At 50.6% G+C, this 57671-nt stretch carries 44 protein-coding genes, 1 tRNA gene, 2 rRNA genes, 1 pseudogene and 1 riboswitch (2 of these 49 running past the window's edge); of the genes and pseudogenes, 27 read left to right on the forward strand and 21 right to left on the reverse strand.

Features of this window, described 5'->3' with window-relative positions:
* From ACJJIT_RS04900 to ACJJIT_RS04910, 3 genes are all read left to right on the forward strand, one after another.
* A 23S ribosomal RNA gene (locus ACJJIT_RS04900) occupies nucleotides 1-1203 on the forward strand; it begins 1678 nt to the left of the window's first position.
* A gap of 203 nt (nucleotides 1204-1406) precedes the next feature.
* Nucleotides 1407-1522 (forward strand): 5S ribosomal RNA (rrf, locus tag ACJJIT_RS04905).
* A 720-nt stretch (nucleotides 1523-2242) separates the two neighbouring features.
* Nucleotides 2243-4453 carry a hypothetical protein gene (locus ACJJIT_RS04910; RefSeq protein WP_444900155.1) on the forward strand — a complete coding sequence of 737 codons (2211 nt, stop codon included), beginning with the start codon at nucleotides 2243-2245 and terminating at the stop codon, nucleotides 4451-4453.
* 430 nt (nucleotides 4454-4883) lie between these two features.
* Here the strand turns inward: ACJJIT_RS04910 and ACJJIT_RS04915 are convergent, their stop codons facing one another.
* The 4 genes from ACJJIT_RS04915 to ACJJIT_RS04930 form a co-directional block, all read right to left on the reverse strand.
* Nucleotides 4884-5087 (reverse strand): thiamine pyrophosphate-dependent enzyme, encoded by a 204-nt coding sequence (locus ACJJIT_RS04915; RefSeq protein ID WP_444900891.1) that lies wholly within the window; start codon nucleotides 5085-5087, stop codon nucleotides 4884-4886.
* Between the two features lie 260 nt (nucleotides 5088-5347).
* Entirely contained in the window at nucleotides 5348-5617 is a 270-nt protein-coding gene (locus ACJJIT_RS04920) for a hypothetical protein (protein WP_444900892.1), read from the reverse strand.
* Nucleotides 5618-5683: 66 nt separating this feature from the next.
* Nucleotides 5684-5917, reverse strand: a complete 234-nt coding sequence (locus ACJJIT_RS04925) for a hypothetical protein (protein WP_444900156.1) — start codon at nucleotides 5915-5917, stop codon at nucleotides 5684-5686.
* 18 nt (nucleotides 5918-5935) lie between these two features.
* Complete coding sequence (locus ACJJIT_RS04930) at nucleotides 5936-6070, reverse strand: thiamine pyrophosphate-binding protein (protein ID WP_444900893.1); 135 nt, start codon at nucleotides 6068-6070, stop codon at nucleotides 5936-5938.
* A 420-nt stretch (nucleotides 6071-6490) separates the two neighbouring features.
* Here ACJJIT_RS04930 and ACJJIT_RS04935 point away from each other — a divergent pair, with 420 nt between their 5' ends.
* Complete coding sequence (locus ACJJIT_RS04935) at nucleotides 6491-8059, forward strand: thioredoxin domain-containing protein (protein ID WP_444900157.1); 1569 nt, start codon at nucleotides 6491-6493, stop codon at nucleotides 8057-8059.
* A 78-nt stretch (nucleotides 8060-8137) separates the two neighbouring features.
* Here the strand turns inward: ACJJIT_RS04935 and ACJJIT_RS04940 are convergent, their stop codons facing one another.
* Complete coding sequence (locus ACJJIT_RS04940) at nucleotides 8138-9064, reverse strand: SGNH/GDSL hydrolase family protein (RefSeq protein WP_444884140.1); 927 nt, start codon at nucleotides 9062-9064, stop codon at nucleotides 8138-8140.
* A 273-nt stretch (nucleotides 9065-9337) separates the two neighbouring features.
* Nucleotides 9338-9436, forward strand: a riboswitch (TPP riboswitch).
* Nucleotides 9437-9521: 85 nt separating this feature from the next.
* On the opposite strand from ACJJIT_RS04940, the gene thiC reads away from it, so the two are divergent.
* The 7 genes from thiC (at nucleotide 9522) to ACJJIT_RS04975 (ending at nucleotide 16745) form a co-directional block, all read left to right on the forward strand.
* Nucleotides 9522-11432 (forward strand): phosphomethylpyrimidine synthase ThiC, encoded by a 1911-nt coding sequence (thiC, locus tag ACJJIT_RS04945; protein WP_444900158.1) that lies wholly within the window; start codon nucleotides 9522-9524, stop codon nucleotides 11430-11432.
* Nucleotides 11433-11538: 106 nt separating this feature from the next.
* A complete protein-coding gene (thiO, locus tag ACJJIT_RS04950) occupies nucleotides 11539-12615 on the forward strand; it encodes a glycine oxidase ThiO (RefSeq protein ID WP_444900159.1) in 1077 nt (358 codons plus the stop codon).
* A complete protein-coding gene (gene thiS, locus ACJJIT_RS04955; protein WP_108734077.1) occupies nucleotides 12615-12815 on the forward strand; it encodes a sulfur carrier protein ThiS in 201 nt (66 codons plus the stop codon). Before thiO ends, thiS begins: the two co-directional genes overlap by 1 nt.
* Before the next feature lie 2 nt (nucleotides 12816-12817).
* Nucleotides 12818-13624: a thiazole synthase gene (locus tag ACJJIT_RS04960; protein ID WP_444900160.1), complete on the forward strand. Its 807-nt coding sequence runs from the start codon at nucleotides 12818-12820 to the stop codon at nucleotides 13622-13624.
* 8 nt (nucleotides 13625-13632) lie between these two features.
* Nucleotides 13633-15186, forward strand: a complete 1554-nt coding sequence (gene thiE / locus ACJJIT_RS04965) for a thiamine phosphate synthase (protein WP_444900161.1) — start codon at nucleotides 13633-13635, stop codon at nucleotides 15184-15186.
* A complete protein-coding gene (locus ACJJIT_RS04970; RefSeq protein WP_444900162.1) occupies nucleotides 15180-15929 on the forward strand; it encodes a HesA/MoeB/ThiF family protein in 750 nt (249 codons plus the stop codon). The genes thiE and ACJJIT_RS04970 overlap by 7 nt, the downstream gene beginning before the upstream one ends.
* 342 nt (nucleotides 15930-16271) lie before the next feature.
* On the forward strand, nucleotides 16272-16745 hold the full coding sequence (locus ACJJIT_RS04975; protein ID WP_252082742.1) for a Dps family protein: 474 nt from the start codon (nucleotides 16272-16274) through the stop codon (nucleotides 16743-16745).
* 37 nt (nucleotides 16746-16782) lie between these two features.
* On the opposite strand, the gene ACJJIT_RS04980 is transcribed toward ACJJIT_RS04975, so the two are convergent.
* Nucleotides 16783-17664 (reverse strand): LysR substrate-binding domain-containing protein, encoded by an 882-nt coding sequence (locus tag ACJJIT_RS04980; protein WP_444900163.1) that lies wholly within the window; start codon nucleotides 17662-17664, stop codon nucleotides 16783-16785.
* A gap of 158 nt (nucleotides 17665-17822) precedes the next feature.
* On the opposite strand from ACJJIT_RS04980, the gene ACJJIT_RS04985 reads away from it, so the two are divergent.
* From ACJJIT_RS04985 to ACJJIT_RS05005, 5 genes are all read left to right on the forward strand, one after another.
* On the forward strand, nucleotides 17823-18884 hold the full coding sequence (locus ACJJIT_RS04985) for an AMP-binding protein (RefSeq protein ID WP_444900164.1): 1062 nt from the start codon (nucleotides 17823-17825) through the stop codon (nucleotides 18882-18884).
* Between the two features lie 127 nt (nucleotides 18885-19011).
* Nucleotides 19012-20991, forward strand: a complete 1980-nt coding sequence (locus ACJJIT_RS04990; protein WP_444900165.1) for an acetoacetate--CoA ligase — start codon at nucleotides 19012-19014, stop codon at nucleotides 20989-20991.
* Between the two features lie 108 nt (nucleotides 20992-21099).
* Nucleotides 21100-21480 carry a hypothetical protein gene (locus ACJJIT_RS04995; RefSeq protein WP_444900166.1) on the forward strand — a complete coding sequence of 127 codons (381 nt, stop codon included), beginning with the start codon at nucleotides 21100-21102 and terminating at the stop codon, nucleotides 21478-21480.
* Between the two features lie 130 nt (nucleotides 21481-21610).
* Nucleotides 21611-23446: an autotransporter assembly complex protein TamA gene (locus tag ACJJIT_RS05000; RefSeq protein WP_444900167.1), complete on the forward strand. Its 1836-nt coding sequence runs from the start codon at nucleotides 21611-21613 to the stop codon at nucleotides 23444-23446.
* Entirely contained in the window at nucleotides 23446-27474 is a 4029-nt protein-coding gene (locus tag ACJJIT_RS05005; RefSeq protein WP_444900168.1) for a translocation/assembly module TamB domain-containing protein, read from the forward strand. Before ACJJIT_RS05000 ends, ACJJIT_RS05005 begins: the two co-directional genes overlap by 1 nt.
* 232 nt (nucleotides 27475-27706) lie before the next feature.
* Here ACJJIT_RS05005 and ACJJIT_RS05010 read toward each other — a convergent pair whose 3' ends face one another.
* The 3 genes from ACJJIT_RS05010 to ACJJIT_RS05020 form a co-directional block, all read right to left on the reverse strand.
* A complete protein-coding gene (locus ACJJIT_RS05010; protein ID WP_444900169.1) occupies nucleotides 27707-28309 on the reverse strand; it encodes a hypothetical protein in 603 nt (200 codons plus the stop codon).
* A gap of 351 nt (nucleotides 28310-28660) precedes the next feature.
* Nucleotides 28661-29239: an HD domain-containing protein gene (locus ACJJIT_RS05015; RefSeq protein WP_444900170.1), complete on the reverse strand. Its 579-nt coding sequence runs from the start codon at nucleotides 29237-29239 to the stop codon at nucleotides 28661-28663.
* Between the two features lie 106 nt (nucleotides 29240-29345).
* Nucleotides 29346-30203, reverse strand: coding sequence for a M90 family metallopeptidase (locus ACJJIT_RS05020; protein ID WP_444900171.1), 858 nt, complete (start codon nucleotides 30201-30203; stop codon nucleotides 29346-29348).
* Nucleotides 30204-30953: 750 nt separating this feature from the next.
* Here ACJJIT_RS05020 and ACJJIT_RS05025 point away from each other — a divergent pair.
* A complete protein-coding gene (locus ACJJIT_RS05025; RefSeq protein WP_444900172.1) occupies nucleotides 30954-31718 on the forward strand; it encodes a substrate-binding periplasmic protein in 765 nt (254 codons plus the stop codon).
* A gap of 196 nt (nucleotides 31719-31914) precedes the next feature.
* Here ACJJIT_RS05025 and ACJJIT_RS05030 read toward each other — a convergent pair.
* Nucleotides 31915-31991, reverse strand: a tRNA-Arg gene (locus tag ACJJIT_RS05030).
* Nucleotides 31992-32359: 368 nt separating this feature from the next.
* Here ACJJIT_RS05030 and ftsH point away from each other — a divergent pair.
* From ftsH to ACJJIT_RS05045, 3 genes are all read left to right on the forward strand, one after another.
* Complete coding sequence (ftsH, locus tag ACJJIT_RS05035; RefSeq protein WP_444900173.1) at nucleotides 32360-34318, forward strand: ATP-dependent zinc metalloprotease FtsH; 1959 nt, start codon at nucleotides 32360-32362, stop codon at nucleotides 34316-34318.
* Nucleotides 34319-35104: 786 nt separating this feature from the next.
* Nucleotides 35105-37393: a TonB-dependent receptor gene (locus ACJJIT_RS05040; protein WP_444886847.1), complete on the forward strand. Its 2289-nt coding sequence runs from the start codon at nucleotides 35105-35107 to the stop codon at nucleotides 37391-37393.
* Nucleotides 37394-37639: 246 nt separating this feature from the next.
* Entirely contained in the window at nucleotides 37640-38617 is a 978-nt protein-coding gene (locus ACJJIT_RS05045; RefSeq protein ID WP_444900174.1) for an NAD(P)H-quinone oxidoreductase, read from the forward strand.
* Nucleotides 38618-38642: 25 nt separating this feature from the next.
* Here ACJJIT_RS05045 and ACJJIT_RS05050 read toward each other — a convergent pair whose 3' ends face one another.
* Nucleotides 38643-40958 carry a transporter substrate-binding domain-containing protein gene (locus ACJJIT_RS05050; RefSeq protein WP_444900175.1) on the reverse strand — a complete coding sequence of 772 codons (2316 nt, stop codon included), beginning with the start codon at nucleotides 40956-40958 and terminating at the stop codon, nucleotides 38643-38645.
* A 66-nt stretch (nucleotides 40959-41024) separates the two neighbouring features.
* On the reverse strand, nucleotides 41025-42377 hold the full coding sequence (gene xseA / locus ACJJIT_RS05055) for an exodeoxyribonuclease VII large subunit (protein WP_444900176.1): 1353 nt from the start codon (nucleotides 42375-42377) through the stop codon (nucleotides 41025-41027).
* A 172-nt stretch (nucleotides 42378-42549) separates the two neighbouring features.
* On the opposite strand from xseA, the gene guaB reads away from it, so the two are divergent.
* Entirely contained in the window at nucleotides 42550-44037 is a 1488-nt protein-coding gene (gene guaB / locus ACJJIT_RS05060; protein WP_444886843.1) for an IMP dehydrogenase, read from the forward strand.
* 87 nt (nucleotides 44038-44124) lie between these two features.
* Nucleotides 44125-45702, forward strand: coding sequence for a glutamine-hydrolyzing GMP synthase (gene guaA, locus ACJJIT_RS05065; RefSeq protein WP_444900177.1), 1578 nt, complete (start codon nucleotides 44125-44127; stop codon nucleotides 45700-45702).
* Nucleotides 45703-46070: 368 nt separating this feature from the next.
* On the opposite strand, the gene ACJJIT_RS05070 is transcribed toward guaA, so the two are convergent.
* The 7 genes from ACJJIT_RS05070 to ACJJIT_RS05100 all read right to left on the reverse strand — a co-directional run bounded on the left by ACJJIT_RS05070 (nucleotide 46071) and on the right by ACJJIT_RS05100 (nucleotide 50958).
* Entirely contained in the window at nucleotides 46071-46841 is a 771-nt protein-coding gene (locus tag ACJJIT_RS05070; RefSeq protein ID WP_444900178.1) for a TrmH family RNA methyltransferase, read from the reverse strand.
* Nucleotides 46838-47707 (reverse strand): Rossmann-like and DUF2520 domain-containing protein, encoded by an 870-nt coding sequence (locus ACJJIT_RS05075; protein WP_444900179.1) that lies wholly within the window; start codon nucleotides 47705-47707, stop codon nucleotides 46838-46840. Before ACJJIT_RS05075 ends, ACJJIT_RS05070 begins: the two co-directional genes overlap by 4 nt.
* Complete coding sequence (locus ACJJIT_RS05080) at nucleotides 47707-48465, reverse strand: pyridoxine 5'-phosphate synthase (RefSeq protein WP_444900180.1); 759 nt, start codon at nucleotides 48463-48465, stop codon at nucleotides 47707-47709. Before ACJJIT_RS05080 ends, ACJJIT_RS05075 begins: the two co-directional genes overlap by 1 nt.
* A gap of 3 nt (nucleotides 48466-48468) precedes the next feature.
* A complete protein-coding gene (locus ACJJIT_RS05085) occupies nucleotides 48469-49059 on the reverse strand; it encodes a peptidylprolyl isomerase (protein WP_444884163.1) in 591 nt (196 codons plus the stop codon).
* Nucleotides 49060-49187: 128 nt separating this feature from the next.
* A complete protein-coding gene (locus ACJJIT_RS05090) occupies nucleotides 49188-49868 on the reverse strand; it encodes a TIGR04211 family SH3 domain-containing protein (RefSeq protein WP_444900181.1) in 681 nt (226 codons plus the stop codon).
* Nucleotides 49869-49894: 26 nt separating this feature from the next.
* Nucleotides 49895-50194 carry a YciI family protein gene (locus ACJJIT_RS05095; RefSeq protein WP_444900182.1) on the reverse strand — a complete coding sequence of 100 codons (300 nt, stop codon included), beginning with the start codon at nucleotides 50192-50194 and terminating at the stop codon, nucleotides 49895-49897.
* Nucleotides 50195-50232: 38 nt separating this feature from the next.
* Nucleotides 50233-50958 (reverse strand): VC0807 family protein, encoded by a 726-nt coding sequence (locus tag ACJJIT_RS05100; protein ID WP_252082700.1) that lies wholly within the window; start codon nucleotides 50956-50958, stop codon nucleotides 50233-50235.
* Nucleotides 50959-51208: 250 nt separating this feature from the next.
* On the opposite strand from ACJJIT_RS05100, the gene ACJJIT_RS05105 reads away from it, so the two are divergent.
* The 5 genes and pseudogenes from ACJJIT_RS05105 (at nucleotide 51209) to rluB (ending at nucleotide 56028) form a co-directional block, all read left to right on the forward strand.
* A complete protein-coding gene (locus ACJJIT_RS05105) occupies nucleotides 51209-52123 on the forward strand; it encodes a PHP domain-containing protein (RefSeq protein WP_444900183.1) in 915 nt (304 codons plus the stop codon).
* Nucleotides 52124-52239: 116 nt separating this feature from the next.
* Entirely contained in the window at nucleotides 52240-52863 is a 624-nt protein-coding gene (locus ACJJIT_RS05110; protein WP_252082697.1) for an L-threonylcarbamoyladenylate synthase, read from the forward strand.
* Nucleotides 52864-52956: 93 nt separating this feature from the next.
* A pseudogene (locus ACJJIT_RS05115) lies at nucleotides 52957-53817 on the forward strand (segregation and condensation protein A); the annotation flags it as partial.
* A 178-nt stretch (nucleotides 53818-53995) separates the two neighbouring features.
* A complete protein-coding gene (scpB, locus tag ACJJIT_RS05120) occupies nucleotides 53996-55174 on the forward strand; it encodes an SMC-Scp complex subunit ScpB (RefSeq protein ID WP_444900184.1) in 1179 nt (392 codons plus the stop codon).
* A complete protein-coding gene (gene rluB / locus ACJJIT_RS05125) occupies nucleotides 55171-56028 on the forward strand; it encodes a 23S rRNA pseudouridine(2605) synthase RluB (protein WP_252082694.1) in 858 nt (285 codons plus the stop codon). Before scpB ends, rluB begins: the two co-directional genes overlap by 4 nt.
* Before the next feature lie 70 nt (nucleotides 56029-56098).
* Here the strand turns inward: rluB and ACJJIT_RS05130 are convergent, their stop codons facing one another.
* Together ACJJIT_RS05130 and ACJJIT_RS05135 are read right to left on the reverse strand one after the other, a co-directional pair.
* Nucleotides 56099-56806 (reverse strand): SRPBCC family protein, encoded by a 708-nt coding sequence (locus tag ACJJIT_RS05130; RefSeq protein ID WP_444900185.1) that lies wholly within the window; start codon nucleotides 56804-56806, stop codon nucleotides 56099-56101.
* Nucleotides 56807-56896: 90 nt separating this feature from the next.
* Nucleotides 56897-57671, reverse strand: partial view of an ATP-binding protein gene (locus ACJJIT_RS05135; RefSeq protein WP_444886835.1) — the 3' portion only. 602 nt of this gene lie beyond the right edge of the window; the window shows 775 of its 1377 coding nt (coding positions 603-1377); its start codon lies beyond the right edge, outside the window; the stop codon is at nucleotides 56897-56899.

The raw sequence follows: 57671 nt of genomic DNA on the forward strand, positions 1-57671 counted from the left end.
AAGGTACGCCGGTTTTGGTGATGGGACTTGCTCCCTAAGCTGAGGCCGGTCGAAGTGACCAGGTGGCTGCGACTGTTTATTAAAAACATAGCACTCTGCAAACTCGTAAGAGGACGTATAGGGTGTGACGCCTGCCCGGTGCCGGAAGGTTAATTGATGGGGTTAGCTTCGGCGAAGCTCTTGATCGAAGCCCCGGTAAACGGCGGCCGTAACTATAACGGTCCTAAGGTAGCGAAATTCCTTGTCGGGTAAGTTCCGACCTGCACGAATGGCGTAACGATGGCCACGCTGTCTCCACCAGAGACTCAGTGAAATTGAAATCGCTGTTAAGATGCAGTGTACCCGCGGCTAGACGGAAAGACCCCGTGAACCTTTACTACAGCTTTGCACTGAACTTTGAGCCTACTTGTGTAGGATAGGTGGGAGGCTTTGAAGCAGTAACGCTAGTTACTGTGGAGCCGTCCTTGAAATACCACCCTGGTATGTTTGAGGTTCTAACTCTGGTCCGTTATCCGGATCGAGGACAGTGTATGGTGGGTAGTTTGACTGGGGCGGTCTCCTCCCAAAGAGTAACGGAGGAGTACGAAGGTGCACTCAGCATGGTCGGAAATCATGCAATGAGCATAATGGTATAAGTGCGCTTGACTGCGAGACAGACATGTCGAGCAGGTACGAAAGTAGGTCATAGTGATCCGGTGGTTCTGTATGGAAGGGCCATCGCTCAACGGATAAAAGGTACTCCGGGGATAACAGGCTGATACCGCCCAAGAGTTCACATCGACGGCGGTGTTTGGCACCTCGATGTCGGCTCATCACATCCTGGGGCTGAAGCCGGTCCCAAGGGTATGGCTGTTCGCCATTTAAAGTGGTACGCGAGCTGGGTTTAGAACGTCGTGAGACAGTTCGGTCCCTATCTGCCGTGGGCGTTGGAAATTTGAGAAGAGTTGCTCCTAGTACGAGAGGACCGGAGTGAACGAACCTCTGGTGTTCGGGTTGTCACGCCAGTGGCATTGCCCGGTAGCTATGTTCGGACGGGATAACCGCTGAAAGCATCTAAGCGGGAAGCCTCCTTCAAGATTAGATTTCCCTGACTCCTTGAGAGTCCTAAAGGGCCGTGGAAGACTACCACGTTGATAGGCTGGGTGTGGAAGCGTTGTGAGGCGTTGAGCTAACCAGTACTAATTGCCCGTGCGGCTTGACCATACAACAGAGATGGTTACTAACGACTAGCTAAGCTAGCGGATTGTGGAATGAAAGACACACAATGATCGCTTGCGGTGTATTACTACAGATTGTTTTACCGACTTATTTGGGGTTATCGCCGGTCAACAGACCGAGGCAAACAGCGATAACACGGCAGGCCAAGCAGATTGCTTATAAGACCAATGCCAACCCAAGCCAGTTTGCCTGACGACAATAGAGTTGTGGAACCACCTGATCCCTTGCCGAACTCAGAAGTGAAACGCAACATCGCCGATGGTAGTGTGGGGCTTCCCCATGTGAGAGTAGGTCATCGTCAGGCTTCTAATCCGAAAAGGGCCACCCAATAGGGTGGCCCTTTTTTTATGTGTAAAAATATTTACAGAAAAAGATAAGATGGGTTGAAGAAAATTGAGTTCTTAATTTGCTTGGTCAATCTTCTGGTTCAAGCTAGCAATACTTCAAATTAAAACTTAACCCCAGTATTGATCATCAATCTGATCTTGATTTTATTTTCCATGACAATAACAAAGGGTTCGACTGCTAAGCAGGCGGGCTTTTTTTATGGATGAAAGAAATATCAGCGAATCGCGATTGGGAATTAAAAATAAAAAAGGGAGATTAAAAGCTTCCGCCAAATTTATCCTCTCAATAATGTTGCTGGATAATCAATGAAGCTTTCTTTGTCCTTTGTTTATGCTGAAGTAATAACTTGAGCTTGGTGTTCTTATAAGAAATTATTTGATCTAAATCTCATCCTGGCCTCATTTTTGTGAGACAGTCGTACAACATAGGCATAAAGAACTTGATTTTAATATAGCGATTCAGGATAGTCGCCCGTTGCCTTTTCTTGTGGGTTGAAGGGTTTTTATCTGCTCTTATACGCAACACGATAGAGGCACGTTAAGGCTTCTCACTTGTACGAGTGGTCGATGATAGTTAAAGACGTATTCAGCCGTGTCGGGGAAGACTATACATACCCAGTTTGGGCAGTGATGGCTGTTGCTGCCATTGGGCGCTAAAGATATTGAAGGATAGTTAGATGCACATTCTTACGCTGTACCAATCAATTTCGCGATGGTTTCTATTGCTGACCATTGCAGTTTCACTAGCCGCCTGTGGTGGTGGTAGTGGCGGTAGCGATGACGGGGCTTCTTCCCCGGATCCAACTTCACCAGAAACAGATCCCTCTTATAGCATTACTGTAGAGCTACGTGACTTAGATACGGATGAGTTGATTGAAAACCCCAATCCAGAAGAGCCGGTAAGTATCCATGTGACGGTTAAGAGTGACAATAGTGGTCTTGTTGTCTCTGAGAACGTAACTGTTACAACAACCTTGGGTGAGTTGAGCCCTAAAAGTGGCATAGTCAAGACAAATGACAGTGGTGTCGCTACTCTGGAACTGAGTGTTGAAGGACAGGAAATCGGCAGTGTTGGTGAGATTGTTGTTGCCTACGATAGCGTTAGTACAGACCAGGCACCCTACTCGCCACTACGATTTAGTATCGAAGAGCCTGCTTTGAAGCTTGGTTATTTGGATAATAACCAGCAGTTTGTGTCGGGTGCCCTGGAGATTCTTGCTCAGAACCTATCTTCTAAGGGCACAACGCCAGTTAGCGTCTATTTACAGGGTCCTGATGGCAACCTTTACTCCAAAAGGATGCAAGTAGAATTTTCCAGTAATTGCAGTTTGAGCCAACCAGCCGTTGCTACTCTTGATTCTCCGGTTACTATGACAGAGGGTAAGGCAACTTCTACATATACTGCAGAGGGTTGCGAAGGTCAGGATAGCATCACTGCAACGTTAGTAGCTTACCCAAGTATATCTGCCAGCGGCCAGCTTACTGTAATGCCTCCAGAGGTAGGCTCCATTGAGTTTGTGAGTGCTGAACCTGAGATAATCAATATCCAAGGTTCTGGAGGCAAGGAAACATCAGAAGTACGTTTTCAGGTCTTCAGCAAAGATGGCTTGCCAATGAGCGGGGTGGAAGTTAACTTCACTTTGGAAGAGGGAGAGGGAAACGTCAACCTTGCTAGTAGTTCCGGAACGACCGATGCTGAGGGCGAAGTAATTGCTTTGGTTTCTGCTGGAAGGGTAGCGTTGCCGGTTCGGGTTAAAGCTACAATTACTGATAGCAACGGGAACACTTCTTATACTTTTTCTAGTGATTTAGTAGTCTCAGCAGGCATTCTTGATAAAGACTCGTTTTCTTTATCTGCTAGCGTCCTTAGAGTGAATGGTGATGACTATGATGGTGTCACTTCCGAGATCACTATTAGGGTTGGCGACGATAACAATACGACTCCTGATGGTACCGCTATTTCTTTTAAAACTGAGTATGGGCGCATTGCCGGCTACTGTACTACTGTCGATGGGAATTGCTCAGTGGATTGGAATAGCCAGAACCCCCGAGCACCTCTGGATTATAAATTCCTTGGTGACGATGGTGTGATGCATTCTCTTCGGACTATTTTTAACACGACCTGTCCGGTTACTGGGCTAATGGGCGGCTACCCATGTCCACAGCCATTGGGACAACCTTATGGCGGCCGCTCTACTATCCTCGCTTATGCGCTGGGACAGGAAAGTTATACCGACGCGAATAGTAATGGGCAATATGATACCGGAGAAACGTTTGTAGATTTACCGGAAGCGTTTTTAGATCACAATGAAGATGGAGCCTTTGGGAACTCGAGGAGTATTGGTAGTTGCTATCCCAATTGCCCAGAAGAGGCCGGTGATGAAGAGCTGTTTATCCCACTGAATGACAACGGAAAGTACGATAGTGGCAATGGTATTTATAACGGCCTTAGCTGCTCTGAGGCAGCTGAAGCGGATGGTACTTGCTCTAAAGAACTTGTTCATGTAAGTGAGGAGCTCGTAATTCTTGTGGCAGGGAGTGAACCCTACGGAATATTTAGAACCTTAGATGGTAATTATACTTCCAGTCCTGAAGTTGAAGTTGGTTTAGGGGGCGCGACTTACCTTTATTTTTATCTTTCTGACCTTTACAACGGGCTCTTGCCTGAGGGTACTACCGTGAAGACTTACTCAGAAAAATGTGAGGTTAGTCACGGCTCTAGTGAGATTGAGTTTGGCCCGGAACTGGTTGCATTTACTATCGTCGCCCCCAGTGACGCTGAGTTAGGTTCTGAGTACGTGAAAGTTGAGGTTAATGTTCCTGCTCCAGGCGGTGATTCGGATAGCGGTGTTACTAAGACTTGGCAGTTTAAGTGTACTGTTAATTAGTTTAATCTGATCAGGTAAGAATCTAGATTCTTAAGCTGATTTTGACAATTACCGGGCCACATAAGTGGCCCGGTTTCATTAATGATTAGTGAATCTCAGGCTTGTGTAGATCACAGTTTTATTCTTTGTAGTGAAACTCTTTTGCTGTGTGGATAATAATCGGAGCAACTTGGTTTCTCTAGGGATTGCTATATTTAAGTAAAAGTGTAATCGCTACTTGCAACTAAGTTTGTGAAGCTTTTATAAATTAAAAGTAAGTGCTCAGATAGACTTTACAAGCTCACTCAAATGATCGGTTAACTTATCATTCTCAGAATAATATACAGGGCAGGCAACCACTGGAACTGTGTGGGCTGCCAAGGCCTTTTTAACAATTTGCTTGACTCTGGAAGTCGACATGACAATGGCGCTTGAGTTCCAGATCTATTTTCTATCTAAAAAGCCCATAGCTACTGCCAACAAAAATTAACATAATAATGGGAATGCTTTCACTAATTGCAGTTTCAACTTCTTGAAAATTCATCATAAAGCTGCTATCGCCCATCACTGCTAGTACTCTGCATTTAGGGTGGACCAGGTTGATATCAGTAGCATCAGGTAGGGCATAGGACATAATGGCAAGCCTATTAGGAATTAGGAGGGGTGTTGGGCTTGTAGGCTAGGTAGGCGTGCCATCCACATTTTCACTGCGCAGGTGTCTGAAAGCACAATATCATCTATTTGTATCGCTTCTTGAAAGTCTGCGACCACCCTTTGGGATTTCATTGGGCAGGTATTGGAGGCTTTGCCATTGTTAATTTATCTGAAAAGAAGTTTTTGTATTTTTTAATCTTCACTGACCAGGCTTGGCTTTTTCAGGCGTGCTCAACTTTTGTAAAAAAAAGATTTTGGCTTCTATATCACGGTTAAGGCAAATGTTGGCATCAACCTCTGCTGGGAAATTATGATTATAGATAATTTTTTTTCTGCATTTAGGAGTATGGGGGATGGAGGCGTCTCATTCAGTTCATAGCCAACACAGATAACAATATCGACACAATCAAAACCAAAATTGGCATAGTCGTAAACCATAACACCCAGAGAGTTTGGATGCTCCTCTGGCATTGTGCTCTTTCCATGAAATGTGCTGACGAAAACCATATTTAGAGCCTCGGAGAATTGAATCTAAGTATCTTAGGTGTTTGCGATTGGAGGGGTGGGATTTAGCTTGGTATTAACAAGCAGGGCCACTTATTTTGGAGTGCCGCCATATCTAAAATGTCTTCGGGAACACACAAGATAATAGGCCCTTGGCTGATCTTCCTGATAGCTTTTGAAAGCTGCACGTACCAGCTCGGAAGTGGATTCTGGATTTGTAATCATCTTTGATGGCTTGGGGATGAGCTCAAGCATCTTTACTAGAGCAATATATTGATACTTTTCTTTAAAAAGCCCGTCGATACCAGCTTGAGCATTGATGGGCACGAGAGGCGTGCTATCCGCTTACGTCTCGGCGATTCCCACTAGCATATTAGTAGCTTCTCGTCCAAGTGCTCCATAGCAGACACCGACGTTCCCAGTTACCAGGCCATACATAACTGTCATAAATAAAGCGGCCTGTTCTGATAAAGTGAGAATAAATCATAAGAGGGCGCCATTTTTTTACATCGATAAAGCGTATATTTTTTCTGAGGGTATTCCAAATATAAATTTAGGCCCTTCATTTTCAAAACAGGAAATCAAAAATACTGAAGCACTAATAGGAATGTCATTCATAGCTAACTCATTAGCTAAGATCTGTTTTTCATCAAATAAGAAAAGTTGGAAGCTGGCCAGCTTCTCATTAAATGTCGATCAGTTTTGCAGGTGTTAGTCGAAGGTATTATCAGTGATGGCGCTAAACATATCTGTCCAGATAGATGTAGATCCATAAAGAAATTTCTGACAGGTAAATGAACAAGGATCCCAGTTTTAGGGTGATTTTGGCGCTTATTTTGTAATTGTTAGGTTGCAGGTCGTGAGCTTGTTAGGATCGGCATGGAAGACAAGGGGATTATAATGAAAAATTTTAAACTGAGATTTCGGCTGATTATATTGGTTATTTTTACCTGTGTCGTTTCTTCGTGTACAGAAGAAGGAAAAGAGGGCTTGCGGAGTTCTAAACCAGGTGTTGGCTCTGAAGTGGTGGCCCGTATTGGCAGTAATAATATTACATTACAGGAGTTGGATAATGATTTACAGCTGATTTTTTATGATATTGCAGAGCAAAAATATAATTTGCGTTTGGCTAGGCTGGATGCCTTGGTGAATGAAAAAGCTAATTTTAGTTCGAAGAGGGATGATATAGAGGTTTATCTGAAGTTGCCCGAGCCGCCTCGAATTCTATTGCCCAAAGTCTCTAAATTTATTCGGGGTAATCAGGATGCTCCAGTCACCTTGGTGGTCTATTGTTCCTTTCAATCCTCACATTGCAAAGCGATACAGCCTGTAATACGCCGTCTATTGGAGGTTTATAATGGTTGGGTTCGTCAAACGCACTTTGATTTTCCGCTTAAATTTCATCGTGAAGGAATTCAAGCTGCATCTGCAGCGCGTTGTGCGGCGATGCAGAATAAATTTTGGGAGTATCACGATGCCTTGTATGTTCTAACTCCTGAGTTTGATAGTGATACTTACCTTCAGTTGGCCAAGCAATTGCAATTAGATATTCATCTTTTTGAAGATTGCTTATCCAGTGATAGCCCAAAAGATTCCGTAGTAGGGTCCCGGGATCGTGCTCTAGATCTTGGTCTTAAAAATGTACCGGTCATTTTTATTAATGGGTTGTATCTGAAAGGGGTGCGTAACTTTGAGCAGTATGCTTTTTGGGTAGATAAAGAACTGCAATCTATGGGGATAAAATCAAAAGAAAAGTATAGATGGAAAGATAGCGAAACGATTGATGATAGAAATCTACCGGCTACCAGCTTGCCCCTATTGTTACTGGGAGTTAGCGAATCAACTGTAGATGGTAAGTCGAAAGCTTTGATTGCAGTAAAGGAGGCTACTGCGGAGTATTTCAGCGCGGGGCAAAAAATTTCAGACAATATTTTATTGTTGCGTATCCACTCTAATTTTGCAGTGATTGAGAGTAGAGGCGGACTGGAAAAGTTACCCTTAAAGGGGAGAGAGGGCGCTGAGCTTTTACTCACCTACTCTTATGGGCAAAGTGAGGAGTTGAAACGACGTATAGAGCAGCCACTGGGCCCTGGAACCCGTAAGTTGATAGCCTCTTCTGGTGTGCTGACTCTAGGACAGGCTTGGTTAAGTCGTCACTTGGAGCAGCGAGATGCTTTGGAGGCTAAGTTTACCGAGGCCGAATTGGAAGTTGAGGGACACCATTTGATGCGACTTGAAGGTGTCGCAGATAATGAATTCTTCACTGCCTTGGGTTTTCAAGAAAATGATGTATTACTGAGAGTGAATGATAGTTGGGTACATAGCAGTCAAAATAAATTGTGGGATGCGCTTTCTAGTGGCCAGCTTATTGATGTGGTCTTTATGAGAAAGGGACTACCACAACGCATACAGTATGTAGTTGAAGAGCTTAGCTACTTTGAGAAAAATTCAAATACAGAAAGAGAATAGTTTAGGTTGTGAGATAAACTTGGGCTCTCATGAAAGCTCTAGTCAGAGAGCCCAATGTTCACCGATTAGGGAAGTTATTTACTTATCGGGATTACCCTGCCAAAAGATATCGGCAACGATATTTTGGCCTTGTACACTGGGATGGAAACAGTCTCCACCACCCACATCGTCCTTTCCAAACTGGAAAGTCCCAGCATTTACCTCATCTTCACCAGTGTATTCCGCTATAACCTCAACTCCATTAACACCATTGTAACTTTCGGCTTCTTCGGCAAGAATCTCGTTGTAACGCCGTTGGGCTGCAGTAATCGCATTATAGCGGGTGGTGAAATCCTCTCCGTTCATGATACCGCCGTTGGTTGCAATTCGGCAGATACCAAATGTTGACCAAACGTTTTCACAGTCTACTCGGGAGTTTTCCGCCTGCTTTTCCAGGCCTGCTCCACGAAGATCCTGTACCCTAGGTACAGATCCGAGCAGAATGGTGGAGCCATTGGGAAGGCCGTCGACGAGTTTATCCAAGCCGGCTTGAACAGCTGAGCGCCATTCATTGTCGGTATATAGTGGGTTATTACAGTTGGCTGGATCGGCACAATCTCGGTTGCAGATGTCATTCCCGCCAAGAACGATTTCAACATGATCTGCCACATTGGTTTGAGCCAAAATTCGATCGGCCTGCACTGCAAAATTCTTATTACCTCCACGCATCTCGGCACCGGATTCAGCCGCTTTTTTATTTGCAGCGATATTGGGTGAAATAATTTTATATCTATCGTAAATACTTTCTACAGAATTATTGTCACCATCAAACCAAGAGTGTTCCGGTTGATCTCCACCTAGGAGACAAAATAGGTCCCAAAAATACTTATTGCGTGTACAGTCTGCACCGAATGCCATGGTAATGCTGTCTCCTGCAGCGACAGATTTTGACGGGGCTGCCATCACTGATGGCAGCGACATAACACTTAAAAAAAAGACTGCTATAACTCCGTATCTTTTCCACATTGTGATTTCTCCCACACCGACTTTCGTCGTAGATAGTTATTGTTTTAAAGCTATATCGGTGAACCTGAGGAGTTTAGGTTGGTGGGTGAGAGGTGCTACTGTGAATGCGCTAGACTGGTTGGTCAGATTTTAATAAGTTGAAGCATGTTGAAATTCTGTCGTCGAGAACATTAAGTGATTTTGGTTTCACTTCAAATGATGGTTGTTGTTAGACCTAGATACGGCTCTTTGATAGACCACCTATTCATATTCGATGGCTTCCTCTATACTGCGCATTACTTGTCGGAGTGCCTGTGGGCTGAGATCGCTGTTGCGAGATCCGTTGAACCTGATCGGGGTAACCCCCGCGTAGGGAACAAGATCTGAAGTCGCCTGTTTTTTTACATTTTGGCGTCTTTTCTCTTTGTAACTGCCCTGGATGCTGCGACCTTTAAATTCCCAAGTTTTAAGGTTACGCATGTCTGAGATCATTGAACAATCCGGTAAAGCCGGAAAGTCCTCCCGCGCTGCCAGTCGCGATTCCGCTAAAGAATTTCTTGAGAATCTCACGGTTCAGTCTTTTCCCAATTCGCGCAAGGTGTTTTTGCCTGGTGAAACCCCTGGTATCCAGGTTGGCGCTCGCCAGATTTGTCTTGGGGATAGTGTGGTAGGTGGGGATGCCGATAACCCTATTTTAGAACCCAACGTGCCTCTCACCGTATACGATACCTCCGGGCCATATTCAGAGCCCAATTTTAAAGTCGATGTACGCCAAGGTCTGCCCAAGCTACGCAAAGGCTGGATAGAGGCACGAGGAGATACTGAGCAGCTGGACTCCCGCCAGGCGGCCTATAGTCAGCAGCGTATGGCGGCCCAGGGGCTGGACCACATTCGCTTCGAAAAGCTTCCCAGTCCGCGCCGAGCTAAGCCGGGAAGTAATGTATCGCAAATGCACTATGCCCGCCGTGGCGTTATCACGCCGGAGATGGAGTTTGTCGCAGTCCGCGAAAATATGGGACGCGTAAAGTTAGCGGCGGAGATGAGTGAGAGTGAATACCAAAAAGCACGTGATGGTATTTACATCCCGGAACAAATCACGCCGGAATTTGTTCGTAGGGAAGTTGCAGAAGGACGCGCAATTATCCCAGCGAATATTAATCACCCGGAAGTGGAGCCGATGATTATCGGGCGCAACTTTCTGTGTAAGGTGAATGCAAATATCGGCAATTCCGCTGTGACTTCTTCCATTGAAGAGGAAGTGGAAAAACTGGTTTGGTCTACCAAGTGGGGGGCAGATACGGTAATGGATCTGTCTACCGGAGCCAATATCCACGAAACTCGCGAGTGGATTCTGCGCAACTCACCAGTCCCCATTGGTACCGTACCCATTTACCAAGCATTGGAAAAAGTAAATGGAATTGCTGAAGACCTCAACTGGGATGTTTTCCGAGATACCTTGATTGAGCAAGCGGAACAGGGAGTGGATTATTTCACTATTCATGCCGGCGTGCTCTTGCGCTATGTACCACTCACAGCCAAAAGAATGACCGGGATAGTGTCTCGTGGTGGTTCCATCATGGCGAAATGGTGTCTCGCTCATCACAAGGAGAATTTCCTCTATACCCACTTTGAGGAAATCTGCGAGATTATGAAAGCTTATGATGTGAGCTTTAGCCTTGGTGATGGCCTGCGTCCGGGCTCTATTGCCGATGCCAATGATGAAGCTCAGTTCGGTGAGCTGTATACGCTTGGTGAATTAACCGAAGTTGCCTGGAAGCACGATGTTCAGACGATGATCGAAGGCCCCGGTCATGTGGCTATCCATAAGATCAAAGAAAATATGGATGAGCAGCTGAAGCACTGCCACGGCGCACCTTTCTACACTCTAGGTCCATTGACCACGGATATTGCTCCAGGCTACGACCACATTACTTCCGGCATCGGCGCTGCACTTATCGGCACTTACGGTTGCGCCATGCTCTGCTATGTGACCCCCAAAGAGCACCTGGGCCTACCCAATAAAGAGGATGTTAAAGAAGGTCTGATGGCCTATAAGATTGCGGCTCATGCCGCAGACTTGGCCAAAGGGCATCCGCGGGCACAGAAGCGCGATGACGCCCTGTCAAAAGCCCGCTTTGAATTTCGCTGGGAAGACCAATTCAATCTCGGTTTGGACCCGGAGCGCGCACGCTCTTATCACGATGAAACCCTGCCGAAGGAATCCGGCAAGGTAGCGCATTTCTGCTCCATGTGTGGGCCTAAATTCTGTTCTATGAAGATTACCCAGGATGTGCGCGATTACGCAGCCAAACAGGAGGCGGAACGCGGGATGGAAGAGATGGCAGTTAAATTTAAGGATATGGGCAGCGAGATTTATCACAAGGGCTGATCGGGTGTTGGGGGAGGGTAACTCCCCCAACATATTAGAAATACAGTGATGTAAAAGGAGCTTGCTATCGCTGGTATCCAATTGGAATTGTGAAGATAGGTAAGCTGTGTCAAACAAAACTAAAGCTAAGGTGGCTATTGCCGGTGGCGGCCTGTTGGGGCGATTACTCGCCTGGAGGCTCTGCCAGCTTGATGTAGATATCACCCTGTTTGAGGCCGGTAACTTATCGGAATCAAAAGGCGGAGCCTGTTGGACAGCTGCGGGAATGATCTCGCCTTTATCGGAGCTGGTACACACTAACAAACACATTTATAGCCTGGGGTTAAAAAGCCTTGAGCTTTGGCCTGAGTGGGCCCGTCAGCTGGAGGAGCAGAGCGGGCAGGACGTGGAATACCGCAGGGCGGGCTCAGTCCTGGTGGCTCACGGCAAGGACAGAAGTGAGCTGCTGCAATTCCTGCGGGAACTACAGGGTAAGCTTGGCGAGTCTGCCAGGGTGCAGGTGCAGCCCCTCGATAGCAATACTTTAGCGAAATTAGAGCCTTGCTTACATGGCTTTGAACAAGGGCTTTACCTGCGGGGTGAGGCGGATATCAATAATCACCGCCTATTGCCCGCGTTACTCAGCGTATTGCACCGAGGTGCAGTCACTCTGCGAGAGCACAGCAAGGCAACTTGCGAAGCCGGGTATATCTCTGTGAACTCGGAGCGCGAACAATTTGATTGCGTGATCGACTGCCGTGGTCTCGGTGCCAAGGGGCAGATTGAAGGCTTACGTGGTGTCCGTGGTGAGGTGATGGTGGTGGAATCCCGGGAAGTGGTTTTGCAGCGTCCAGTGCGCCTGCTCCACCCACGCTATAAGCTCTACGCTGTACCCCGTAGCGATGGACGCACTGTAATCGGCGCCACAGAAATTGAGAGCGAAGATCTGTCGCCCATTTCCGTGCGCTCCAGTATGGAACTCTCTTCCGCGCTTTACTCCCTCAACCCGGCTTTTGCCGAGGCTCGTATTGTTGAGACCCGCGTAAATTGTCGCCCCGCCACTATGGATAATATGCCTTATATCCACAGCGAGGATGGGCTGATTAGGGTGAATGGCCTTTACCGTCACGGTTATCTTTTAGCACCGGCAGTAGTGGAGCAAGTGGAGAATCAAGTGGCACAACAACTGTTACAGGTGGTTTGATGCAGGTACTAATTAATGGGGAAACACAGAGCCTTGAATCCCCGCTAAAACTCTCTGCGCTTTTACAGCAGCTCGGCTATCGCGGAGAAACGTTTGCCGTTGCGATCAACGGTGGATTTATTCCCCGTACGGAATATAGCAATACACAGATAAATAACGGCGATAGCCTGGATATTGTTGCTCCGGTAGTGGGGGGGTAAAGGTGAGCGATCTATTAACACTTTACGGAAAAACATTTAACAGCCGGCTTTTGGTGGGCACCGCCCTGTATCCCTCCCCAGCGATTATGCGCGAATCCGTGCAAGCCTCAGCTTCGGAAATTATTACTTTGTCTCTTCGCCGGCAAAATCCGGCACAGCAGCAGGACAATCGATTTTGGAATTATATTCGCGAGTCCGGTTGTCAGTTGTTGCCCAATACCGCCGGTTGTAAATCGCCGCGAGAAGCGGTGGAGCTGGCAAAAATGTCCCAGGAAATTTTCCAGACCGATTGGCTCAAGCTGGAAGTGATTGGTGATGATTACAATTTGCAGCCAGACCCCTTTGGTCTGGTAGAAGCTGCGCGGGAATTAATTCAGTTAGGCTTCAAGGTTTTGCCTTATTGCACGGATGACCTGGTTCTGTGTCGAAAACTATTGGATGTGGGTTGCGAGGTATTAATGCCCTGGGGGGCTCCCATCGGTACCGGGCAGGGACTGCTCAATAAATATAACCTGCAAACACTGCGCGAGCGCCTGAGTGATGTACCGCTTATTATTGACGCCGGAATCGGTGCGCCATCACAGGCGGCAGAAGCACTGGAGATGGGCTTTGATGCGGTGTTATTGAATACCGCGATTGCAAAAGCCCAGGATCCGGTACTGATGGCTAATGCTTTTAAATTGGCTGTGGAATCCGGGCGCGCCGCCTTTAATGCCGGCTTGATGCTCAGGCGTCAAACTGCCAGCCCCAGCACCCCCACCCTAGATATGCCTTTCTGGCAGCAGGCAGAGAGCATATTGCAGGATTAGTATTTTTTATGCGCGATCAACTCCAATTGAAAAAGCCAATTGTCTGGACCATTGCCGGCAGTGACTCCGGCGGTGGCGCCGGCATTCAGGCGGACCTGCTGACTTTTGCAGACCTCGGCTGCCATGGTTGCAGTGCTATCACGGCCAATACCGCACAGAATACGGTGGAAGTTACTGCAATTAATGCAGTTTCCCTAGAGGTCTTAGTTTCACAATTGCGGGCCTTACAGCGGGATCTATTTCCTGCCGCAATTAAAATCGGTCTGCTAGCGAATGCTGAACAAGTTGTTGCGGTGGCAGATTTCTTGCGCCAGCTGAAAGCGGTGCAGCCGGTTCCGGTTATTTACGATCCGGTTGCTGTTGCTACCAACGGAGCCGGGCTCACTGAAGGGAATATTACCGCAACGGTGTTGGCTCAGTTGATGCCACAGTGTGATCTGGCCACTCCCAATTTACATGAATTGGAATGGCTTACCGGAGCCAGTGTCACGGGTGCGGAATCTATTGTGCAGGCTGCGCGTCAGTTGCACGCTCACGGCGGTACCGCAATTTTAGTTACCGGCGGCCATACGCAATTGCGTGCGGGAGAAGTTGCCGACTTACTGTGGGATGGTGAAAAAGCCGATTGGTTTATTGGCCGGGAGGTGTCCAGTACAGGCACACATGGCACTGGCTGCACCCTATCCTCCGCTATTGCCGCTTGCCGCGCTTTGGGCTACCCGTTGCGAGATGCCTGCGTTGTGGGTAAAGCCTATGTTCAGCGGGGTTTGCGCCGGGGAAATAATGCACACATCGGCGCTGGTGCTGGACCTGTAGGCCACTGTGGCTGGCCCCTGGATTTAATCGACTTCCCGGAGATTCTACTGCCCGGAGAAGAGCGTGCGTCGGATTATGGCTTTGGTGCGGCCCAGCCTCTTTTTCAAGGGTTTGCCCAAACAGACTCTCAAGCATTGGGTTTATATCCGGTAGTGGATACAGTGGAGTGGTTGCAGCGCCTGGCTGAGCTGGGGGTGCGTACTTTACAGTTGCGAATAAAGAATCCGGGTGGGGATCTGCGCGCACAGATTGAGCGTGCAGTGGCTATTGGCAGGACGTATAACCTGCGCCTGTTTATCAATGATTACTGGCAGTTGGCGATTGAGTGCGGCGCCTACGGTGTGCATTTGGGCCAGGAGGATTTGCAATCTGCTGATCTCAGAGCAATTCAAGCGGCAGGATTAAAACTGGGTATCAGTACCCACGGCTTCTATGAATTACTGTTGGCCTACCGTTATCGCCCCAGCTACCTGGCGATGGGTGCAATTTATGCGACCAACACCAAGGATATGTCGGATCAGTTGCAGGGCGTGCAGAAACTCGCGCGAATGGCAGCACTATTGCCCGATTATCCACTCGTGGCAATTGGTGGTATTAATATGCAACGGGCCAGTGAGGTTATTGCTAGCGGTGTTGGCAGTATCGCCGTGGTCAGCGCTATTACTAAAGCGGAAGATTACAAGCAGGCGGTTGCCGATTTTAATGTCCTGTTGAAAGGAAAGCATGCGGAAGTAGAGCCATGTTAAGTAGTAAGGAATTACAGCGTTACAGTCGCCAGATAATGTTGCCCCAAGTGGGTGAAGAGGGACAGAAAAAGCTGTCTTCTGCTCGAATTATGATTGTTGGTTTAGGTGGGCTCGGCAGCCCGGCGGCGATGTATCTGGCCGCAGCCGGTATTGGAGAGCTGCACCTGGTAGACGGTGATCATATCGATCTCTCCAATTTACAGCGCCAGGTTTTGTACAAAACCAATCACCAGGGAAAATCCAAAGCCATGGTGGCTGCACAACAATTGGCTGCAGCCAATCCAACTATTCGCATTCACCCCCACAACCAAATGGCGAATGAATCCTGGCTGCGTGAACGGATAAAACAGGTGGATCTGGTGTTGGACTGCACTGATAACCTGGAAATCCGCCATACGATCAACCGGGTTTGTTATCAGTCCGGGTGTCCGGTGGTAATGGCATCGGTGCAGGGGTTTTCCGGCCAGCTGATTAGTTTTGATTTTTCTGAAGGAAAAGGCCCCTGTTATGCCTGTCTATTTCCGCCCCAGGAGCAGACTGAAGTCCAGAACTGCGCTACAGCAGGGGTGATCGGTCCTGCGTTGGGGGTCGTTGGCAGTATGCAGGCTCTGGAGGCCATGAAGTACCTGATGGATTTGCCGGTATCGAGCTTGAATAAATTGCACTTAATCGAGACGGAAACCTTAGCTCTGCAAACTTTGCAGCTGCCGAGTCATAGTAATTGCCCGGTTTGTAATACCTAGCTAACTTTGTTTTCTCTTAAATTTTTCTTTCCGTAGATTGATACAGTGCTAGCACTATAAGTGTATGCATAACCAACATGTTTTATTTATTTTTCCTTTTTGGCGGATTAATTAACTTTTCAGTTTGGACACACAGTTGTTCCAGGGCAGGATACCGCTAGATTCAAGGCATGTTCCGAGTTAGTTGCCAGGGTAAATATGTTTGTCTTTTTAGTGTCTTATAAACTTGGCTCGGCTATATAGATAAGCTATCAACCCGATAGCTTGTGGTAAAACCATAAAACTATCAGAATGGGAGTGTAACCATTTCGGTGGCAAAGTCTTGGAAGAAGGATTTGTTTAATGAAAAAAATTGATATTGGTATTAGTGAAAAGGATAGGGAAAAGATTGCTGGCGGCCTCAAGCACTTGCTGGCGGATAGCTACACTCTATACCTGCAAACGCACAACTTCCATTGGAATGTTACCGGGCCATTTTTTCGTGAACTACACCTGATGTTTGAGGAGCAGTACAACGAGCTGGCTACGGCGGTAGATGACATTGCAGAGCGAATTCGCACTTTGGGTGTTTCTGCACCGGGCACCTATCAGGCTTTTGGACAGCTGAGTTCTATTGAAGAAGTTGTAGAAGTTCCCGCAGCAGAAGATATGGTGAAAATTCTCACCAAGGGCCATGAGCAGGTAATAAAAACTTGTCGCGATGTATTAAAGGCCGCGCAAAAGGGCGAGGATGAATCGACTATTGCCCTGGTATCTGACCGTATGCGTGTGCATGAAAAAACTGCCTGGATGCTGCGCGCTACCAGTAGTAAATAGTTACTGGCACTCTGGGTAAATGACTATTCTGTAGTGACTATTGCCCGGTGAGTAATTCCAGGAAAGCGCTGGCGGGTGCAGAGAGGTTACCGCGGCTTTTAAATAGTGCGCCAACTTCTTGCATTACCGCCGGCGCGGTAAGAGGCAAGCAGATTAAACCGTACTCTCGCATTTGTGCCTCACAAAGGCTTGGTACAGCACTGATTCCCAAGCCCGCTCTGACCAGCTGCCCGATAGTACTAAGCTGGTTAGCTTCACAACTATATTGAGCAGCTTGTCCACACTGGTCGAAGGCAGTATCCGTCCAGCGTCGCACTGCCGATCCACGGTTCATCGATATAAAAGGATGAGCGGCCAAGTCGCGCCAGCGTACGGCCTTCTTTTCCGCCAATATGTGCTCTTCGGGCATTATTGCGATAAAACGGTCGTGTTCAATGGGTGCGAACTCCATTCCACCCAGTTCGTCCGGGCGAAAGCTAATGCCCAGCTCCGCGCGTCCCTCCTGTACAGATTCTACAACCCGCTCCATAACCACATCTTCCAGCACAATATTGATTTGTGGATATGTCAGGTGAAAGTTAGCTAATAGAGTGGGTACTCGGTTTAAGGCGAAAGCGGGGATAACTGCCAGTTGCAGTTGTCCACGTTCCAGGCGGAAGCGCTGCTGTATAGCATCCAGTGATTGATCCCAGCTGTTAAGTAGTTGCTCCGCACGAACCAGGAACTCACGCCCTTCTGGGGTCAGGACCAGTTGGCGGCTATCGCGACTAAATAGAGGCCCTCCAGCGGCCTCTTCCAGATTGCGGATAGCCACGGAGAGCGCCGGCTGGGAAGTGTGTAACTGGGCACTGGCCTGCGCCAGACTGTGGCTTCGGGCTACAACAACGAAGGCGCGAAGCTGTTTAATGGTGGCGCTCACTATGGCTCCGGATGCATTCTATGAATGTTAAGTTTTATTTAATAAACCATCGAAAGATTAAAATAGTTTAAAGTTGTCGGGCAAGGCATGATTGCCGCTTTCGCCCTGGCGAAGGTCAAACAATCACCGAGAATAATGAATCTACAAGGTCTGCTGAGATGAAGGACAACGCACAAGCCCTTTGGCAACCGAGCCCCAAGGCCGTAGCCGCCACCCAGATGGATGAGTTCCGTCGCCTGGTTAATGTGAAACACCAGCTGCAGCTTGAAGACTACAGTGCGCTTTACCAGTGGTCTGTAGAAGAGCGTGAGGTCTTCTGGAGCGACTTATGGGATTTCTGTGAAGTGCGGGCTAGTGCGCGTGGAGAAGAGATCTTGGGCCGCGACAACATGCCGGGTGCTGAGTGGTTCCCCGGTGCACGACTCAATTTTGCCGAAAACCTGCTGCGCTACCGCGACGATAAGACGGCTTTGGTTGAGCGCCTGGAGAATGGCAGCCGCCGCCAGCTCAGCTACGCGCAGCTGTACGGTCGGGTAGAACGCTTGGCTTCAGCCCTGGCCAATCAGGGCATATCCGAAGGGGATCGTGTAGCTGGCTTTATGCCCAATGTGATCGATACCGTAGTGGCGATGCTGGCAACCACCAGTCTTGGCGCTATATGGACTTCCTGTTCGCCGGATTTTGGTATCAATGGCGTGTTTGATCGTTTCGGCCAGGTAGAACCGAAGGTGCTGATCGCCTGCGAAGGTTATTTCTACAACGGCAAAGTGATCGATTCCCTGCCGCGATTGCGCGAGATAGTGGCCCGTATCGACTCGATCGAGAAACTGGTGGTAGTGCCAGTTGCCCGCTCGCAGGAAAAAGTGGCTCAGGTACTAGCAGCAGAGCCGCTGGATAAAGCGGTGTTGCTACAGGAGTTCGAAGCCACAGCGCCTGAGCGCGAGCTTACCTTTGTTCAGACTGCTTTCGATCACCCCCTATACATCATGTATTCCTCAGGGACTACTGGGGTCAGGACCAGTTGGCGGCTATCGCGACTAAATAGAGGCCCTCCAGCGGCCTCTTCCAGATTGCGGATAGCCACGGAGAGCGCCGGCTGGGAAGTGTGTAACTGGGCACTGGCCTGCGCCAGACTGTGGCTTCGGGCTACAACAACGAAGGCGCGAAGCTGTTTAATGGTGGCGCTCACTATGGCTCCGGATGCATTCTATGAATGTTAAGTTTTATTTAATAAACCATCGAAAGATTAAAATAGTTTAAAGTTGTCGGGCAAGGCATGATTGCCGCTTTCGCCCTGGCGAAGGTCAAACAATCACCGAGAATAATGAATCTACAAGGTCTGCTGAGATGAAGGACAACGCACAAGCCCTTTGGCAACCGAGCCCCAAGGCCGTAGCCGCCACCCAGATGGATGAGTTCCGTCGCCTGGTTAATGTGAAACACCAGCTGCAGCTTGAAGACTACAGTGCGCTTTACCAGTGGTCTGTAGAAGAGCGTGAGGTCTTCTGGAGCGACTTATGGGATTTCTGTGAAGTGCGGGCTAGTGCGCGTGGAGAAGAGATCTTGGGCCGCGACAACATGCCGGGTGCTGAGTGGTTCCCCGGTGCACGACTCAATTTTGCCGAAAACCTGCTGCGCTACCGCGACGATAAGACGGCTTTGGTTGAGCGCCTGGAGAATGGCAGCCGCCGCCAGCTCAGCTACGCGCAGCTGTACGGTCGGGTAGAACGCTTGGCTTCAGCCCTGGCCAATCAGGGCATATCCGAAGGGGATCGTGTAGCTGGCTTTATGCCCAATGTGATCGATACCGTAGTGGCGATGCTGGCAACCACCAGTCTTGGCGCTATATGGACTTCCTGTTCGCCGGATTTTGGTATCAATGGCGTGTTTGATCGTTTCGGCCAGGTAGAACCGAAGGTGCTGATCGCCTGCGAAGGTTATTTCTACAACGGCAAAGTGATCGATTCCCTGCCGCGATTGCGCGAGATAGTGGCCCGTATCGACTCGATCGAGAAACTGGTGGTAGTGCCAGTTGCCCGCTCGCAGGAAAAAGTGGCTCAGGTACTAGCAGCAGAGCCGCTGGATAAAGCGGTGTTGCTACAGGAGTTCGAAGCCACAGCGCCTGAGCGCGAGCTTACCTTTGTTCAGACTGCTTTCGATCACCCCCTATACATCATGTATTCCTCAGGGACTACTGGGGTGCCGAAGTGCATTGTGCACGGGGTGGGCGGCACCTTGCTTCAACACCTGAAGGAGCATCGCCTGCACTGCGACTTGCGTCGTGAGGATTCCTTATTCTACTTCACTACTTGCGGCTGGATGATGTGGAACTGGCTGGTAAGTGGCTTGGCTTGTGGTGCAACCCTGGTGTTGTTCGATGGCTCTCCCTTCTATCCAGAGGCTAGGGGCTTGTGGGATATGGCGGATGAGGAGGGCATCAGCGTATTTGGCACCAGTGCCAAGTATATCGCCGCCTTGGAAAAGAGCGGCTGTAAGCCCCGCGAAAGCCACAAATTGGAGAAGCTGCGCGCGGTACTGTCTACAGGCTCGCCACTGGCTCATGAAGGCTTTCTATATGTCTACCGAGATATAAAGGAGGATCTGTGCCTGTCTTCTATTTCTGGAGGCACGGATATTATTTCCTGCTTTGCCTTGGGTAACCCTGCGTTGCCAGTTTATGCGGGAGAACTTCAGTGTCGAGGATTGGGCATGGCTGTGGAAGTCTGGAATGACGATGGCAAGCCGGTAACTTCAGAGAAGGGGGAGCTCGTGTGTGCCAAATCTTTCCCTTGTATGCCGATCGGTTTCTGGAATGATCCCGATGGGGCGAAATATAACAGCGCCTACTTCGAAAATTGGCCGGGAGTTTGGGCACACGGCGACTATGCAGAAATTACTACCCATGGAGGAGTGATTATTTACGGTCGTTCCGATGCGGTACTGAATCCCGGTGGCGTGCGTATTGGTACTGCCGAGATCTATCGCCAGGTAGAGAAAGTTGAGGAGGTGCTTGATAGCATCTGTATCGGTCAGCAGTGGCAAGACGATGTACGGGTTGTACTGTTTGTGGTGTTGCGCGAGGGCGTAGAGCTGAATGATGATCTAGTGCAGAGAATCCGCTCCACCATTCGCGCTAATACGACCCCGCGCCACGTACCCGCCAAGGTGATTCAGGTGGCCGATGTTCCGCGTACTATTAGTGGAAAAATTGTTGAGTTGGCGGTTCGCAATGTCGTGCATGGTAAGGAGGTTAAGAATATAGAAGCCCTCGCCAACCCAGAGGCTCTGGCACTCTATGAAAATTTGCCAGCCTTGGCGGAAGACTAAAGAGATTAAGGGGGGAGGGCGCGTAGACGGGCGTCATTTTGTTTGACTCGGTTCTGCGCTACCCTTGCCCTGTAGTAATACCAATAAATTCAAGGCAGAAGAGCAAGTATGGTTACCTATCTCTACTGGGCAGCGGTTATCGCTCTGGTTATTCTCTCCCTCTTTGCTGGCAGCCGCATGGGCAGCTTGAAAATTGGCGCCATTGTGGCTGCAGTTTTCTTCTTTGCAGGCTGGCTGGCTTATTACTTCCACTATGAACAGGTCTTTGTAAAACGCTTCGGTGGTGTGATGCGTATTTCTGTACCTGACGGTTTCCGGCATATTGGCGCCACCTGGAAAGAGGATAACCTCTGGATCGAGAACTACGACCCCAAAACCAATCAATGTATTTTTACTGAATACTCCAAGGGCAATATTCTCGAGGGGCGGGTGATTATTAAAGACTGTAATCCGTTACTTGGCAGCCCGAGCACTAGCAGCCAGCCATAAACCATTTGCTTTCTCTCGGCCGGCGATTAAAACGGGTCTATTAGCTATTTCGTTTCTCGTCGGCAAACTCTACCCGGGCAATATCTGTACCGGGTCATTATCAGGTGTGAAGGGATGGATACCCGGGAGTATGCGGACTAGCCGCCGTAGTCAACGGATTAATATTTTGCGAGTTCTCTTTGCCTTCCTGCTTATCGGTTTTGTATTACTGCCCTTCCAGCAGGCAGTAGCCATTCCTTTTTTTTCCAAACTTCCCGCTTTTTCACTGTATGTGCAGGGCGACCCGCAATTGCAGGAAAAATTGACTAAAGAGCTCAATGAGTTGCGTAAGAATAGTAGCGCCCTTGAGAGTTATGAAAATCTGCGGGATATCGCTCATTATGAGCGTGGAAATCTGGAAAAATTACTGCGCGCTGAGGGGTATTACGATGCTACTGTACGGGAATCGGTGCAGGGTAGTGAAATTATTTACCAAGTAATTCCCGGTCCTCAGTATTTGATAAAGAGCCTGGATATTGAAATGCCCGCGAATCTGCGGGCGGGCTTTCCCGGCTTGCCTATTTCTATCGGCGATCCATTACAGGCAGATGAGGTACTCGAAGGTGTGCAGACCATCACCAGATACCTTAATGAAAATGCCTGTCTGCTCAATGTCGATGTTACCTATCAAGCTACAGTGATTCACCAGGAGGCAGCTGCACGTTTGGTGTACCGTGTGGCACCCAGTCCAGAGGTGTTGGTGGGTGAGGTAGAAATCCTTGGTGCCACTTCTGTTGAAGATGACTATTTGCGCAGTAAGTTGAATATTAACCCTGGGGATTGTTTCAGTCGCAGTAAGCTGGATGCGGCTCAATTGCGTTTATTGCGCACTAATTTAATTTCCAATGTAACTCACCAGATATCAGAGCCCTATAACGGTCTGGTTGATGTCATCTTTATTGTGCAGGAGCGCAACCACCGCACTATTACTTTGGGGGTGGGGTACACCTCTGATGAGGGCCCCGGTGTATCTGCCAGCTGGGAACATCGAAATATTTTTCACCGTGGCGAAAAGCTGGAAGTGGAGAGTAAAGTGAATAAGGTCAAGCAAACTCTAGAGAGTAAGTTGACCATACCGCGTTTTTTTAGGGATAAACAGCGCTTTACTGCGAGTGTGGCCTTAACCGGTGAGGATGTAGACTCCTACAGTTCCAAGGCCTTAACCCTTAAGGGGCTGGTATCGCGCAAGCTGAGTAAGCATCGTACCATCAGTGGCGGGGCTGAACTGAAATTCAGCCGTGTGGATGAAAAAGTAGATGGTGCTGTGGAGGATGGGGACCCGGATGAGAATTATCATTTATTGGCGTTCCCGTTGGGTTTTAAGTTAAACACAACAGATAAGCCTCTCGATGCCCGTCGTGGCGCCACCACAGCACTGGAGATTAAGCCCTATGTGGATCTCAAAAATAACAGTACTTCATTTGTCAAAAATATCCTGCAGTTGACCGCTTATAAAACGGCGCAATCGGCGCGCTACGAACCAACTTTAGCATTGCGTATCAAGGCCGGCGCCATTACTGGCGCACCCAATTTGGAACTGCCGGCGGATGAACGCTTTTATGCAGGTGGGGGTGGTTCAGTACGAGGCTATGGGTACCAGGAGTTGGGTCCACGTATTGTTGAAATTAATGAGGACGGCCAGGAATCCCTGTCCGATGCGATCGGTGGGCGCGGCCTCAGCGAAATATCAATCGAAGGGCGTTTCCGCTTTAGTAAAACTTGGGGCGGAGTCCTGTTTCTCGATGGAGGAAATGCCTATGAGAATCCACGCCCTAACTTCTCTAACCTCTTCTGGGGGGCGGGATTTGGTGTTCGCTACAATACCTCCTTCGCTCCCATCCGCTTTGACTTAGCCTTTCCTCTGGATAGGCGCGACGGAGTAGATGATCACTATCAGGTCTATGTCAGCCTGGGGCAGGCATTTTGATGTCCAGATGGAGCGTATTGGCTCTGGGCTTTGCTGGCGCACTGCTAGGTTTTTTGCGAGGCTTTCTGCGGGGGTTGTGGCGTTCCCTCGGAGCCGGGGGCTACCTGATCACGGGTCTGTTGCTATTTACTCTGCTTTCATTAATTTACTTTCTAGGCACAGAGCAGGGGCGGGTTAATTTGACCCGCACGGCTTTTTACGGTGCAGAACAGGTAATCGACGGCCTTACGATTGAAGCTGAAGGGATTGGCAGCGAGCGCCTCGGGGCCTGGTTTTTCGAACGTCTTCGGGTCGATTTTGAGAGCAATACCCTGGCAGAGGGAAGCCAGCTGGAGTTTCAGCTACAGAGTTTTTCCAGTAATCCAGTCAATATTGAGCGTATCGCTGCCAAAGATTTTCTGCTGAATCTAGATGTGCTGGATGAATTACTTAAATCCTTGACTGAAGCAGAGCAAGAAACTGCACAAGTAGTAGAGGATGAGACGGACACAGTAAAAACTTCCAGCTGGGAAGCCCTGTTGCCGAGTTTTCGCTTAGGAGAGTTAAAGCTTGAGCGATTGCAGTTAATTAGCAGCAAAGTCAGCGATATTCCAGCGCTCTCTGTATCCGCTAATAGCCTGTATCGCTGGGAGGGGCAGCCCACTCAGTTGCAGCTGGAAGTTCGCGAGTTAAAAGGTGGTGATCTGCAGTTTATTGCCGAGGGGCGGGAGCAGCAGCCGGGGCGGTTTGTTCTGGACTTTTCGGCCAGTGAAACAGCTCAGGGCTTTGTGGGTCGCCAGCTACACCTGCCGAAAGGGCAGGCGTTGGATGCACGTGGCAAAATTGCTCTGCGCCGTCGCGATGAGCAGGTACAGATCGATATAGAGTCTATTTCCATTCCACTTTCCCAGCATCAATTGGCATTGACCGGTAGCCTGCTAATTGACCTTTTTCCCTGGCGTATTCACTCCGAAGGTATTTGGTTGCAGGTGGATGGGCGGCGCAGCACTGTTTCAGGCAGTATTGGTGCAAATGAGATCAGTGCTGAGCTTCACCTCAACCGCCTGCCAATTACCCTCTCCCGCCCTTGGCAAGATGTATTACACAGCGGCTGGTTTAGTGCTGATTTAACCCTATCCGGTACACTGCCACTACCCAGTATCTCTGGTCAGATTGAGCTGAATAGTCACTATCGGGAGCAGCCACTGAGTCTGCTGGGTGAGGTGAATACTGATCAGGGGGTTATTCTGTTGGAGTCACTTCGACTGGCGTTTGCCGGTGCGCAAATTCGTACGGCGGGCGCTATTGATACCGACAACAAGTCCCTGGACATCAATGTAGCGGCGCAAGAGCTGGGGGTTGAAGAGATTCGTCGATTGCTATCTGCTTTACCGCAAACAGAAGCACTAAAAATCCCCGATGACTTCTCTGGGACCCTGCATCAACTTCAGCTACAGATAAAAGGGCCATGGGACAAGCCGGTTTTTGATGGGGATGTGAGTGCTGTTACCGCTTACCGAGGCCTACAAAATGAGTTGACGGGCAAGGTGAAGGGTAATTTACAGGGACTGACAATTACTGATCTGAGCTTGGTGGGGGAAAAGCTGAATGTATTCGGTGGCGGCTCGGTGGATATCGAGGCAAAAACACTGAATTTGCAGCTGCATTTGGATATTCGCAACCTCAGCCCCTATGAAGATCTCGGATTTGTCTCTGCACAGGGGGTTAGTCTGGGTTTAAAGGGGCTGCTGGGTGTCGAGGGCCCTTGGTCTGATCCCTACTTGAATGCCAGCCTGGAATCCGATGGTCTGGTTCAAGAATACCGCTATAACCTGAAAGGTGATGCCAGCGGAAACCTGGAAAAAATTGACCTGCAAGGCTTGCGACTGGAACTCTTTGCCAACGGCACCATGAACTACTTTGGTTCACGACAGTTTCAGGGCCCGCAATCGCCAGTGATTATCCCCGGTATCGCCAAGGGCGCGGTACAGCCTGAGCAGAGCGCGAGTCGCCTGACAGCCCTGGCCGAGGAAGCACAGCGTCTGGGGAAGCAGGGCGTCGTATTGGTGGAGGCGCAGGGAGTAATTGAGCCTAAACGGGACCAGCTCCAGGTGGGAGTGAATGTGCGTAACTTACCCTTGAGCTTGGTGGAAGTGTTTGGAGCAGTATTGCCCAGTACTATGGAGGGTGAGCTGAGCCTGGATGGAGAAATTAGTGGATCGCTTACTAACCCGGAGGTAAGGGCCAGTGTGCTGGCGCAGGGCGGTTACCGCTATGAGCCCTGGGTGCTGCAGGGCGCTCTGGATTATGCCGATAAGAGTTTGATTGTTGAGGGGCTAGAGTTTTTGTGGGCGGGACGCAACCAATTGTCGGTCCATGGCAGCCTCAATGAACAGCGTCTGGACCTGCAAGTTTTAGGTAGGGCTTCTCTGGAAGATCTCTCCCGTGAGGTAGTATTTAATATCCCCGATCAAGGGGATATCTCCCTGCATGCGAGTATCACCGGTAGCCCACGTCAGCCACAGCTTGAGGGCGATCTGCGTCTCAGCGGCTATATGCCAGGCAGGGAAAAAGGGCGGGTTCAGGTACAGCCGCTCTCTATGGCCCTGGAGTGGTATACCGAGGGCGGTGAGTTGCAAGTGTCTCTGGTTGCTGATCATGGCAATCGACGCGCAGTAGATAGCAGCGCAAGTCTGCTTATTACACCCATAATGGAGCGATTGTTCGCAGATAACCCATCTGGACCTATAAGTGATGTTCCCCTGCAGTTGGTCAGTGATGGTACTGCAGACTTGTCTGTGGTTGCGGAGTTTATGGACCCGAGGGTGAATGTTATGCGGGGCCTGTTGAGTTTCTCTGCTGATGGTGCAGGCACGCTTGGCGAGCCCCGGCTCAATGGTGCGATAGAACTCAGCGGGGCCAGCTATGAGCACCGGCCCAGTCACACCCGCATTGCCGATATCGATTTTTATATGCGCCTTACACCAGAGGAATGGCGTATTGAGCGTGGCAGTGCCACTGTTGTGGATGGCGGTACGATTAACCTGGGAGGAGCGGTGTTCTTCCCTGAGCAGTCGCCACCACAGATGAGCCTCAATTTAAACCTAAATAGAGCACACTTGTTAAATACTCCGGGGGTGCGCGGTGCCATTTCGGGAGAGGCAATTCTGTCCGGCTCCAGCCAGGATGCGGAAATTACCGGGCGCTTTACTTTACGTCCATTAGCGGTACAGATTGAACAGTGGATCGGTAGCAGTGTTCCGGAAATCCAGGTGGTAGAAGTCCAGGTGGATGGCCCGCAAGTGGAGCGCGCTCCACCGCTACTCAGTAAGATTAACCTGGGGGTGGAAGTGGTTTTAGACCAGCAATCTTATGTGCGTGGTCTGGGGCTTAACTCCCAACTGCGTGGTCAGGTGGATATTCGTGGAACTGCGGCCAAACCCGAGGCTTCAGGAAAACTGACCATTGTGAGAGGTAGCTTTGATCTACTAGGTAAGAAATTTAATTTGCAGGAAGGGGAGGTACGCTTTGAAAATAACGAAGTGGCTGTATTTGTCGAAGGCGTTTACAAATATAGCGACGGTGAAATCACTGCAAATATTTCTGGTTCTGCAACAGATATGGATATTACTTTCAGCTCTGATCCCTCAGCTTCCCAGGATGAAATCTTAGCTCAGCTGTTGTTTGGTAAGTCCTTGTCAGATATTTCTCCGCTGCAGGCGGTGCGTTTAGTGAGTGTGGTTCGCAGCTTGCAAACCGGACGCGCTGTGTTAGACCCGGTAGCCAAAACCCGGGAATTGTTGCGGCTGGATACTCTGAATATTGAGCAAGAGGAAGGTGATGAGGGGGATGAGTATGCTCTGAGCCTGGGAAAATATATTACCAACCGTATCTATGTAGAGTTGCAACGTAGTACCGATCCCCTAAGCCCCTGGCAAGCAGAAATGCAGATAGAGATAGGCGAAGACCTTAATCTGGAGTTTAAAACAGCGGACGAGGGCGATAGTGGTTCTGGTAGTGTGGAATTGCAGTGGAAGAAGGATTATTAATTTGCGACGGTTAAAAGTTATCAATAAGAATGAAAGGGCTTGCTTTCGACTTAGCGGCTGATAACTCGCTTTATTTAAGTCTTTTCGTAAAAAGAACTTTTGGCTGGATCATAGAATGATTCAATTATTTAATCAGTTTTTTGAGTTTTTGATATTCTCAAAGACTATATATAGGTAAATGGCTGAATTACTCCCTTTTTTTGGAAAATGGTAAGGATGTTCAGAATTTTGCCTACTCTTTAGATGACCTTAAGTGTTTAGTGATTAGCATATTTGTAACCTCTAAAGTGCAGCCCTCTCTTGGTGGGTGATTAACTCCCCAGTTGTCAATAACGATCATCATCGACTCATCAAAAATAGTCGGGCCTTTCTCACGGTAAGCATGCCAGAGTTGATTAGTGTTTTCACACTTTGTCGCCGAAGGGGCACACACTCGAATGTCCCATTGATAAGTGCCGCTTTTGGGTCCTGAGAGAACTTGGCTGGAAGTAAAAGTGATATGCTGGCTAGTGCCACTATCGACTCTGATGGCGCCATGTTGGTTGATCCACTCTGCCTGCTTGGGGCGACCTCCCCAATTGGAGGCTAGGTCACCGGGGCCATTGGGGCCCATTGTTTCTACAAAGTCCACTTCTCGTTCCCCGTCGCTCCAACATCCCCCTGATTCTCCACACCAGGGGAACATGTATACAGCAATCCACTCGGTTGGGTTACATTTGCCCGCAGGAATAGAGATCTTGAAATCTATCGCAGCAATTTCCTCCATCTGTATGTTTTTATTGCCACATTGGACAGCTGTGGTATAGGCACAAGCCCCCTTGCTATTGCGCCGCATTATGATCGTTGCCGATCCGTCGATACTACTGGGTTGGAAGTCAATTTGGGTGCACCTATTGTATTGAGCAACCTTATCATCCTGATGGTTAAATAAGGGTTGGCACTTAATAGGCGAATTGGCTGATGCGGTGTGGAGCAAAAAAAGAATAAAGGCTCCGAGGATTGGCAGGGCTACTTTTGGCACGATTTTTATTCCAGAAGGATTTGGAAACTATTCAGATATTGGTAGCAATCAGGGGAAGCTATACAAGAATGGTATTGATTGTAGAACAGACTAAGGTAGTTGAGCATTACCCTGTGGGAAGTTCATGGCTCAAATTTATATGCTTGATCCTATTCAGGTAGGTCCTTACTTGAGGATGCCATCTTTGATTGCCCCCTCTAGCATGCTACTAATCTCAGACCAAAGTTCTTCGCTACCCTTTCCAATACGTGCGTTTAAAGAAAATATTTGATCCTTGGTGATGCTGTATTGTTTCCAACTGTGTCCCTCACCATAAATGTTATGTAGTAGGGGAGGGATTCGGTCAATGGCCTTGGCAAATCGGGCGTCAGCCGTTTCTCCAGACTCAAATTCCTCCCATAATTTCATCAATTCTATATTCATACTTCCAGGTAATAATGATAATAGTCGTTCTAACCCTTTCTTTTCTTTAGTCTTTGCCTCGTTTGTTTCACTTGAGTAGATTATGGTATCCCCTGCATCAATTTCCCCAAGATCATGTATTAGTAGCATTTTTAAAACCCGGTTTATATCAATTGGGTCATTTGAATAATCTTTCAAAATTAGCGCGCATAGACAGGCATGCCAGCTGTGCTCTGCGGAGTTTTCGAAGCGATTCAATCCCACTGGTTTTGTTTTCCGTTGAACGTCTTTGAGCTTCTCTATTTCGATAATAAAGCTAAGCGCTTTCTCAATTGCTTCCATTGATACTTCCTGGCATTAGTTTTCTGGAATTATGCTCGATATCATTTTTCTTTTATAAGCTGCCACTAGCTTATTGTATTTCTATGTTGAATTTAAAGAGAGAGAGTTATAGCCCTGGAGAACTATCTGCTTTTCCTCCGACCAGTGTTGCTGGGTCCAGTCGATAGAAGCGGCTCAGTTCCCTGTAGAGCTCTGGATGTAGGGAGCGCATAGCAATGGGGATGGTGTAAAAGCTCTCAGTGGCCACAGCAAAAAATTCAGCGGGCGATTGGGCTCCATATAAATCCAGCACGGAAGGGCTGTCACCGGGGAGCTGGCCAAATTCAGCTTTTTGGCGCAAGCGATGGAATTCCTGGCTCATTACTGCAGCCCAGTTGTCGCCATCGTTGGACTTCTCAAAGAGTGGGCGGCCATCAAAGTAGCCATCTTCCTCATCTACTTTATGGGCAAATTCATGTAGAGCGACATTGTGTCCTCGCTGAGGGAACTCTAAATCTTCCTCCAAATCACCCCAGGAGAGTACTACGGGGCCGCGATAGTGTGCCTCGCCTTCCCGTGCGCTGTGCTTGTGGGTCTCTATATAACCCTCTCGGTGAGTTTCCTGGGCAACGTAAGTGTCCGGATAGAGTAGTAAGGTGTAGAGGTTGGGGTAACATTCGTTTTTACGACCCAGCAGCAGAAGGCATGCATGGGCGGCGATCGTGACTCTCATTTTTTCATTCACTTGTAAGCCGTCGCAGCCGACAAATTCTTTGTCATGAAGAAAAAGTGCGATATTTCCACGTAGTTCTTTCTGCTGGCCACTATTTAGATCGTGATATAGAGGAAGCGCTTCCTTGAGGAGCTGTAACTGCTCCTGAGTCAATACTTGTGCACGTCGATAGTTGATGCGCCAGCGGCGATAAAGAATCGGTATTAACCAAATTGCCAAGGCGAGCAGGATAATTGCAATAAAAGCGCTCATAGATTATGTGCCTGCTGTTTGGCTGAATTATTCTCGTCTATTGAAAAAGTTTCACAGGTCGTACCTTGGTGGTACTTTATTTGTTTCTGCCGTTTATTGAATACCCAAATAGAGGGTGGCTTGCAGAACTCATAGAAATTTTCCTGCCGATCGTTGTGTGCGGTCCGATAAAGACGTAACCGAAATGGTTCAGAGAGTGTTATGTATTTATGATCTTGACTGTGAGCTATCCACTTGCAGTTTTTCTCCATCTGTACCATTGAGGCTATCGATTTAACATTAAAGCTGCGACCAGGCTTTCTTACTTCTCGAAACTCAGTGTTCAATAGTGAGTCTAGGATTGTCAGATTATTGCGATCATCTGTATTGTGTAGAGTTCTTTTATGTTTAGTGAGTTGTTTCTGAATCGATACCATACTGGCTGGCCTTTGCTTCAGTCTCTTTGGGATTCTAGCGGGGGGGGGTATAAACCTGGTTGAGCAAAATACAAGTTTGACTTCGCAGTTCTCAGGAAAAAGATTGATGTTGAGAGTTTTCCAATAGGGGTCTATAGCCATATCGCTTTACTCTTTTCTGAGTTGGGGGGATTACGTGCCGTTTTCAAGTTCTTTGGCTAGAAAATATGTCTGGCATAGGGGGTGGCTGAGTATAAGTCTGTTTCTATGGTGGAAAGATGCGACTTGATAAATAGCTATTCGGTGTCAACACTTAGGGCGTCTGGGTGATTTTTCTGTCGCTTTGGAGATGGTTATGCGTATGCGCTCCGTTGTTGTTTTTCTCGGGTTGATGTTCGGTGTTCTTATTCAGGCGGTTGCCCAATCGGGCGGCACACCCTTAAAGGTGGCAATAGCTGGCGATGCTCCCCCCTATGTGATCAACAATGCTACCAGTGGCTTGGAGGTCGATATTGTACGGGAAGCGCTGCCTGGGTATTCGGTGCAGTTTGAACAGATGGGTTTTGCAGAGACAGCCCCAGCCCTTGAGCAGGGTAAAGTACAGGCAGCTGTTAATGTGATGAAGAAAGATGATGGTCTTTTTTACTCTAATAACATGATCAGTTTTGCCAATTACGCGATTACCAAAGCTACCGATAAAATGAAAATTGATAGCATTGCTGATTTGGCCGGTAAGAAGGTGATTACTTGGCAGGGAGGGCCTATGGATTTAGGGCCGGAGTTTGAAAAGATGTATGGACCCAATGGTACACAGCGCCAGAATATTGTTCAGGCTCCAACAGCTCCCGATCTTGTTGCTCAATTTTGGAAGATGAAAGACGTGGTGGCGGTTGCAGATATGGAGCTGTTTAAGCATTTGAGTAATAAAATGGGACATAAAATGGATCAGGTAAATCTTTTCCCGATCTTCGTTCCAATGACTGATTTCCGTGTAGGGTTCCGTGATCAGAAGGTGCGCGATGATTTCAATAGTGGGCTTGCCAAGCTGTGCAGTAGTGGCCGCTATCAGGAGTTGTTGAAGAAATATGATGTTGTACAGAAGGAGAATATCTGCAAGTAAGCAGGTGTGAGAATCTCCGTATTGTACGGCGAGTGAAGGGGCCTCGGTTGTTATCAAGGCCTTTTCAATTTTTCAGGGACTAACCAAGCTTGGCTATCTTGCCAGCTAACTTAGCTGAAGGTTGTTAGCTATAAGGTAGGTAAAAAGTCAGAAAAATAAAAAGGGCCTGTAACTTGCGTTACAGGCCCTTTTTGTATGGCGCGCTCGGGAGGATTCGAACCTCCGACCGCCTGGTTCGTAGCCAGGTACTCTATCCAGCTGAGCTACGAGCGCGTTATGGGTGCGAACTATAGTCAGTTGATCTGCTTAAGTCAACTGATTTTAAGGAAAATCCTTTAAAAATCCGCAACTTATCGAACTTTTTCGCCCCTTGGCGCAGGGCCAGAGAGTTCGATAGGGCGCGAATTTTGCCGCGTGGAACGAGAGTTTGCAAGTCCTTTTTAACAATAGTTGTTACAGGCCTTTAGGTGGGGTTGATTGGGACCGCAGAGCACCGCCCTCATTCGTTAGCCCGAGGCTTTATGGGCCTATACATATGCCGGCTCAGCATAGTTGGCGGAGAACTATACTGATTGTTCCAGCATAAAGGGACTGCGCTTCAATTTTTGGATAGTAGGCTACCCCAATATCAGTGAGATCTTATGGCAATGGCGGATGACGATGAGAAAGGGAAGAAGTTACCTGCCGAGGAGCCAGGTTCCCCTCTCTCTGGCCAGTCTCAGCAGAGTCCACTTGGTTGGCTGCAGTATGTCGTACTCCTTTTCTTGGTGATCCTCACTCTTCAATACTGTTCGAATGGGCAGTTTGGTTCAGAAAGAGAGGTTTTATCTTACAGTGACTTTAAGAGTGCGCTAAGCAAGGGGGAAATTGCCAGTGTACTTTTTGAAGGACAACGTATCACCGGAGTCTTCAAACAAGTAGCCAGTAAGCAGCCCGAGGGAAAGAGTGAGACTAAAGATAAAGCCCAGAAGCCAGAAGAAAAACGCTTTGAAACGACCATACCCCCGGTGCAGGACCCAGAGTTAATGCCCTTACTGGAAAAGCAGCAGGTAATAATTGAAGCGGAATCATCCCAGGGCGGATTTTGGCAAAGGATGGCGATCTTGCTGTTGCCGTGGGTTTTGATAATTGCCTTGCTGGTTTGGTTGGGGCGTCGAATGCAGGCCCGAATGGGCGCCATGACTCCAGGCAACCCATTCAGTTTTGCCCGGTCACCGGCCAAACGCTATGAACGCAGTGAATCCGAAGTGACTTTTGCTGATGTGGCTGGCCTTGCCAATGCCAAGAGGGACTTGCAAGAAATAGCCGGCTACCTAAAAGACCCTGAACACTACCGTAAACTCGGGGCAAAGATTCCTCGCGGTATTCTGCTGATGGGCCCCCCAGGTACAGGCAAAACATTGATGGCCAAGGCTTTGGCAGGAGAGAGTGATGCTCCCTTCTTCAGTATCAGTGGTTCGGAGTTTATAGAGATGTTTGTCGGTGTCGGGGCATCGCGGGTGCGGGATATGTTTGCTGAAGCCAAGAAAGAGGCTCCAGCAATCATTTTTATCGATGAAATTGATTCAGTAGGGCGGGCGCGCGGCACGGGTCTGGGAGGCGGACACGATGAACGTGAGCAAACCCTGAATCAGATTCTCGGCGAGATGGACGGCTTTGATCCCCAGGAGGCGGTGGTTGTGATAGCGGCAACCAACCGTCCCGATGTGTTGGATGCGGCACTGCTTCGCCCTGGACGCTTTGATCGCAAGATCACCCTGGATTTACCGGATAGGCCTGCTCGAAGGGACATCCTAAGTATTCACACTAAGAATGTCCCACTACATGGGGAAGTCGACCTGGAGCGCTTGGCTGCCTTAACGGCGGGTTTCGCCGGGGCGGACTTGGAAAACCTGATTAATGAAGCCGCGTTGTTGGCGGGCAGGCAAAACAGGACAGCCGTGGATATGGATTGTCTGCTACAGGCCAGGGACAAAGTAGTACTTGGTGGCGAGCGGGAAGTGATAATGGGAGAGGAAGATCGAAAGACGGTTGCCTATCACGAGGCTGGCCACGCCCTCACTGCGATGCTGCTACCCCATGCCGATCCGTTGGAGAAAGCCACTATTATTCCCAGGGGACACAGCCTCGGGGCAACAGAACAGATTCCACTAGAAAATCACCACAACATGAAAGTGAGCTACCTGCGTGATCGCATCGGTGTGATGTTGGGGGGTAGGGTGGCTGAGCAGGTCGTGTTTAATGAAGTTAGCAGTGGGGCAGAGTCCGATTTGAAGCAGGCCACCCGCTTGGCCCAGCATATGGTAACGCACTGGGGTATGAGTCAGAAGCTTGGACCCGTGGCCTTTCGGCGCGGGGAGGAGCATATCTTTCTTGGTAAGGAAATGGCGCAGCAAAAAGATTTCAGTGAGCATACTTCTGAGATCATAGATGACGAAGTCATTGCCCTGGTCAGCGCAATAGAGGCGGAAGTCCAGAATCTTCTACAGGGCCATCGCAAGGAGCTTGATGCCCTGGCACAAGCGCTACTAGAAAAAGAAACCCTCGATGCTTCTGAGATGCATCAAGTAATCACTACTGGGGGCAAAGCAGACTCTTGATCTGCAAGCGGTTAAGGGATCGGATGCATCCTAGCGCTGCATTTGCAGTTGATGAATTGATAGGGCATTGCTCGGCTAGCTTACCAATGGTTCGTTTGCGATCTACTAATAAGGTGAAAATAATTTGTTACTTCTGGCAATAAAGTGGTCGGACTTAATGGTCAAATTCACTTTTGTATAAAGTGGAGAAATTTATAATTAGTGTCACACTTTTTTAACAGAATATTCAAAAGTACCATTTCTCAGTATCCACACCCAGAAAAATCTAGTCTATTAACCGAGTAAATTTGCTGACTGCTAGGTCTTTTATGTTGAAGATAACGAAGTTTGAGCCTGTATTTCGCTGTCACTGTATTTTTTAAATTCATCAAGCTAGATTTAACTCACGCCTTGGCTGCTCTTAACAAAAATAAATTTTTATTCCTTACTTTTTAAGGGGAATTTGGGGTGTGGGCGAGGAAAAAGTTCGCACTTAAATAGTGCATGTTCAGTTCTATTTTTTTAGTCAGGATTTAGTTTTCCCTCTTCCAACGAACTTTCCAGACTAATTGAGTTATTTTTATCGTTATCCGCGATAAATAGACTTCCACCGGGCGTGGCTAGCCTGTAATCTGTTTGAGTCACAGAAAACATGCGAATTCTGTGCCTCTTTATCAGCGCGGTCTTGGATCGGAATCTCGCAAAGTCGGAATCTCCACAGAGAGAGTAGAGCGGCGGGATAAGGCAGTACCGATTGCGATAAGTCCGTTGTTGTAGATAAAAACAATAAAACAATGGAGAGAAAACATGGGAAGTCCGTCAAAACTTAAGCAGCATTCCGCTCTGCTTTCCGCCTGTTCTGTAGCGACTCTTTGGTTGGCCAGTGGTGCGACCCCCAGCTTTGCCGCTGAGGGTTCGGTAGGTACTCTAATGGAGGAGGTGCAAGTCACCGCCCGCAAACGCGCCGATGCAGAAATCCTGCAGGAGGTTCCCGTAGCGGCCACCGCCTATTCTGGCGATCAGTTAGAGGCTCTGCACACCAAGGATCTGCAAAGCCTTTCCTTCAAAATGCCCAATGTTCAATTGGAAGATGTGGGCACGGTAAAAAATACCGCAAACTTCACAGTACGCGGCCTGGGTATCAATAGTTCTATTCCCTCTATTGATCCTACCGTCGGTGTGTTTGTGGACGGTATGTATCTGGGTGTGAACGCCGGTGTGGTGACCGACCTGTTCGACCTGGAAGGTGTTGAAGTCTTGCGGGGTCCACAGGGCCTGCTATTTGGCCGCAATGTAACTGGTGGTGCAGTGGTCATAAAGACTGCCCGCCCCACGGATGAATTTTCTACACGCTTTAAAATATCCACCACCGACAATCTCGATACTGTCGCAGCCGGCTCCATTAACGGCGCCATTTCCGATACGGTCAACGGCCGTTTAACGGTTTATTACAACGATGACCGCGGATGGTTCGAAAACGTTGCCACTAACAACGACAATGCCGGCGCTTCCGACAGCTGGTTTATTCGGCCAAGCTTTAGTATCCAGCTGAGCGATACAGCGGAGCTATTGGTGCGTATGGAGCACGGCCGCATGGATTCTGATGGTGTGGTGGCTCAGAACCGCGGTTCTGAGCCCTATTTCGAAATAACCGACGACGGGGTTGTCCCTTGGGGCAGTCCGACCCAGATAGCCGCCTCATTAGGTATTGATGACTGGGATAATGGCAGGGATTCTTTTGAGGTGGCCCAAAATGAAGAAGGTTACCAGAAAGATGAATGGAGCCAGATCATTACCGAGTTCAATAAGGATGTCGCTTTTGGTGATGGCACCATCACCAATATTCTCGCTTGGCGTGAGTATGAGGCTCACGGGCTGGGAGATATCGACTCCTTACCGGTCACGCTGTTTCATGCAGATTCCAGTGTGGACCAGAGCCAGCTCAGTAATGAATTGCGCTACTCCGGCCGCTTTGGTCGCACCGCATTGACCACCGGTGTTTACTGGTTTAGCCAGGACGTCACCTATTTGGAAAATCGACTTCTGTTTCAGGGTCTATTCGATTGGACTGGGGGCGGTAAGCAGGACCACAGTACTTATGGCGTATTTGCCCAGGCGGATATCGACCTAAATGAGGCTTGGGTTTTGACCTTGGGGGGGCGCTACTCCAGTGAGAAGAAAGATGCCAAGATAGCCTCTATTCCTCTAAATACCTGCACCCTCAGTGGTTGTACAAGTTACGACTTTAAGGATAGCGAGAGTTGGAATGCCTTTACGCCCAAGGTTGGCTTGCAGTGGAGCGTCTCTGATGATACCCAGCTGTATACCTTCTGGACCAAGGGCTTCCGCAGTGGCGGTTACAACTTCCGCAATGCTGGTATTAATCCATTAACTGGAGGGCCTTATACTCCACAGGCTACCGATCAAGAGGAGCAGAGCAGCTTCGAGATTGGCGCCAAAGTGGATTGGCTGGATGGACGTCTACGCACCAATATGGCGGTTTTCCACAACACTATTTATGACATGCAGCGCGAGGAAAATCTTCCTGATCCATTCAGTGGCGTTGCGCAGATAATTCGCAATACCGCCGATGCCACTATTCGCGGCGCCGAGCTGGAGGCAATGGCGGCTATCAGTGAAAACCTGCTGTTTACCTTCAATGTTGGCTATGTTGACGGTGACTACGATAAGGTGCTGGGTGATCTGAATGGCGATGGCCTTGTAGATAGTACCGATCTCGGTCTTGAGATTCCCCGTCTGGCCCCCTGGACCTACGGTGTGGGCTTTATCCACGACTTGCAGTTAGGCGCCTACGGCACCCTGACTTCTCGTGTGAATTTTAATCATAGAGACGAAGCCCCTTACACCGATGATAACCGCGGTATGCTGTCAGAAGTGGATATGCTGGATTTCAGCATCGGCTATACCCCGGACAATGGTAGCTACACCGTTTCATTGTTCGGCAAAAATATGCTGGATGAAATGGCGGAGGGTAACAATACTCAGTTGCCTTACAAAATGGGTGGAGTGGGTGCCAGTTTCACACCATTGAATAAAGGGCGTGTAATGGGAGTGGAGTTCCTATACGAGCTCTAATCGCGGGACTTACCATTTGAATTAATTAGGACTTTGGTTCTCAGTTAATGCATTTCTTGGCCGGGCCACTTGCATACAGAATCTTTCGGTGATTTGTGCAAGTGTTCCCGGCCACATTGCTTTTACCCTCCTGTAATTCCCTTCTATTAGCGGTACAGTAGTGCTCAATATCTCTCTGATGGTTTCAGGGTTTGTCGCCATCACTGAATCGGGTCGTGAAGAATTTAAAGGATAAAGGAGCGAATAATGCGTGCTATTGATCTACCGGAGTATGGAGGTCCCGAGGTCATGCAGTTGGCGGACCTGCCCAGACCGGAGGTCGCCCCAGGTGAAGTGTTGGTTGAGGTAGCTGCCGCTGGTGTCAATCGTCCCGATATTGTTCAGCGCAATGGTCATTACCCTCCGCCTCCAGGTGCCTCTCCTATTCTTGGGCTTGAAGTTTCCGGTCGGGTGGCCGCTGTGGGCGAAGGCGTTGAACGCTGGCAAGTTGGCGATAAGATCTGTGCCCTAACTAATGGCGGCGGATATGCGGATTTTGTGACGGTTCCAGAAGGGCAGTGCCTACCAATACCCGGTTCTTTGTCTATGGTGGAGGCTGCGACATTACCGGAGACTTTCTTCACGGTTTGGGCCAATGTATTTGATCGGGCTCGTTTGAAAAGTGGAGAGATCTTCTTGGTACATGGCGGTAGCTCGGGTATTGGGACTACCGCTATTCAGTTGGCACATCAGCTGGGTGCCAGGGTTTTCGCCACAGCTGGTTCCGCAGAAAAATGTGTGGCTTGTGTGCAACTCGGCGCCGAGCAAGCAATAAATTACCGGGAAGAAGATTTTGTACAGGCAGTAAAAGAAGCTACTTCAGGACATGGAGCGGATGTGATTCTGGATATGGTGGGTGGTAGCTATATTGATCGTAATATTCAAGTGGCTGCGAATGATGGCCGTATCGTGAATATCGCCTATCTGCAGGGAGCCAGAGTTGAAGTGAATATGTTACCGGTGATGTTAAAGCGGCTTTCCCTTACCGGCTCGACCTTAAGGCCAAGATCCACACAGTTTAAGGCCAGTATTGCACACTCTTTGGAATCACAAGTTTGGCCATTAATAGAAGCTGGTAAAATTCACCCTCAGGTTGCTGCACGTTTCCCTTTGGAGGAGGTTGCCGAAGCACATCGGCTTCTTGAGTCTGGCAAGATCGTTGGGAAAATTGTGCTCACCTTGTGATCTTTGGAGAATCTACGTTGGTAGCCTACGGAGTGGAGTAATTGGGTATCTGCTGGATAACCCCCTCTGGGGTGTGGAGTGGTGAGCAATAGCTGATACCCGGTGCTTTCTGTAGGGGCACAGCTACACTGGCATCGTCGCTCATCATTTCTACATAGGCCTTGTAGAGATTGCTGATGTTACGCACATATTGCACGGGCTCCGATCCCCGTACATAGCCATAACGCGCACGCTTAAAATACTGGGGCTGGGCCAGCTTTAACATCGCTACTTCTACATTGTCGAACCAGACGTTGGGGTCTAGGCCCAACTGTTTGGCGAGGCGCTGTGCATCGAGAAGGTGGCCATAACCAGCGTTGTATGAGGCTAGAGTGAACCAGAGCTTGTTTACCGTGGGCAGGGAGGGGTTAAACCGGTCTCTGACCCAGTCCATATATTTTACACCGGCTTTAATGGCGCGCTCAGGTTCAAACAGCGGGGGTGGAAAGCCCATTTCCTCTGCGGTTGCCGGCATTACCTGCATCAAACCTTGCGCACCAACCGGTGAAACCGCTTTCGGATTGAAATTACTTTCCTGCCACATTTGTGCAACGATCATGCGCCAGTCAAAATCATATTTATAAGCCGATTCTTTTACCAGGTCATCATAAGGGGAGAGGTTTTCCCCTGGTATTATTCGGGTGCTAACCCTCTGCATAAAGCGTTTGTTGGGCTCAAAGTAGGCCGCATACTGTTTTTTATACTTCGCAGTTTTTCTATAGCCCTCGATAAATTTATTGAGGTTCTTCAGTAGATGCCAGTTCTGGCGTAGAACCAGCCAGCCTTGGGGCTGGGGGTCTCCGAGTAACGTACCTAGTACCAAATTGGGCTGTACTGAAGCCTCAATTTTTGCGCGCCCAGAATTTGAAATGGTGGCATCAATTAGACCGTCCGAGATCAAAGAGAAAATTTGTGATTGGGACATATCCGGCGGTGCAACCTGAACTTCTACGTCAATACCTGCGTCTCGCAGAGTTTTAGCTGTGTCAATAAAAGAAGAGTAGGCACGTAGAGTGAGTTTTCGGCCGCTCAAGTCCTGAATTTTTTCGATTGGGGGTTTATTTTTGCTACTTATGATTTGCTCTGCCGACTCTACATAGGGCTTGGTGAATACCATCCCTTGTGGCTCATAGGATGGGGTGATATTGAGTTCCGATCCGGCAAAATCCCCGCGCCCGGCCCTGAGCCAGTCCGCTAAGCTCTCTTCATACGGCACCACAATAATTTGTAGCTGCAGTTTGTGTTTGTCTGCGAAGGCTTTTGCCAATTCATAGTCAAAACCCATTAACAGACCTTTCCAAATAAAGTAGGTCGTGGGGCCGTTATAAGTAAGCAAGCGAATAACGCCAGATTTTTTAATGCCCTTCCAGTCGGTGATGCGCTCTTCCTGGGCCTTCACCAGATTTCGAGTAATAAAGTTATCCACGGTGGAATTGAGTCGCTTAGTGTCTTTGCGCATTCCCCAGGCGATATTCTGCATCTCGCTAACATAAGCCCCTAGGCGTAAGTCGTCCCTATAGTTGCGTAAATCCTCCGCAGAAAAGTTCTCGAGAATCGCGACCCGATTATTTTTCATATTGAGCATATCGATCAAACCATCGCGATTACCGTGAATAACAAATTCACGCACAGAAAGTTTCGCATCAGGATATTTGGCAATTAATTGTTGCGCAGCTTCTATATTGGCAGAGCCCTGCGGAACAATTAATTCAACATCGTTAAGTTTGCTCGGGTCGCTAATATCTGGACCGGAAGGGCCAGTAACTAGCTGCAGGCGGGATTGGCGCATGGGTACGCTGAAGTCAATGATTTTCTTGCGCGCATCGGTCACTGTTAGGTTATAGGCAATGACATCAGCTTCACCGGCAATTAGCATTTCTACTGCTTTGTCGGGGGTTGGGGCCTTAATCCACTTGGCCTCCAGCTTTAATTGATCGGCGAGTTTATTTCCCAGCTCGAAGTGGCGCAGGCTGACTACTCCGTCTCTAGGTAATAGGTTTTCCGCTGCTCCGGTCAAGTTCACGAAGCGGATGGTGCCGTGTTTTTTTATTTCCTTGAGGTCTCCGGTTTCAATGTAATTGACCTGTTGTTCTTTTGCAGGAATAACAATAGGACTTTTTTTCTCCTCGGTTGGGGTATTTGCCTGAGGGCTACTTTCTGAAGAGGCCGTAGGTTGTAGAGTACCTGAGTTCTCTGAATCTTCGGGTACTTTTGGGGAGCATCCGGCAAGTGCGAGAATTAGTATAAAAAAGTATAAAAAAATCCAGCAATAGGGGCTGATAGCTTTATAAGGGCACCTCATAGATAGCTCCAAAAGCTCTCTATGTGTGGATTATAGTGTCGTGCCTCTTCAGCCCATTTTCTGGTTTTAGTGACTGATGTTCTCTACCTTGGCGGAAAAGTGACCCCGGGCCAATTGAACTTCAATTTTTTGGTTTATTTCGAGCGTGCGGCTGTCTTTTAGAGGTTTACCCTGGGAATCCTTGGCAATAGCATAGCCGCGCTGTAAAACAGCCAGTGGGCTCACATTGTGAAGTAACTGCGCTTGGTGGTTGAGCCTGTCAGCTTTTTGCAGCAAAAGGCGCTCAGCCGCACGTTGCAAAGTGCTTTGCACAAATTTCAGCTGTTCTCCTTTTTTCTGTAATTGCCTCTGGGGTTGGTAGTGGGTAAAGGCCCGCTGAGCTGCTGCTAATTGGTTGCGGCGCTGCTGAATTTGCTGCTGGCCTGCGGCCAATAGGCGCATCTCCAAGTGGTCCAGGCGTTGCGAGCGGTTTTGCAGTTGTTCGCGCGGGTGGCGTAAACGATTACGGCTCAACATAATTTTCTGCTGTAGGTGGCGAACCTGCTGCTGCATGGCCCTATATAATCGATGCCTGCTATTTTCCAGCTGTTGATATAACTCAGCGGCATTTGCACTGGCAATTTCCGCTGCTGCTGAAGGGGTGGGTGCGCGTAGATCGGCAGCCAGATCGGAAACGGTCGTGTCTGTTTCGTGGCCTACCGCAGAAATTGTGGGAATGGGGCAGGTGGCCAGGGCCCGCGCAACAACCTCCTCATTGAAAGGCCAGAGATCCTCCAAAGAGCCGCCGCCACGCCCCACGATAAGAAGGTCGTGGCGACCGCTACGCCCAGCTTTTTCAATAGCGCCGGCGATTTGTTGCGCCGCTCCCTGGCCTTGTACAGCCACTGGCCAGAGTTCAATTTGCGCTCCAGGGTGGCGTCGACCCAATACATGGATCATATCGCGAATCGCGGCACCAGTCGGGGAAGTGATAATGCCAATATTGGTGGGCAAATAGGGCAGGGCGCGTTTTCGGGCGCTGTCGAATAGCCCTTCGGCCTGTAATTTGGCTTTGAGCTGTTCCAGTTGGCGCATCAGGGCGCCGAAGCCGGCTTCCTCCATATGTTCCACGATCAACTGGAATTCACCGCGGCCCTCATAGAGGCTAACCCGTGCGCGGATCAGCACTTCGCGGCCGTTTTGTGGGCGAAAAGCCACACTGCGGTTGCGCCCGCGAAACATGGCACAGCGCACCTGAGCGCGGGTATCTTTCAAGCTAAAATACCAGTGGCCGGAGCTGGGCACAGTAAAATTGGAGATTTCCCCGCTGATCCACAGCAGTGGAATGCTGCCCTCCAGCAGCTGTTTCACCTCCCGGTTCAAATCGCTTACCGACAGGACACTGCGTTTGCTGTTGGGAGTTGCTGGGCTGGATTGCATCTGTGCCTCTCAAGTGAAAACTGGCGGAGCAATATTGCAGTATCCCCCTTATAGGTAAAGTGCTTTACTCGTTAAATCCGATTTTCTATGAAATGCCATTTGCGCTTTTGTTCCTGAGAGGTATAATCGCGCCGATACCCAATCCCGCCTATTCGAGGTTTGAGTGTCAACAATGTCTGAATCCAATCTGCGCATCGCGCGCGAAGCCCTCACTTTCGACGACGTCCTACTTGTGCCCGGTTATTCCGAGGTGACCGCCAAGGATGTCAGCCTTAAAACCCAGCTGTCCCGCAATATCACCCTGAATATTCCCATTGTCTCCGCTGCTATGGATACAGTAACGGAAGCGCGCCTGGCAATTGCCCTGGCGCAGGAAGGTGGTATCGGCATTATCCACAAGAGCATGTCCATTGAAGAGCAGGCTCTTGCGGTGCGTGCGGTGAAGAAATTTGAAGCCGGTGTGGTAAAAGACCCGATTACGATCGAGTCGGATGCCACCGTGCGTGAATTGATTGCCCTGACAACCCATCACAATATTTCCGGTGTTCCGGTAATGGATAAAGGAGATCTGGTGGGTATTGTTACCAGCCGCGATGTTCGCTTCCTTACCGACCTGGATGTGAGTGTTGCCAGTGTCATGACGCCAAAGGAGCGCCTGGTAACTGCACACGAAGATGCTTCTTCTGATCATGTGCGCGAATTGCTGCACAAGCACCGCATCGAGAAAGTACTCGTTGTGAACGATGATTTTGAGTTGCGCGGCCTGATTACCGTTAAAGACTTTAATAAGGCAGAGCAGTACCCGAACTCCTGTAAAGATTCCGATGGCCGCCTGCGTGTTGGCGCATCAGTGGGCACCAGTCCTGACACCGATGACCGCGTAGCGGCTCTGGTAGAGGCCGGTGTGGATGTGTTGGTTGTGGATACTGCCCACGGCCATTCCCGCAACGTAATTGATCGCGTGCGTCGCATTAAGGAAATGCATCCTCAAGTGGATGTAATTGGCGGCAATATTGCCACTGGCGACGCCGCGCGCGCATTGGTTGAAGCTGGTGCGGATGCGGTGAAGGTAGGTATTGGCCCCGGCTCTATTTGCACCACCCGAATCGTGACGGGTATCGGTGTGCCCCAGGTAACGGCAATTGCTGAGGTTTCCACTGCGCTTAAAGGAACAGGGGTACCTATGATCGCCGATGGTGGTATCCGCTACTCCGGTGATATTTCCAAGGCAATTGTTGCGGGTGCATCTTCCGTAATGATGGGCTCTATGTTTGCCGGTACCGAAGAGGCGCCGGGTGAGGTGGAGCTATACCAGGGGCGTACTTACAAGTCCTATCGCGGTATGGGCTCCCTCGGTGCCATGGCGCGCACTCAGGGCTCCTCCGATCGCTACTTCCAGGATGCCAGCAAGGGCGCTGAAAAACTGGTCCCGGAAGGTATTGAAGGGCGCGTCCCTTATAAAGGCCCTCTGTCTGCCATTGTGCACCAGATGCTCGGTGGCCTGCGCTCTGCTATGGGGTATACCGGTAGTGTGGATATTGAAACCATGCGCACCCGTCCAGAATTTGTGCGGGTAACTGCCGCCGGCATGGGTGAGTCCCATGTACACGATGTGCAGATTACCAAAGAGGCGCCCAACTACCCGGTGGGCGGACGCTAAGCCTCTCGGTGAACAACTTTCAGTACCAAGCCGCAAACGGACCTTTCAGGTCCGTTTGCCGTTATTTATTCTGTTAATGAGTCAATCATGAGCCAAGATATCCACTCCAGCCGAATTCTGATCCTCGACTTTGGGTCCCAGTACACCCAATTGATCGCCCGCCGTGTGCGCGAGCTGGGTGTTTTTTCCGAAATTCGCGCCTTCGACATGAGCGAAGAAGAGATCCGCGAATATAACCCGAAAGGTATTATCCTGGCCGGTGGGCCCGAATCTGTACCGGAAGAGGGCTCTCCCCGCGCGCCAGAAGTGGTTTACAGCTTAGGCGTGCCTGTTCTGGGGATTTGCTATGGTATGCAGACCATGGCACACCAGCTAGGTGGTGCCGTACAGGGAAGTAACGTCCGCGAGTTTGGCTACGCCCAGGTAAAAGTAGAGGGCACTTCCAATCTGCTGCGCGATATCAAAGATCACCTCAACGATGAAGGTGAGGCGCTGCTGGATGTATGGATGAGCCACGGCGACAAAGTCGTGCAAATGCCAGAAGGCTTTGAGCTGATGGCCTCCACCGATTCCTGCCCCATTGCTGGTATGTACTCCGCCGACAAGAACTTCTTTGGGGTACAGTTCCATCCGGAAGTGACACATACCCTGCAGGGTATGCGCATCTATGAACACTTTGTCATCGACATCTGCGGTTGTGAAAAGCTCTGGACCCCGGCCAATATTATCGAGGACTCCATTGCCAAAGTGCGCGAACAGGTAGGTGATGGCAAGGTGTTGCTGGGTCTCTCCGGGGGTGTCGACAGCTCTGTGGTGGCGGCACTGCTGCACAAGGCTATTGGCGATCAGCTGACCTGTGTTTTTGTAGACAACGGCCTGTTGCGCAAAAATGAGGGCGATCAGGTGATGCAAATGTTTGCCGACAATATGGGCGTACGGGTTGTTCGCGCCGATGCGGAAGAGGATTTCCTCTCACGTCTGGCAGGTGTGGATGAGCCTGAAGCCAAGCGCAAAATTATCGGCAATACCTTTATCGAGATTTTCGATCGAGAAGCGTCCAAATTGCAGGATGTGAGGTTCCTGGCTCAGGGTACTATTTATCCAGATGTGATCGAATCTGCCGCGGCCAAAACGGGTAAAGCTCATGTAATCAAGTCTCACCACAATGTGGGAGGCTTGCCGGAAGATATGCAGTTTGAATTGGTGGAACCACTGCGTGAGCTGTTTAAAGATGAAGTGCGCAAAATCGGCCTGGAATTGGGGCTGCCCTACGATATGGTTTACCGCCACCCCTTCCCGGGACCGGGCCTGGGCGTTCGCATTCTCGGCGAGGTAAAGAGAGAGTATGCCGATATCTTACGCGAGGCAGACGCCATCTTTATCGAGGAGTTGCACAAGGCTGATTGGTATCACAAAACCAGTCAGGCATTTGTGGTATTCCTGCCGGTGAAATCGGTTGGTGTGGTGGGCGATGGCCGCCGCTATGAATATGTAGTGGCGCTTCGAGCCGTGGAAACCGTGGACTTTATGACGGCACGTTGGGCGCATTTGCCCTACGAGTTGATTGAGAAAGTCTCTAACCGCATTATTAATGAGATAGAGCATATCTCCCGTGTGGCTTACGACGTATCGAGCAAGCCACCGGCTACCATCGAGTGGGAGTAAGCGCTTAATCTCACTTCTTTAATGGGGCGCTTGGCGCCCCATTTCTCTATTTCCCCCGCCAAGCGTGCCACTTTCCACAGCTGAGCTCTTTACTTCAAATGGCGCTTAACTGGTGCGCACGTCTCTCGCTTTTATCTTGTAATTCACTGTAACTCGTTGATTTTTTGGGCGTTTCAAAAGCTGGTCATTTTTTCTTCAGATTGTCACATTGGCGCAACCATGGGCCTTTGCGACAGGGAAAGAATAGTTATCCTCAGAGATATCCACAGAATCTGTGGGTAGCCACTCTTCGAGAGGGTTGTAGTTGGTAATTAGGGAGCTGAAAGTGAAAGAAGGGGCACCTTTTGCACAGAGATGCCCTGGGCGGATTAAAGCTGGCGCCGGAAGCTGATCAGTGCCGCAGTAACCGCTACGTTGAGGCTCTCCACACCATTTTGCATGGGGATACGCACCAGCTCGCTACACTGCTTGGTGACCGCATCGCTAACCCCGCGGGTTTCATTGCCCAGAACAAAAATAGTTGCTTTGTTACCGGGAACCTCTGCAAGGGTTATTGAGGCATGGGAGGACAGGCCACAGATACGTGTGCCGGAATCGCGAAAATCGCTTAGTGCATCGGCCAGGGTGTTGCACCGTAGTATCTGGGTTTTAAACAGAGTGCCGGTGCTGGCTTTGATCACCAGTGGGTCAATCTGTGCGCAGCCCTTTCTCGGCAGGAGAATACCATCCACACCGCCGGCACAGGCTGATCGGATAATCATGCCGAGATTTTGTGGATTGGTAATACCGTCCAGCGCTAAAAGTTCGTAGGTCTTAGCCTCATTCTTGGGCAGGAAGGCTTTGTAGTTGCCGTAGTTGGGTAGGGCCAGATCCAGCGCTACACCCTGGTCCTGGCGAGAATTTTTCGAGATGCGGGAGAGTTCTTTCCGGTCCAAGTAGGAGATTTCTATCTGGCGCTCCTCGGCCAGAGACTCCATTCGACTGATCAGCTGGTCGCGTCGGTTGCTGCTAGCCAGGTGCAGCTTGTGTACCGGAAGTTCTGGGTCTTCCAGTGCTTCGAGCACCGGCTTGCGCCCATAAATAGTCAGTAGGCTGTCGAAAAAGGCCCTTTTTTTTAGGTATTCAGAGGAGTCTTTCACCGCATTGGCTCGCTCAGTAATTCGATCAATTTGGCCGCGCTCTCATCGGATAGCTGGCCCCGCCGCGCCAACTCTACACAGGCGAGGCCCAGTTGGCGATAGTGGTGCGCGAGTTCCGGGGCTGTGGAGGTTAAGTCTTTCAGCTGGTTGGCTACCGTTTCCAGGTCGCCCCGGGCGATCGGGCCGGTGAGAGAATTCTCCGGCCCCAGAGCTATATTGTTATGTGCAGTCTGCAGAACAATCGGCTCCAGTAACTTGAGGGCACTATCGCGGTCGATACCCGCCGCAGCGAAACTGCTCAGGCTGAGATCTATGAGTACGGTGAGATAGTTGCACGCGATCACCGAACCGGCATGGTATAGAGACTTGTGCTGGGCTTCGATGTTGAGTATTTCACAGCCTATGGCAGTGAAAGCTTCTGCTAAAGCCTTTGTTGCAGAGCTTTCGCCCTCTAGGGCGACGCTACTGCCGGCGAAACTGTTGAGGGAGCGCAGCGGATCGGCAAAGCTGTGCACCGGGTGGGCGCTGGCGATAGCGGCAGGGCGTAGCACTTCGAGCACTTGTGAGCTCAGGGCGCCACTGCAGTGGAAGGCAGCTATGTTTTCGCGTTCGCCTAGGTGGTTGGCGAGGCGTTCAGCTGTTGCGGCAATCTCGCTATCGCTGCAGGCGATTAGCCAGAAGTCTGCGGGCTTCATTAACTCCAGCGCGGCTACTGCGTGCCCGGCGCCGATAAACTCGGCGGCAGCCTGTGCGCTATCTAGACCGCGGTTAAAAATCGCTTGAACTTGAAAAAAACCGGTCTGTTGCCACAAGCGCCCGAGAGTTTTCCCCAGGCGCCCGGCACCAATAATGTTGAGTGTCTTCATTAGTTGCCGGCGAGGCAGTCCAGGTAAGCTTTAACAGCATTCTCCAGCCCCATACCGATGGCGTCTACGGTGAGGGCGTGGCCGATTGAGACTTCCTGTAATCCTGGCAGGGTGCGGTAGCGGGGCAGGTTGACCAGGTTCAGGTCGTGGCCCGCATTGACCCCCAGTCCCAATTGGCGTGCATGCTCGGCGGCGGCGCAGTGAGCGCTGAAGATTTCTTCCAGCTCCGCGCTCTGTTTTGCGGCTGCATCTGCATAGGGGCCTGTATACAGCTCAATGCGATCAGCACCCACATCTTTGGCCAGGCTGATCTGCTCTAGATCCGGATCCATAAACAAGCTAACTCGGACACCGGCGCCCTTGAGTCTAGCGATCAGGGGGACCAGGCGCGGGCCATCGAGCTTGAGGTTGAAGCCGTGATCGGAGGTTAGCTGGTCGTTGCTGTCGGGGACCAGGGTGCACTGGTCTGGTTGGGTTTCCAGTACTAACGGCATCAGGCCGGGATAGTCCCCCTGGTGCAGGGCAAAGGGATTGCCCTCAATATTGAACTCAATACCCTGGCGATCGCGGCACAGTGCAGCCAATTCGCGCACGTCATTGGGGCGGATATGGCGTTGATCTGGGCGTGGGTGTACGGTGATACCCTGCGCACCAGCATCTAGGCATATCCGACCGTGGGCAGTGACATCGGGGAAGTTACCCTCGCGGGAATTGCGGATCAGGGCGATCTTGTTGAGATTAACACTGAGAGCGATCACAGCTTATTCTCCCTTGCTGTTGGTGGCGACGGCGTTGTCACCGGTGTCTATACGTTTGGCCTCAAGGATGCGGATGGGCGTGTTGGGGGCACTTGGGTGCTGTCGATAAAGGCCCCTTGGCTGTTCTACCATCTTTTCCACAATATCCATGCCGGCAATCACCCGGCCAAAAACAGCGTAGCCGGGCTTGTCTTCTTGGGCGTCGAGCCTGGTGTTATCGACCAAATTGATAAAAAACTGAGAGGTAGCGCTATCTGGGTCGTTGGTTCTTGCCATGGAGAGGGTGCCGCGCAGGTTTTGCAGGCCGTTGGCAGATTCGTTGACGATGGGGTCTTGGGTTTCCTTTCTCTGGAAATCGAAAGTAAATCCACCACCCTGAACTACGAAGCCCGGCACTATCCGGTGGAAGATGATCCCATTGTAAAAGCCGTTATCGGTATAAGTAAGGAAGTTCTGTACGGTGACCGGAGCTTCTTTGGCGAAGAGTTCGATCTGAATAATGCCCAAGTCGGTTTTAAGTTCCACGCGCGGGTTTTTGGCCAATGCGGGAAGGGCAAGGGTTGCACAGAGTAGCATTGCAAATAGTTTACGCATCATCCTAAGTCCTTTAGGTTTTACGGCAGTGTTTCGACACAGCCGCTTTTGAGTTGGATGTAGGGCCTGGGGGGATATCACTTCCCCCGGGGCTCAATAGTATGCGATTTCGACGAGAGTGGGCGAAATCAGTTCGCCCACTCTGAGTGGCGCTTGCGCGGGCGTAGGTGCGGGGCAATCATTGCAAGGAGGGCGCCCAGTAGTACAGACAGAGCGCCATACATATACCACTTGTGGCTTTCACTGCCGGATAAGCGCTGAATTTCCGCTTCTGCCATGGTCTTCTTCTGCTTGAGTAGTTCGTGCTGGTGCAGGAGCTTCTGGTGGCGCTCATTGAGTGCCAGGGCATCTGCCGATAACGCCTTTAGGGTTTTCAGCTCGGCTGCGAGAGTCTGGCTCTGTTGCTGGGCGGACTCCAGGGAGCTACTCAGCTTGCTATTTTCTTCCTCCAGGCGGCGGACTTCCCCACCGAGGTTGCCTTCCATTTTCTCAAAGCGTGCCAGGTTCGCTTCCGCTTGTTCCAGCTTGAGTTTGGCCACTGGGTCGGAGACCAGGTATTGGCGCCTCACCCACCCCTCTGTGCCACCCTGGGTGCGCACGCGGGTCCACCCCTCTTGCGGGGCATCTTCGAGAACACTGAGCTGGGTGCCGCTGGGCAAGCCGCGGTGCAGGATACGAAATCCATTGCCTTTACCGGCGCGCATGGGCACATGTAGCTGGTCGGTGATATAGCGAGTTTCGGCGGCGGCAGTTGCCGGGACTGCGTTGAGCAGTGTGGCGGCGATCAGGCCGCACAATAATTTCTTCATTGCGATACAGCTTGTGCTTGTTGTTATTAGGGCAGTACTAATTTGAATGGCTTGACAGAAGTTGAAGCGTAGACGCCAGCAGCCATATAGGGATCGCTGTCGGCCCAGGCCTGAGCCTCCTCAAACGAGGGAAATTCGGCAACCACTAGGCTGCCGCTAAAGCCAGCCTCACCGGGTTCTTCGCTATCAATGGCGGGGTGCGGGCCTGCAACCAGCAGGCGCCCCTCGTCTTTAAGACGGTTGAGTCGGGCTAAATGGTCTGGACGCGCTTTTTTGCGCAAAGGGAGACTATCGCTAACATCTTCACTGATGATTGCGTACCACATTGTGAATTTTGCTCTTGTTAGTTGATCAGGAAATTTTGTTATTGGGCAACCATGACTTCTTCCAGCTTCAGCCCGGTAAGCTTGCCGATACGGGAAAAGAGGAAAAAGAGCACCAGCATTAAAATAATGGTGGCCGGTAGGGCGATCACCGGATAGCTGAGTGCGGTCATTTTACCCAGCTCCTCATTGAAGGCTTCCGTACCCGGAGGGCTCTGTAAAATAACTTTCGCCAGTACGTAGTTGAGTACTGAGGAGAGGAAAAAAGAGGCGGCGATCATCCAGGACGCCTGTTGTAAGGTGCGCTCAAAGGCACCCTGGTTGCCTTTGTTGGCGAGACTCTGGGCGATCTTGGCGGTATCCAGTATCTGGTCGTTGTACAAAAGTGTCTTTACCAGTGGCCAGCGAGTGTAGAGGGAGGCAACGGTGGCGATACCCAGCAGTCCTGGAATGGCGGCTTCTTTAATGGCGATATACTGCGGATCCAACTCCAGCAGGCTGATACCACCGGTGAGCAGGATGCTGATAGTTCCCAGGGCGGAGAAGAAGTTGACCTTGCCAGAGCGAATGAGGTCGCGCAGTCCGTAGCCGAGAGGGAACGCCAGTGCGACCACTAGGGCCCATTTGGTGCCAAGCCAGTCGTCCCCGGAGAGTTTGGTCAGGACCAGGGTGGGGATAACGATGTTGAGAAGCAGGTTGCCGAGCAGGCCCTCTTTCTTCTTGGGCTTCTGTTGGGCTACTGGGGTGGTCGAATTCGTTTCGGTCATACTCAATTCCGGTGATAATGCCCGCGGGAAGCTGGTTGAGAGGTCATATTGCAATGGCCCTCAAGGAAAATCGCTTCCCCACTGACAATACTGCTGTCAGACTCCGGTTCCTCGTGGCCGCCAAGGGAGACCTATGGTCCGGGCCCTATCCTTGAAAACACCGGTTGCGAGTAGGACAGCGCCACCGGATGATTGTTCCAAATAATAGATACTGCGACTTTTAACCCCTAGAGAGAGTGAGAGCCTGCTGTTGAGTTTCCTGCCAGAAGATCTGAATACAGACCTTGTAGACCTTCACTGCCACAGTACCGCTTCCGACGGTATTTTAAGTCCTGCTGAGCTGGTGTCGAGGGCGAAATCTCAAGGTGTGACACTGATGGCACTCACTGACCACGATACGGTGGATGGTGTGGCTGAGGCACAGGCGGTTGGTGACCAATTAGGCATCACCGTGATGACGGGGATCGAATTCTCCAGCCTTTGGGGGCGGCGCTCCGTCCATGTAGTTGGATTGAATGTTGACCCGGCAGCTGAGTGCTTGCGGCAGGCAATTGACCTGCGCGAGCGATTGCGCCAAGAGCGCGCCGAGCGGATTGCCGAACGTCTAGAGAAGCACGGTTTTCAGGGCGCTTTGCAGGGGGGGCGTGAGATTGCCGGTGATTCCGTACTGGGGCGGCCGCACTTCGCCCGTTGGCTGGTGCAAGCCGGGCACGTTGAGGACACAGCGCGGGCATTCAAGCGCTATCTGGGCGCCGGCAAGATCGGTGATGTGCGCGTGGAATGGCCACAATTGCAAGAGACTGTTGAAACTATACAGTCTGCTGGTGGTGCGGCAGTGTTGGCACACCCTCTCAAGTACAGTCTCACTCGAACCCAATTACTGCGTCTGCTGACAGAGTTCTACCGCAGTGGCGGGAATGCTATAGAGCTGCTCTGCGGTCGGCAGAACCCCACGCAGACCAGAGAACTGCGCACCCTCATGGCGTTGGCCGTTGGCGATTCCTGCAAAGCTCCATTGTTGAGCTCTTTGGGAAGTGATTTCCACCAGCCGGAGCAGCCCTGGAGGGAACTGGGCTGTGTGCGTTTACCCGAAGACGTCGAGCCGGTGTGGAATCTGTGGCACACTCTGCACCGGGATCGACCTGGGGAAGCAGTATCTGCCTGACGGTGTGAATTTTCATATCACAACAGAGGGGGAGTCGGCATTGGTCGAACCCTAATCCCCGGCGGGTATCAGAGCCCGCCGCAAGAGGTTTCAATTGATTAAAGCTTGGGGGCTTTGTGGCGCAGTTCTTTCAAATTCATCCGGACAATCCTCAAGGGCGGCTGATCAGTCAGGCCGCAGATATAGTGACTAGTGGGGGGGTGATTGTTTATCCCACTGATTCTGCCTACGCGATAGGCTGCCGATTAGGGGAGAAGCTAGCGGTTGAGCGGATTCGCGCCCTGCGTCAGCTGGATAAAAATCACAACTTTACCCTGATGTGTCGCGATCTTTCCGAGTTAGCCACTTACGCCAAGGTGGATAACCAGATGTTCCGCCTGCTAAAGAACCACACCCCAGGCTCCTATACCTTCATTATGCCGGCCACCGCAGAGGTGCCTCGCCGTCTAATCCACCCCAAGCGCAAAACCATTGGTATTCGCGTGCCCGACAACCCCATTGCTTTGGAGCTGATTGAGGCGGTGGGTGAGCCGTTGATGAGCTGCAGCCTGATTATGCCTGGCGATACGCAGCCGCTGACCGACCCCTATGATATTCGCGACACCCTCGAGCACCAGGTGGAGCTGGTGATTGATGGTGGCTTTTGTGGAATGGAAGCGACTACGGTAATTGACCTGACAGGCGATGAGCCCGAGCTAATTCGCCAGGGCTGTGGCGCCACAGATGAAATACTGGGCTGATTAGTGCCTCACTGGTGTATAATCGGCCGTTTGCGATTTTGAGGGTGGGGCAGGGTGTCCAGTGAAGAACTAATAGCCGAGGTGGAGGAACAGGTGCTCGCCGATGTTGCAGCTACCGAATCTGCCGCCCCTGCTGATTCGCCCACGGAAAACCCGCTCTCCGAGGAGAGCGAAGAGGGCGAAGGCCCTCTCGCACTCGTGTTGGGGGAGGCATTTACCGACCTGCCCCCAGATCTCTTTATTCCACCAGATGCTCTGGAAGTTATCCTGGAAGCCTTCGAAGGCCCACTGGATCTGCTGCTTTACTTAATCCGCCGCCAGAACCTGGATATTTTGGAAATTAACGTCTCGGACATCACCCGCCAGTATATGGCTTATGTGGAGATGATGACGTCGATGCGTTTTGAGTTGGCGGCGGAATATTTGGTGATGGCGGCAATGCTCGCCGAGATCAAGTCGCGCATGCTGTTGCCGCGCCCGCCAGCAGCGGAAGAAGAAGAGGGTGAGGACCCTCGCGCTGCACTGATTCGCCGTCTGCAGGAATACGAGCGCTTCAAAACTGCCGCCGAGGATCTCGATGAAATACCGCGCATGGGCCGCGATATCCATCAGGCCAGTGCCGAAGGACCGGACCGTAATATTACCCGGCCCGACCCAGAGGTGGATCTCAAGGAGGTATTGGTTGCGCTGGCGGATGTGTTGCGCCGCGCCGATATGTTTGAGAGCCACCAAGTGGAACGCGAAAAGCTCTCTACCCGCGAACGTATGACTCAGGTGCTGGATCAGATCCGCCACGGCCAGTTTGTGCCGTTCGTGAGTCTGTTCACCGCAGAAGAGGGGCGCCTTGGCGTGGTGGTGACTTTCCTGGCGGTGATGGAGCTGGTCAAGGAGTCTCTGGTCGAGCTGGTGCAAAATGAAGCTTTTGGGCCCATTCATGTGCGCGCAGCTAGCCAGGGCAATGAAGCCGGAGATGATGAACTTGACGAAAGTACAGATGACTCCTACGCAGAAGAGCCGGGGGAAGCACCCCGGTTTTCCGATGCCGAGAGTGCCTTGAGTCAAGACTTGAGTGATCAGGAGTCACATTCTGAAGGGCAGGTGGAGCCCAGAGAAGAAGAGTTGGAACAATAAGATGACAATCGCTCCGGAATTACTGCGCAGAATCCTGGAGGGTGCCTTGTTAGCTTCGGCTCAGCCCCTCAGTGAGGAAAAATTGTTGTCCTTGTTGGACGAGGAGGAGCGCCCCTCCGCCACAACCCTACGGGATGTGCTCGGTGAGATTGCCGAGAGTTATGCTGGGCGCGGTTTTGAGCTGAAAAAAGTTGCCAGTGGTTGGCGCTTCCAGGTGCCGGAAGATCTGGCCCCCTGGGTGAACCGCCTATGGGAGGAAAAAGCGCAAAGGTATTCCCGCGCAACTCTGGAAACATTGGCGATTATTGCCTACCGTCAGCCGGTCACCCGTGGGGATATTGAGGAGACCCGCGGGGTTGCGGTCAGCTCCCAGATAGTGAGAACCCTGTTGGATAGAGGTTGGATCAAGGTGGTTGGTCACCGAGATGTGCCCGGTAAGCCCTCCCTCTACGCGACCACCAGGGATTTCCTAGATTATTTCAATCTGTCCTCCCTGGATGACTTGCCCACTTTGGCTGAAATCCGTGATATCGAGAGCTTGAATAAGATTCTCGAATCAGAGGGGCTCCCCCCCGAGGAAATCGCGGCTGCACTCGCCGCTGAGGGAGAGGAACTTTCAGAGGGTGAGCAGGCGAGTGTGAAAACGGAAGAGGAGGCCGGCGCACTGGAAAGTGAGGAGCAGCAGGAATCTGAAGATGCGGAAACGGATACCGATGCTGAGGAGGATGCCCGGGTCGCTGCAGCGCTTGAGGAAATCGCTGCGGAGGCCAATATACAGCTAGAGACCGATGCCGAGCAGCCCGAGATAGAGACTGAAGCTGCCGAAAGTGATGATGTGGCAGTAGCTGAGTTGTCCACAGAGGCGCAAGAAGAGATCGGGGGTGCGGCGCCGGAAGATGAATGGGAGTTGGCGCAGACGCAGTCTGAAAGCCCAGAGGCTTCTGAGCCTTTGAGTGTTGACGCCGAGGAGGAGTCAACTCCGGAAAAAGAACATGAAAGCGAAATTGAACAGGACGACGACGTTAGGGAGCCACAAGCCCCTATCGCGGCAACACTGCCCAAAAGCAGCCTGTTTGGTGATATCGACACTGAGGCTGCAATCGATCAAGAGGAGCCGGGAAGTAGCGATGTCGATGAAGATTCCCAAGAAGTAGTGCAAGCGGAAAACACCACCCCATGAGTGATGGCACCTCGCCAGCAGGCGAAAAATTGCAAAAAGTATTAGCGCGCAGCGGCCTGGGGTCGCGGCGTGAGATGGAGCGCGCGATCGATGCGGGTCGCGTGACCGTTAACGGAAAAGTAGCGGAACTCGGCGAACGGGTGACCGGCGCGGACCATATTGAATTTGATGGCCAGGGCTTGCCCTCCAGCGGGGAAAACCGCTGCCGGGTAATCCTATACAACAAACCCGTCGGCGAAATCTGCTCGCGCCACGATCCGGAAGGGCGCCCCACGGTTTACGACCGCCTGCCCCGGCTGAAAACCGGCCGCTGGATATCCGTTGGCCGCCTGGATTTCAACACCAGTGGTCTGCTGCTGTTTACCAATAGTGGCGAGCTGGCCAACAAGTTGATGCACCCCTCATCGGTGATCGATCGCGAATACCTTGTGCGCATCCAGGGAGATGTGGATGAGGAGATGAAGCGACGCCTGCTTAAAGGGGTGCTATTGGATGACGGCTCCGCGCGCTTTACCGATATTGTCGAAAGCGGCGGCGAGGGCAGAAACCGCTGGTTTTACTGCGTGGTGATGGAGGGACGCAATCGCGAGGTGCGCCGTTTGTGGGAGTCCCAGGGGGTGCGCGTGAGCCGCCTGAAGCGGGTGCGCTATGGCAGTGTATTTATTCCATCCCACGTGCGTGTGGGCCAGTGGATTGAGATGGAGCCCAGGGAAATTGACGACCTGTGTATCACCGCCGGTCTGCCCAAGCTGGGCCAGCGACCGCTAACCCAGGGAGAGAAACAGAACCTGGAACGCCAGAGGCGCAAACTGCGTAAGTCACCGGTACCGGCGCAGCGTCGTAATAAGTCCTGATACGGTTACGTTTTTTTACGAAAAAGCCCGCATTCTGCGGGCTTTTTCGTGCTTGGGTGCTAGCTTTAGCCTACGGCTGGTTCTCCTTTTGCTCTTCATTTTCAGGAGTTTCTCCAGCCTCTTCTTGCTGTTGATTCTGCATCTCAGACTGTACGCCCTGCGGGCCACCACCCATGGCGTCGTCGACATCGGAGGGAATATCGGACACCGAATTACTGGTGTCATTAGTCTCCTCCTTATTGGCTCCCTCGGTTTTGGTACTGGACTCCATCAGTTGCTTGAGCTTTGCCAGTCCTTGTTCGTAGGACTCCCCCACCATTTTTTTGATGGCCAGCCCCATCCAGCGCTCCCTTGGGCCGCCACCGGTATCGGTATTAAAACTCCAGACAACCTGGGTGCCGCCGTTTTGGGGCATTAACCTGAATTCCGCGGAGGCTTCACTGCCGTCACCAAAATTAAGCTTGTTGAGTACTGTTGAGTCCGGCGTGCTGGCGATGATGGTCTGGGTTCCGCTGCCCTCTTTGGAGTTTTCACCATGCCAGCTCATGGTTGCCCCTACCCCCGTTTCTGGACCGCTGTATTTATATTCCATGGCGGGATCTATATGCCGCCAGGGGGACCAGCTGTTGAATTTTCGATAGTCGTTGACGTAGGGGAATATGGTTTGGGGTGGTTTGTCGATGTAGATACTGCGCTCCAAGGAGACTTCTCGGGGAAACAGATAACCGGCTAGGAGCAGTAGTATCAGAAATACGAAGATATAGAGTATCCAGCGCATAGCGGGGCCCTTTGATATTTTCGGGATCGCTGACCCCGATTGCCGGCGAATAGCCGGCACTAGTCAAGGTTATAGCAGTTCCTCTGCGGTTTAATCGTCGCTGAGATGGATAAGTGGCAGCTTGATCTCGACACAGAGGCCGGCACCGGGGTGATTGCGTGCGGTAATGCTGCCACCGTGATGCAATATCGTGCGCTGGGCGATAGCCAGTCCCAGGCCAAAACCACCACTCTCGCGAGTGCGGGCGCTGTCCGTGCGGTAGAAGGGGCGGAATATGGCTTCTAGGTCGGATTCTTCCACGCCGGAGCCAGAGTCGATTACAGAGATGCTGCAATTGTCTGTGGACTCCTGCACCAGTACCCGCACCAGTCCGTGGCTGGGGCTGTATTTGATCGCATTGCGCAAGATATTCTCTAGCGCTGCGGTCAGGGAGCTGCCGCGAGTAGCGACAAGCAGCTCTTCACCACTGACGCTCATATCAAAGCCGAGATGTTTATCCGTCGCCTCGATCTGCAGGTCGTCGATCAGCGCTGAGAGTAAACTGTTGAGCTCTACTACGTCATCCAGTGGGCGCTGCTCCTGGTTGCTGACCGGCAAGGAGAGAACGTCGGCGATAATATCTTCGAGATAGTCCGCCGCTTTGCCGATTTTATCCAGTTCAGTATCGAGCTCTACAACTTGCTTCTGGCGGGCGATCGCGAGGGCTACCTGCAGTCGTGCCAGGGGCGAGCGCAATTCGTGGGACACATCTTTAATCAGGCGGCGCTGTTCGGACATGGACTCCTGAAGCTGGGCGGTCATGGAGTCGAAGTCCAGTGCCAAGTCGGTCAATTCATCGTTGCGGGTGCGCAGGCTGGGGGCGACC

The sequence above is a fragment of the Microbulbifer mixtoriginis (SeqCode) genome, assembly GCF_052467515.1.

Excerpts from the sequence above, each read along its gene's own strand:
- ACJJIT_RS04910 (WP_444900155.1), top strand. The coding sequence starts at position 2,243 with ATGCACATTCTTACGCTGTACCAATCAATTTCGCGATGGTTTCTATTG.
- ACJJIT_RS04935 (WP_444900157.1), top strand. The coding sequence starts at position 6,491 with ATGAAAAATTTTAAACTGAGATTTCGGCTGATTATATTGGTTATTTTT.
- ACJJIT_RS04940 (WP_444884140.1), bottom strand. The coding sequence starts at position 9,064 with ATGTGGAAAAGATACGGAGTTATAGCAGTCTTTTTTTTAAGTGTTATG.
- thiC (WP_444900158.1), top strand. The coding sequence starts at position 9,522 with ATGTCTGAGATCATTGAACAATCCGGTAAAGCCGGAAAGTCCTCCCGC.
- thiS (WP_108734077.1), top strand. The coding sequence starts at position 12,615 with ATGCAGGTACTAATTAATGGGGAAACACAGAGCCTTGAATCCCCGCTA.
- thiE (WP_444900161.1), top strand. The coding sequence starts at position 13,633 with ATGCGCGATCAACTCCAATTGAAAAAGCCAATTGTCTGGACCATTGCC.
- ACJJIT_RS04970 (WP_444900162.1), top strand. The coding sequence starts at position 15,180 with ATGTTAAGTAGTAAGGAATTACAGCGTTACAGTCGCCAGATAATGTTG.
- ACJJIT_RS04975 (WP_252082742.1), top strand. The coding sequence starts at position 16,272 with ATGAAAAAAATTGATATTGGTATTAGTGAAAAGGATAGGGAAAAGATT.
- ACJJIT_RS04985 (WP_444900164.1), top strand. The coding sequence starts at position 17,823 with ATGAAGGACAACGCACAAGCCCTTTGGCAACCGAGCCCCAAGGCCGTA.
- ACJJIT_RS04990 (WP_444900165.1), top strand. The coding sequence starts at position 19,012 with ATGAAGGACAACGCACAAGCCCTTTGGCAACCGAGCCCCAAGGCCGTA.
- ACJJIT_RS04995 (WP_444900166.1), top strand. The coding sequence starts at position 21,100 with ATGGTTACCTATCTCTACTGGGCAGCGGTTATCGCTCTGGTTATTCTC.
- ACJJIT_RS05000 (WP_444900167.1), top strand. The coding sequence starts at position 21,611 with ATGCGGACTAGCCGCCGTAGTCAACGGATTAATATTTTGCGAGTTCTC.
- ACJJIT_RS05005 (WP_444900168.1), top strand. The coding sequence starts at position 23,446 with ATGTCCAGATGGAGCGTATTGGCTCTGGGCTTTGCTGGCGCACTGCTA.
- ACJJIT_RS05010 (WP_444900169.1), bottom strand. The coding sequence starts at position 28,309 with ATGCGGCGCAATAGCAAGGGGGCTTGTGCCTATACCACAGCTGTCCAA.
- ACJJIT_RS05015 (WP_444900170.1), bottom strand. The coding sequence starts at position 29,239 with ATGGAAGCAATTGAGAAAGCGCTTAGCTTTATTATCGAAATAGAGAAG.
- ACJJIT_RS05020 (WP_444900171.1), bottom strand. The coding sequence starts at position 30,203 with ATGAGCGCTTTTATTGCAATTATCCTGCTCGCCTTGGCAATTTGGTTA.
- ACJJIT_RS05025 (WP_444900172.1), top strand. The coding sequence starts at position 30,954 with ATGCGTATGCGCTCCGTTGTTGTTTTTCTCGGGTTGATGTTCGGTGTT.
- ftsH (WP_444900173.1), top strand. The coding sequence starts at position 32,360 with ATGGCAATGGCGGATGACGATGAGAAAGGGAAGAAGTTACCTGCCGAG.
- ACJJIT_RS05040 (WP_444886847.1), top strand. The coding sequence starts at position 35,105 with ATGGGAAGTCCGTCAAAACTTAAGCAGCATTCCGCTCTGCTTTCCGCC.
- ACJJIT_RS05045 (WP_444900174.1), top strand. The coding sequence starts at position 37,640 with ATGCGTGCTATTGATCTACCGGAGTATGGAGGTCCCGAGGTCATGCAG.
- ACJJIT_RS05050 (WP_444900175.1), bottom strand. The coding sequence starts at position 40,958 with ATGAGGTGCCCTTATAAAGCTATCAGCCCCTATTGCTGGATTTTTTTA.
- xseA (WP_444900176.1), bottom strand. The coding sequence starts at position 42,377 with ATGCAATCCAGCCCAGCAACTCCCAACAGCAAACGCAGTGTCCTGTCG.
- guaB (WP_444886843.1), top strand. The coding sequence starts at position 42,550 with ATGTCTGAATCCAATCTGCGCATCGCGCGCGAAGCCCTCACTTTCGAC.
- guaA (WP_444900177.1), top strand. The coding sequence starts at position 44,125 with ATGAGCCAAGATATCCACTCCAGCCGAATTCTGATCCTCGACTTTGGG.
- ACJJIT_RS05075 (WP_444900179.1), bottom strand. The coding sequence starts at position 47,707 with ATGAAGACACTCAACATTATTGGTGCCGGGCGCCTGGGGAAAACTCTC.
- ACJJIT_RS05085 (WP_444884163.1), bottom strand. The coding sequence starts at position 49,059 with ATGCGTAAACTATTTGCAATGCTACTCTGTGCAACCCTTGCCCTTCCC.
- ACJJIT_RS05090 (WP_444900181.1), bottom strand. The coding sequence starts at position 49,868 with ATGAAGAAATTATTGTGCGGCCTGATCGCCGCCACACTGCTCAACGCA.
- ACJJIT_RS05095 (WP_444900182.1), bottom strand. The coding sequence starts at position 50,194 with ATGTGGTACGCAATCATCAGTGAAGATGTTAGCGATAGTCTCCCTTTG.
- ACJJIT_RS05100 (WP_252082700.1), bottom strand. The coding sequence starts at position 50,958 with ATGACCGAAACGAATTCGACCACCCCAGTAGCCCAACAGAAGCCCAAG.
- scpB (WP_444900184.1), top strand. The coding sequence starts at position 53,996 with ATGACAATCGCTCCGGAATTACTGCGCAGAATCCTGGAGGGTGCCTTG.
- rluB (WP_252082694.1), top strand. The coding sequence starts at position 55,171 with ATGAGTGATGGCACCTCGCCAGCAGGCGAAAAATTGCAAAAAGTATTA.
- ACJJIT_RS05130 (WP_444900185.1), bottom strand. The coding sequence starts at position 56,806 with ATGCGCTGGATACTCTATATCTTCGTATTTCTGATACTACTGCTCCTA.